Source organism: Gracilimonas mengyeensis, from assembly GCF_900182705.1.
In the GTDB taxonomy this organism is placed as follows: domain Bacteria; phylum Bacteroidota; class Rhodothermia; order Balneolales; family Balneolaceae; genus Gracilimonas; species Gracilimonas mengyeensis.
Genome location: NZ_FXTP01000001.1, coordinates 346,029 through 402,680 on the forward strand (window position 1 = coordinate 346,029; position 56,652 = coordinate 402,680).

A 56,652-nucleotide genomic window follows, 5' to 3' on the forward strand; every position below is an offset into this window, starting at 1 on the left:
ATTCCAAAGAGGAATTTGCAGCCATACATGATGTTTTCACGCAATCGGTAATTACCGTGTGTGAAGGTCAAGCGCTGGATATGGAATTTGTGGACCGGGATTCGGTAACACGTGATGAATACCTCGAGATGATATCCGGCAAAACAGCCGCTTTAATAAGCGGAGCGCTTGAAATGGGAGCTATCGCGGCGCATGCATCCACAGAACAACGTGAACAGCTGGCCAGTTTGGGGGTTGAAATGGGACTTGCTTTCCAGATTCAGGATGACCTGCTGGATGCAACAGCTAATCCAGAAAAGTTTGGCAAACGTCCCGGCGGAGATATTTTTGAAGGCAAGAAAACATATCTTACTATCTTTGCGTTAGAACGTGCGAATACTTCACAACAACAGTTAATACGGCAGGTGCTGGATGAAAATGAACCCACACAAGAACGTGTTGACCATGTATTGGATACTATGAAGGAACTGAATGTACTTGATGATGTGGCTGCACAGGTACAAAAGCATTATCAGAAAGCCGGCGAATTGCTGCATTCATTTGCAGATTCGGAATACAAACAAGAGCTTCAAAATCTTCTTAACTTTCTACAAAATCGTGATCATTAATTCACAGAATACACAATCAATGCAATCAAAATTTCTTTTTATTCTCGGATTTCTATTCCTTTTCACTGCCTGCAAAAACGATTCTCTGATTAAGCGGGGTGATACGGTTGATGTGGCATTTGAAAAAGCCATGGCTATGTATCAAAATGAAGACTACGTGGATGCAGCCGACGCTTTTGAAACGGTGACACGCGTTGGCCGGGGAACCGAATACGGACAGGAAGCTCAGTTCTATTTAGCTGAAAGTTATTTTAAAAGCCGTCAGTATTTGTTAGCGGCTTCAGAATACGACCGTTACATCAGTTACTATCCGCAAGATGAACGTCGCGTAGATGCCGAGTTTAAAGCCGCCCTTTGCTATTATCACCAGAGTCCTCGCTATAAACTAGATCAAACACCAACCCGCAATGCAATCGAGCGGTTTCAATTATTCAATAACCGCTATCCTGATTCAGAATATGTAACACAAGCAGCCAATTACATTGATGAAATGCGCAACAAGCTAGCGCACAAAACTTACGAAGGTGCTCAATTCTATATCCGGACCGAGCAATATGAAGCTGCTATTATTTACCTGAACCAGACTATCGACCGCTTCCCGGAGTCAAAATGGGCTGCACGCGCTTTGGTTGATCAGGTTGAAACCTATATCGCATATGCCGACAACAGTATTCTTAGCAAACAGCAGGAGCGGTATGAAAAAGCTATTGAAGCATACGAGAAATTCTTACAGCTATTCCCTGAAAGTGATATGAGAGCCGAAATCGAGAATCTTCACGATGAGGCCTTAAATAAGCTGCAGGATGTTGTTACCGGAGAAGAGGCTAGCCCGGAACAAAGCTAATGGCCCGTTCGGTTGGTTTATTTGGCGGTACTTTCGATCCTGTACACAACGGGCATCTTGCCATCGCCAAAGCATTTTTGGATTCGCCCCACATTGATGAATTGTGGGTGTTGCTAACGCCTTATCCGCCGCATAAGCAAAATGACCAGCAGAGCCATTACAAGATGCGCCTAAACATGCTGGAGGCTGCTTTTGCTGATTTTACCAAAGTAAAAATCAGTACCATCGAAAATGAGCTGCCCAAGCCTTCCTATACGGTGCAAACAGTTCGCTATTTGAAAAAAGAGCATCCTGAGACCACCTTTTATTTTTGTATGGGTGAAGACAGCCTGGCCCAGTTTCATACCTGGAAGCATCACGAACAGATTTTGGAAGAATGCGACCTGCTGGTAGCGCACCGGCCCGGTGAGTCTCATGATGATGTAGATCCCGATATCCTTTCCAAAGTTCACTTTGTTGATCACCAACCACTGGAAGCCGCTTCATCTGATATCCGGAAACGGAAAAGAGAGGGAATATCCATATCCGGCTATGTTCCTGAAAAAGTATTGGCAATCATTAAAAAAAATCAGTTATATAGCACGTAACATTTTTCTCCGCTAAATCCCCAATAGATGTCAAAAACCCGTAAACAATTTCTGCAACAAAGTTTGTTGGCTTTGCTTTCCGGAGCGGGGATGTTTAGAGGAACTCAGCTATTGGCGGATAAAGGCTACTCATCATCCCAAAAAATTAAGCCTAAAGCCTTACAAGCCGGCGACACCCTTGGTTTAGTCGCCCCTGCAAGCCCCATCTACCAGTCTTCGGTCTTTCAGGAAATGCTGATCAACCTTGAAGAACTGGGATTCTCACTAAAGTTAGGTGAGAGCGTTCAAAAACAGCGAGGCTACCTGGCAGGACCCGATGAAGCAAGAGCCCGGGATTTAATGGATATGTTTGAGGATGATGAAGTGGACGGCATCATGTGTATTCGCGGGGGATGGGGTAGCAACCGAATACTGCCGTTATTGGATTTTGAAATCATTAAGATGCATCCCAAAGTATTTTGCGGTTTCAGCGATATCACCTCCCTGCATATGGCTTTATATGAAAAAAGTGATCTGATCACCTTTCATGGTCCGGTAGGGAAATCCGTTTGGACGCCTACCACTACCAAAGCGTTTCAGCAGGTGATTTTTAAAGGAGAGAGTCCCGAGTTTTGTTTGCCAAAAGAAGAAAAGGATGCCTTTACTATCACTCCCGGAGTGGCTTCCGGTAAGTTATTTGGTGGAAATCTTTCCGTCTTAACCTCAATGATGGGTTCCGATTACTTGCCAACTTTCAAAGGAGCTATTCTTTTCCTGGAAGATATTGGTGAGAGTGTGTATCGCATCGATCGTATGATGACACAACTGAAACTGAATGGCATTTTGTATGAAATCTCCGGCTTCGTATTTGGTAAGTGTACGGATTGTTCGGCAGGTACCAACAGCTTGTCCATGCAGGAAATGCTAAATGACCACCTCAAACCGCTAAAGATTCCGGCCTTCTATGGCGCGTTAATCAGTCATGAGGATGACAATATCACCCTGCCGGTTGGAATACGGGCTGAGATCGATGCCGGTAAAAAATCCATTCGTCTTTTGGAGCCGGCGGTTGTATGAGCAGAGTTAAATTTCGGGATATGGGAAGGGGGAGATGTAAAAGTGGGTTGGTTTTAGTTTGCCTGCTTTTGGGCGTGTATGCACCTTCCTTAGCTCAAACCGGAATCTTGAAGGGACATGTGTATGATGCGGAGACAAATGAACCCTTAGCTTATGCCAATATCATACTGGAAGGCACCAGTAGGGGCACTTATTCTTTGGCCGATGGTTCGTATGAAATAAAGCTGGACAGCGGCCGCCATCAAATACGTTATCACTTTTTATCCTATCGTGATACTACCGTTACCGTTGATATCAAGTCTGGAGAACATACTACACAGGATATCAGTCTCTGGCCGGATATGGTGTCGATGGATGTGACAGTGAGCGCTAATCAAGCCGAAAAGAAAGTGCAGCAAATTGCCCTGAACCGGGAACAGCGTAATTCTAATCTTAAAGCCTACCGGGCCAATGTGTACAAGCTGGCCATACTCAGTAAAATCCCCGATAGTATCAGCCATGAGCAAGTTAAACCCGATGAGCTGGAACCCATGGCTTTCTCGGAAAGGACGGGCTCCATAACTTACACGGCATCACCCGAACGATATGTTGAGACCATAGATGCCAATCGTGCCAGCGATAACTTTTTCAGCGAATATGATTTTTTCTCCACCGGCGGCTCACCTCTCAACCTCAATGCCGAAGAAGTTCCGCTAAGTATCTTATCTGAAGATATCACGGTGGCAGGGCCGGTAGCATCCGATGCCGGTAGGTTTTATTATCTGCAGGATGAGCCGGCCGACAACACGTGGCCGGCAGGAACCATCAAAATAACCGTAGATCCCAAAACCGATAACCGCCCGCTCTTTGAAGGAACCATCTGGTATCAAGAGGAACAGGGAGCCATTTTGGGCATAGATGTAAAACTCAACGACTATGCCAATACCAACACCGGTACTTTCAAAATATCCAACCTCAGATACCAACAGAGTTACGCCAAGGTGGGGGATTTCTGGTTGCCCGAAACCACTGAACTCTCTGCCGTGATTGAGTTTTTGGCCTCCAAGGATCCCATCTTTTATCACGATGAGTGGAGCTGGACCGACTATCGGATCAATGACCGAAGCATTCGCAATGAACGCCTGGGATTGAACACTACGCAAATCCAGCCGGATGCCCATCAAAAAGAGGAAAGTTACTGGGACAGCCTCTCCGGGAGAAAGCATAACAGTAATGTTCAACAGCTTGAGTCAGCCAAAAACTACACCGAAGAGAATGTACTCGTTCGAACCGGAATGAGCGCCATGCGGGCTTTCTTCAGGCTTCCATACCAGCTGGAAGATTTTTATCTGACGAACATCAGTGACATCTACCACTATAATCGCGTTGAAGGACATTATCTTGGTTTGGGATTAAGAAGTCCGGTTCATCCCAATTATACTTACCGGCTTATTGGCGGGTATGGTTTTGGCAACGAATCTTACAGTTATGAAGTCAGCGGCCATCACTATCCCCGGGGCTTTTTTGCCGGACCGGAATTTGGGCTGTACAAAACTACGGTTCAGCAGTATCAAGATTACGAATACAATCGTACGCCACTCGACTTTTTTGAATTCCGGCAAACCCTGTACGCTTTATTATCAGGAACCACACAGAACAATTACTTTGAACGGGAGGGATGGAAAGCTGGCCTTCGGTTTCGATTACGCCCTGAGTCCTTCTTCCGGGTTTTGTACCTGGATGAACATCATAATTCTCTGTCTGCCACTACTAATTTTTCGTTGTTTGGGGGTGATTTGGAAGTCGATAAATTCTTAAATAACGATCCGGCACATCCCACCGAAGCCGGCCGAAACAAAGGATTGTACCTCCATCTCCACCATGATACCCGGAAGTACCAGCGTGCCCAGTTTCTGCGGGATTATAACATCCGTGAATTTGGCTGGCTGGCAGATGCGGTCTGGGAAATGGGGCTTGAAGAATGGGACAGCGACTTTGATTTTAATCGCTACCGGTTGGGTTTAAAATTCTACTGGCCGGTGTTTTCTTCCCATTTCTTCCAAACCGACATCATTCTTGGCGCTGCTGATGGCGGGACTCCAAATCAACGATTATTTACCTACAACGGCTTTGTGGTGGATGACTACGTGCGCTACCGTCCATTCGCCACCATCTCATACCGTGAGCCTATCGTTCAGCGGGTATCACAGCTTAAACTGCGATACAAATTTGGGAGTTCAGTCACCCGAAGCATTCCTATTGGTTTCATCCGCAAAAGTGGTATCCAAATTTCCACCGTATTAACGGGTGGCGTAGTGGATGACAAAGCTACACTGGAACCTTTATTGCCATACTCCGAATCCGAGGCACAAGCCGAAGTAGGAATAGCCTTCTCGAAGATACTGGGTATTTTCTATGCCGAATTTAGTAAGAAGCTCTATGGTAATTTTGGTGAGAGCTACGGCTTTACAATAATATTTTGATCACAGATTATCTTGATTTCAGGATGAAAGGATTAGACTGAATATCCGGTATCAGGCTTCTAAAAAAATAGTTCTCCTTATTATCTAAGGGTGTAGCTGGATCTTTCTTTCGCAGTTTAACCTGAGAAAACTGTTTACTGATATCCTTAAAACAATTTTTTACGGAAAGATGAGCAACAAAAACTGTTTCTTCCGTAAGGGTTTATGTTTAGGTACGATAACTACAATTAACCAAATAAAAGCTATGAACTGTAAAACCAACCGGATGCACAGGCGCATCCCGCTACTATTTCTATTCAGCCTGTTTTTAACTCAGGGTACAATGGCTTCTCCTTTTGCTTTTCAGCAAGATACTACCGAAGCCGATACCAATAAAATTGCCAAAGCTGACAATGAACTTCCCATGGAGCCCGGCCGTGTGGTAGAATTTACCACCACCGAAGGTACCTGGATGTCGCTGGATGTTAGTCCTGATGGCCAACATATTGTATTTGACCTGATGGGAGATATCTACCGAATTCCAGCCGAAGGAGGGAAGGCCGAACAACTAACCGACGGCATGGCATTTGATACCCATCCCCGCTACAGCCCGGATGGCAAATACGTTTTGTTTACTTCGGATGCTTCCGGTGAAGAGGATCTATACTATGTAAATGTTGAAGACACTTCCGAAATCACACAAATAACCAAAGGCGGCAACACTCGCTATACCAATGCTGAATGGACCCCCGACGGTGAATACGTGATTGCCTCCAAAGGTGGACTGACTCCCAAACTTTGGCTCTTTCATAAAGATGGAGGAAGCGGAACCGCACTAATTGGGGAACCGGAAGGTTTAAAAATCATTGATCCTGCCGTAAGTCCCGACGGACGTTACGTGTATTACTCACAACGACGCGGTGCATGGAATTACAATGCCCAACTGCCGCAGTACCAACTTGGACAGTACGATCGTGAAGACGGTTCAAGTTCTACCATCACTTCTCGTTACGGCTCGGCTTTCACCCCAACCGTTTCCGGCGATGGCAAATGGTTGGTGTACGGTTCCCGCTACGAAGATCAAACCGGGCTGGTGCTCCGCGATATGGAAACCGGCGATGAACGATGGTTGGCCTACCCGGTTCAGCGTGATGATCAGGAGTCCATTGCAACCATGGGCGTTCTGCCGGGCATGACTTTCACACCGGATAACAAGAAGCTTTTAACTTCCTACAACGGAAAGATTTACAGTATTGATATAGAAAGTGGAGAAGAAACCGAAATTCCTTTTGAGGTGGATGTACACCTGGAGATGGGGCCCGAAGTGTTCTTCGATTATCCTGTTAATGATGATAAGGAAATGCTGGCCACTCAAATCCGTGATGCTGTACCTTCACCGGATGGCAGTCTGCTGGCGTTTACCGTGCTGGATAAATTATACGTCCAGAAACTGCCGGATGGTGAGCCTAAGCGTCTCACCGATTCTGATTTAATTGAAGCACAACCGGCCTGGTCGCCCGATGGCGAGTGGCTGGTATATGCTACTTATGATGCCGAGGAGGGAGGCGCACTATATAAAGTGAATCCCAATGCCCGTCGTGTTCGTCCTGAAAAGATTTCAGAAACACCGGGCTTGTATAGCGAACCGGCATGGTCGTACAACAGCGATCGCATTGTAGCTCTAAAAGGCGATAATCGTTCCTATGAGCGTGCTTACGGGCCTTTTGCCTTTGGCTCTACCGAAGAACTGGTTTGGGTTGATGTGGATGGCAGTGAGGCTAATTTCATTGCTAAAAGCGAAGGCCGTGATAACCCGCATTTTGTGAAAGGCAACGATCGTATTCACTTGAACCGTGGAAATGGAACCTTGCTTTCCATACGCTGGGATGGAACTGATGAGAAGGAACATGTAAAGATTTCGGGGATTACTACAGCCGGTTTCAACAACAGAAACTATCCAAGCCCGGATGCCCTTCACCCCGATGAAAATCACGAGGCAGAAGAAAACAATCCGCCTTCTACCGCCGATAACGTAACCATGGCCCCAGAAGGTGACCAAGCACTGGCCCTCATCAACAATGATATTTATGTGGTGACTATACCAAAAGTTGGGGAAGCTCCAAGCATTTCGGTTGCAAGTCCGGCTAATGCCGCTTTTCCAGCTAAGAAACTCACAACCATCGGCGGACAGTTTCCGCATTGGTCAGATGATGCGACAAACGTACACTGGTCGATTGGCCCCGGGCATTTTATTTATGACCTGGAAGAAGCCGAAGCCTATGCGGATAGCGTAGAAGCGGCCAAGGAGGCTGAGGAAGAACAGAAGAAATCCGAAGAAAAAGCGGATGAGGACACCGAAGAGGAAGATGATTCCAAAGTTGATGCTGAAGAAACAGACGAGGAGTCACCGAATGAAGAAGAAAAAGAAGAGGATGAAGGCTACAAGCCGACCGAGCTTAACATCGAAGTGACACTGGAACGGGACATTCCCGAAGGAACCATTCTGCTACAAAATGCACGCATCATCACAATGAATGGGGATGAAGTCATTGAAAACGGTGATATCCTCATTGAAAACAATCGCATTAAAGAGGTGGGTGAAAACCTGACGGCTCCTGATGGCGCCGAAACACGCGATTTATCTGGCAAGACCGTTATTCCCGGCTTTGTGGATACCCACGCGCACTTGCGTCCCAGTTGGGGCATCCATAAGCAACGGGTTTGGGCCTATGCCGCTAATTTGGCGTATGGCGTAACCACAACCCGCGATCCCCAAACCGGAACCACCGATGTACTGACATATTCCGACATGGTAGAAACAGGTATGATGGAAGGTCCGCGCATTTATTCTACCGGCCCGGGGCTGGGATACTGGGCCTACAATATCAAAAGCCAGGAGCACGCCCGCAATGTGATGAAGCAGTACAGCAAGTACTACGACACCAAAACCATCAAAATGTACCTGGCAGGGAACCGTAAGCAGCGCCAGTGGATTTTGACGGCCGCACGCGAGCAAAACATCATGCCAACTACCGAAGGGGCTCTCGACTGGAAGCTGAACATGACGCAGTTGATTGACGGTTACCCCGGTCATGAGCACTCGTTCCCGATCTACCCGATTTACAAGGATGTGATTGAAACGACCACTGAGGCTCAAATGGCGGTTACGCCAACGCTGCTGGTTTCTTACGGTGGTCCGTGGGCCGAGAACTACTTCTATTCCCGCGAGAATCCATTTTATGATGCCAAGTTGCGCACTTTTACACCGTATGAAGAACTGGCCTCCAAATCACGACGCCGGCCCGGCTGGTTCCACGATGAGGAGCATGTGTTCAAGAAACACGCCGAATTCCAGAAAGACCTGAAAGAAGCAGGCGGACTTTCCGGTGTGGGAAGTCATGGGCAGTTACAGGGACTTGGTTTCCACTGGGAGCTGTGGTCGGTAGCTTCCGGAGGCATGGATAACCACGATGCCCTGGAAGTGGCCACCATTGACGGCGCCAAAGCAATTGGTTTGGACGGCGACCTCGGCTCCATCGAAGCCAGCAAGCTGGCCGACCTAGTGATCTTACGCGAGAATCCGCTGGAAGACCTCCGCAACACCAACACCATCGAATGGGTGATGAAAAACGGTCGCCTTTACAATGGCACTACGCTGGATCAGGTCTATCCTGATCAGGTTACCGCCGGTCCTTTTGAATGGACGAGTACCAATCCCGGAGAGATTGGCTTGCCCGGAGTAGAGTAAGTTGGTGATTGGTTAATGGTTATTTGTTGAAATGGAAAAGGCTCCCGGGTGGGAGCCTTTTATTAAAATTAAAAATATAAAGACTATTTACCTTGTCTTTTTTTCTCACGCTTATAGGCTTGTCTATAAGTGTTACGATCTTCTTTTTCTTTACTTGAATGAGTCCCACCAATGGCGGTTCCTTTTAAACCTAAGGCTCCTTTATGAGGTAAATCATATTTACCATCAGTGACATCTTCTCTTGCTTTTTGAGCGATTTCGCGTGTAGATTTTGACATAATTCAGAATTTTTAGTTAGTGATTTATGATGAAGCAGATATATATCCGGGATTTTTAATACGATTTAATGGGCTAATTATTGTAATTATAATACTTTAACTGAAAGTAGTGTATGATATTCATACATTATCAATTTTTGGTAGCATTTCAATTTTAGACTTGTTCCGTAGCTCTGCTGCGGAATGCTTTTATGAGGCTCTGCCTCAATTAATGTATTTGGTAGGCTAAAGCATATCCCTGCCTTTGAACCATGATTTAAAGGATTAGTTGGTACTCAGGATTTTGTTCTAATCCTTTAAATCCCATCCATTCTTAAATTAGTATTTAAAGGCACATAGTCTGGGTTAGCATGGAAAAGAAATTAATAGCCAAAATTGTTACTATAGTCGTAGAGTAAAAAAGCATCTTAAAATCATCGGAAGCATTATGGATTTACAGACAGAAAAAGATTTCATAAAGGCAGAATTGGATAAAGTGGATGATATACATTTGGTAAAGGCCATTAAGCATATTTTGGCTTCCGGAACGGCTAAGAATTATGAGCATTCCAAAAATCCGATGAGTAAAGAGACGTTCTATAAAAGGAATGAAATCTCCAGACAAGGAATAGAAGAGGATGCATTGATTAGTCAGGAGGAGGCTAAGCAATATTTTGTAAGAAAGAATGACCAGTAAGCCCGTCTCCATACAATGGACACCATTTGCCCTCCGGTGCCTGGATGAAATCCATGATTTCATCCAATATCAGGAGAAAGCCGTTGAGCCAGCTGACCAATTGATCAACATGTTATTTGAGAGGGTAGATCAGCTTATTGATTTTCCAGAATCTGGTCAGGAAGAACCATTGTTAAAAGAAATCGGGCAAAACAGCCGATACCTGGTAGAATTCAACTACAAGATCATTTATGAATTTGATCAAAAGCGCTCAAGAATTATTATAACCGATGTATTTCACGCCAGCCAGGATCCTGGAAAATTGAAAAGAGAGTCCAGATAACGTCCCTTTACCTGTTAGTAGCTCTGCCTTAAGTAATCCATTGGAATGCTTAAGTATATTTTGCCTCTGAACCATGATTTTCAAGATTTCCAGGATAATCAGGATTTTCTCTATTCATGTTAATCCTATCAATCCTTAAAATCATGGTTCAAAACAGATGCTCCACTAGTTTCACAAGCCCTTCACTTCGTCTTCAAATATTAGCTATTTAACCTTCAATCTTCCGCAGCTCACTGTATCTTCACTTAATTAACCAAAAGGCATCTACATGAATCCCCAAAAATCTGTATTCAACTGGAGTGGTGGTAAGGATAGCTCTATTGCACTCTATCACGCCCTAAGAAACGGGGATTATGCCATTGAGCAGCTGCTTAGCACGCTAAACCAGTCTACCGACCGGCTTTCCATGCACCGGGTTCGCCGTGCACTCATTCAACAACAGGCGCAAAGTATTGGCATTCCTTTGGAAATGGTAGATTTGCCGGCTGAGCCATCTATGAAAGCTTATAATGAAAGCATGGGAGAAGTGATGCAAGCTTTAAAAAGCGATGGATTCACGCACTCAATTTTCGGGGATATCTTCCTGGAAGACCTTCGGCAATATCGCGAGCAACAATCCCAAAAATTAGGTTTTGAAGCCGTTTTTCCAATCTGGAAAAGAGATACCGAAGAGCTCATGCAAGAATTCCTGGATCTTGATTTTAAGGCCATCACCATCTGTGTGAAAGCCGAGCTTTTGGGAAAAGAGTTTGTGGGAAGAGTGATTGATGAGGCTTTTGTTGATGATTTACCTGAAGCAGTGGACCCCTGCGGGGAAAACGGGGAATTCCATACCTTTGTCTATGATGGCCCCATGTTTGATCGCCCCATACCTTTTGAAATAGGAGAGAAGGTCTATCGGGAATACGAGGCTCCATCTTCCGAAAAAGACGAGTGCGAGCTCTCCAATGAAACCGATCCGGATAAAATTGGTTTTTGGTTTTGTGATTTGGTGCCTGAAAAATAAATTCAAAGTATTCGAGTACTATCCTATAGTTTTCTTTGCTCTATGTATTAAGCCTGATATTCAGCATGCTCCCCTTCAATCCTGAAACAAAACAGGCTGTTGTGACTTTAAGAGAGTAGAAACAAGAGCATCAATCATCACCACGAATACTATGAAAGACGATACTGGAAAGAAGATCATTATTACGGGAGCCTCGCTACTGGCGGGGTTTGCCATGAAGCAGTTTGCCACTAAAAATTGGGAAAAGATATTCGGGGAAGAGCCGCCCTCTACCAATCCTTCTAAAGAAATAGACTGGAAAAAAGTGTTATTGTGGACCGTGATAACAGGTACGGCCGTAAGTTCCAGTAAACTGGCAGCCAAACGATATCTCACCCTAAAACTTGAAGAGAAGGAGTAGGAAGTGTTCTAAAGAATTCCTATTCCAGCTTTTACTACTTTAGTTACTATCAACCCAAACCCAAACCCAAACCCAAATAAGTTTGAATTATTTTGGCTGAAAAGACCCGCTACCACTCAAAATCACGAAAATATGCCGAACTGCTCGACAGTCGGTTTACCATTCCAGGAACTGAAATACGATTCGGGATTGATCCATTGATCGGTCTTATTACCGGATATGGAGACTTGGCCGGAGCAGCGCTCTCCGTTTACTTCATGTATTTCGCCACCCGGTTGGGAGCCCAGAGTGGTGTGCTTATCCGGATGTTTGTAAATGTATTGGCTGATCTGGCTATCGGCGTTATTCCCGTTTTAGGTGATCTGTTTGATGTTGGATGGAAAGCAAATATCCGAAATGCCAAACTACTGGAGAAGCTGGAACAGAATCCCGAAAAGCTGGAAAAGCAAAGCAGTCTGTTGATGTGGCTGCTTTTTGCTGTACTGGTTGCCATCTTGATTGGAATTATCGCTCTTACCGCATGGATTATTTCTGAGGTTTGGGAAACCTTATTTGGATAAACCTTTTATATGTTTGCAGGATATTGTGATATGGTGATAAAAAACTTGTTATTTAATGTGAGTTCGAGATGAGAAATAAATTGCTCCGGTCTTCAGCCCGGTGAAAGCGAACCTCTTTTACAAAAAAACCGATGGTAAAAGATTATGCAGCCTAAGCTTTGAAGAATAGTCATGTCATTCATCCATTGGGCAAAGCTTTATTGGTCTCAGCTGAGGGGTAAAACCCCTGCAATTTCAGTGCAAGATAGTTTAGTTTTCTTGTCTTTGTTCACCATAAAGTTAAAATGTTATTTCGAACTCAGGTTAAGTAAGTCCTTCCGATATTGCTGTTTCTGATTAATTAATGCTGCTCTTGTTTTAAGGAAATGTTCAGGTTTTTTAAAATTTGGGTTAAATCACTGTGTCGCTCACGGAATTTTTCTACTACATGTTTGTGAGATACAATACTATCGGACAGTTCATTTAAATGTCCTTCAGCCGTATTGATTTCCTCCAATAATGATTGAAAAGTAGTAGCAAAAGCTGAATTACTGGCCATGCGAGAAACTTCAACCTTACCGGTTATATGGATAAAACGGAGCGTCATAAGGAAACGCTCAATAACCTTTACACCCGTCAGCAGTCCTTGCATGTATTCCGGAATCTTGATCAAACCATCACAAATGGTCTTAAGTCGAGGTTCAAACGCACTATAGAGTATTTTTTTTGCTTCCTCAGGTTTCAATTCGGCGTTATCGTATTTGTTGGAGTTGTCTTTAAGTTCTCGAATAAACTCAAGGGTCATCTCTACCTGCAATTTGGCAGAGACAATATCAAAGTTCAGGGTACCGGTGATATCACTAAATTTTTCGATAATATTCTTTAGATCCACCAAATTACTTTCCCCTAAAATAGATTGTTCACCCATTTTTTCTGCAATCACAGAAAGCGATTGGTCGGTATCTGTTAGCTTACTGGAATTGACCTGCGCATTTAAAGAAAGCCGTACTATACTTTTTGCAAGAGCAAGAATATAGCCAGAGTGTCCGGAAATAGACTCATAAACACTTTTCAGGCTTACCAGAGAACAAACCAGATTGGAGAGATAGCCATCCAGCTCGGCCAGTGTTTTAAACTCTTCCGTGGCATGCTCGTAGTTGTCATAATGATTCTTTGAGATTTGGTCCTCGCGACTTTTCATTTCTCCTTGCAGCGCATTCCACATAAAATCATCGTAACAGGCAAAACCTTCTTCTTTTAGCAGAGATAGAAGGTGTTCTTCTCCGGCTTGCATGGCTTTCTTTTTGTCACCGCCTATTTCTCGTTGTTTCTCTAACTTCAAGGTTTCTGCATAAATTTTTCTAACCTTGTCAAAAATCTGGCAGCTGGGTTTCAGCCGTATAGACAGGTATCCTGCATCACAAGGGAAGGCAAGCGCCATTACCCAATAATAGGAACCATCTTTGGCCATATTTTTCACATAAGCAGCCACCGGTTTGTTTGCCTTAAGGTGATCCCAAAAAATCTTAAACACTGATCTTGGCATATCCGGGTGACGAATAACCTTATGTAGTTGACCGAGAATCTCTTCTTCCTTGTATTTACTGATTCGGACGAATACATCGTTGGCAAATAAAATATTTGATTTCTTGTCCGTAACCGAAAAAAACAGCTCATCAAAGTTAAACCTGCTCTCCTGGTTAATAGGGGTGACCTCTGGTAAATCTTTTATCTTTGGTTGTATTTTTGTTAACTCCATATCCCTTAACAATAAGTTTTAGTATCAGTTTGTAATGATTTTATCGGGACTATCAAGCAAAATTTAAACTATGTATACCATAAGGATTTATGTTTTCGCAACTTCATAAAAACATGAAATTAGAGCTGGTAATATTTTCATAATAATACATCAGATATTTAAGTAATTATTTTTGAAGGCCTCTGTTTTGAGCATGTTATACCCATAAAAACCGTAAAACTATGCTGTGCCATTTGGGCTGTTTCAATTACTTTCTTAATCTCCATAGGTTAAAATCTACTATAAACAATCTATGAGGAACAGTTTGGCCGGTATGCAAGAAAAATTACCACGTAATCTTGGTTTATGGGGCTTATGGCTGTTAGTTGTAAATGGGTTGATAGGGGCAGGCATCTTTGGGCTGCCCAGTGGCGCCTATGCGCTGGCCGGTGAGTACAGTGTCTGGATTTATCTTGTCTGCGCTCTTCTGATCTTACCCGTAATACTGAGTTTTGCAGAATTAGGCAGTTATTTTAGAGGTACCGGAGGACCTGTTCGGTATGGTACAGAAGCATTTGGCCGGTTCATCGGTTTTCAAAGCGGATGGCTTTTTTATATTGCACGTATCATTTCTTTTTCGGCAAATTCAGTTCTGCTTACCGATAGCATTGCTTACTTCTTTGCTCCTGCAGGAGAGGGGACCGGACGACTGATTACCCTGGCTTTAATTATCGGCGGACTCACCCTCATCAATGTGTTAGGTTCCGTAGAATCCATTCGTTCTTTGGCAATATTTACCATAGTGAAATTTTCCGTACTGCTGTTTTTGGTTTTTGGCGGGTTGATATTTTTGGGAGAGCAAGTCCTTCCTGCTTTTGAGCGCGGGGTTCCACCAATGAGTGATTTAGGAGCTGCTACTTTGTTGCTTATTTATGCCTTTGTTGGCTTCGAAGGTGCCGTAGTTCCCGCAGGTGAAGCCAAACGCCCGGAACGGGATATGCCCCTTGCTTTATTATTTGGATTGGGTTCCATTGTGATTTTATATATGCTGATACAAATGGTTGCACAAGCCGCGGTACCTGATTTAGGCAGTTCAGAATCACCCTTACTTGATGCATCCGGACGGTTATTCGGTCCTGCGGGTGCCATAATCCTTATGATTGGAGTAGTTACATCTGTAACTGGCAACCTGGTGGGAAATATATTTGCTACGCCCCGGCTTACCTACGCACTCTCCATCGATAAAATGCTGCCCAAATGGTTTGGGGAGGTTCATTCCAGGTTTCAGACTCCGGCTAATTCTATTCTTTTCTTTGGGATATTTGCGTTTATTGGAGCGGCTTTAGGTTCCTTCACTGCGTTAGCTGCCATGACGGTTTTATCTCGTTTATTCCTTTATATCATCACTTGTGCAGCTGTACCCGTATTACGACCAAAATTCAGGGAACAGGAAAAGAGTTTTGTTCTAAAAGGAGGATACCTGGTGCCTGTTTTAGGAATACTGGCATGCATATGGCTGATGTTCCAGGTAAGCTTTACTTCCATTTGGATGACCGCTTTATTTATTGCCGGTGGAACGGGCTTGTATTGGCTTGGCAGTAGAAACTAAAGCCATTTGAATAAATTTAATAGAATACTAAGAGCTTAACATATGATATTATCTCTGTTGTTTTGGTCAGCTATTGCAATAGTGGCTACTCTTATTCTGTGGAAAGGCAGTGACTGGCTCGAGAAATCCAGCGAGAAGCTATCCGTATATTATGAATTACCCGATATTGTGCAAGGGGCTGTAGTAGTTGCTATTGGCTCCAGCTTTCCTGAACTGTCTACAGTGATACTATCCAGTCTGCTGCACGGAGAATTTGAATTGGGAGTAGCCGCTATAGTCGGTTCGGCCATATTCAATATTCTGGTGATATCGGCCGTGGCGGGATTGGCCACTAAGGATCATTTGGAGTCAAACCGTGACTTGGTTTATAAAGAAGCACAGTTCTATATCATCTCAGTTGCTGTGTTGATCATAACCTTTTCTTTTGCTGCAATCTTTAATCCGGTGAGTTCTGATGATGGAACCATCTTAGGAGAGATGGATCGTGTATTGGCACTGATTCCACTCGTACTATATCTCTTCTACATATTTATTCAGTACCAGGACACCATGGATTATACACCCAAGGTGGAAGCATCTAATATCAAGCCACTAAAACAATGGGGACTGTTACTGGCAAGTTTGGTGGTTATACTAATCGGGGTAGAGATGTTGGTTCAGGCAGCCATTAATTTTGGAGATCTGTTAGGAACTCCTTCTTTTCTGTGGGGGATATCGGTAGTTGCTGCCGGTACAAGCATCCCTGATATGTTTGTCAGTGTTAAAAAAGCCCGCAAGGGAGACGGAATAACCTCCTTAGCCAATGTGTTGGGTAGCAACATATTCGACTTATTGGTTTGTATTCCGCTGGGGGTGATTATTGCTGGGACTACCGTGATCAACTTCACCGTAGCAGCTCCGCTTATGGGCGCTCTTACCTTCGCTACGTTATTACTTTTCAGTTTTATGCGCACTCGCATGATTCTTGGCCGCAGAGAATCAGTTACACTTTTAGTGGTGTATGCACTCTTTTTGAGCTGGATGGCACTTGAGAATTTTGGAGTGATTGATACGATTCCATCATTTCCCGCCTGATAATCTCAATTCAAAACAGCTGCTAACCCGAAATTATCATACTATTTTGTGTGCTAAATCAGCTTAAGAATAATTTGCGCAAATTTTCTCAATACTTGCGCAAATATTTCATAATTAAGTGGAAAAAACTTCATTATATATTGATATTTCAGCTATAAAGTAATTCACGTTAATTGTCAGCCTAAAATACCTGATTCATGAAAATCACCAATCCTATTCTTCCCGGTTTTAATCCCGATCCTTCTATCCTGCGGGTAGGGGATGACTACTATATCGCCACCTCCACTTTTGAGTGGTTTCCAGGCGTTCAAATCCATCATTCCAAAGATCTCAAAAACTGGAAACTGATTGCTCATCCTTTGAATAGGACTTCCCAGCTTAATATGGCAGGAAACCCTAATTCTTGTGGAGTTTGGGCGCCGTGTCTGTCGTATCATGACGGCAAGTTCTACCTGATCTTCACCGACGTAAAAACCTTCCGCGGCCCATACAAAGATGCCCATAATTACCTGGTAACTGCGGATGAAATTACCGGCGAATGGTCGGAGCCAATTTATTTGAATTCTTCTGGCTTTGATCCGTCGATTTTCCATGATGATGACGGTAAAAAATGGCTGGTGAATATGGTTTGGGACCACCGGCAGGAGAAGCACCCTTTTGGGGGAATTTTGTTGCAGGAATTCTCAGAAGAAGAGGGCAAACTGGTAGGTCCGATTACCAATATTTACGAAGGCACCGATATTAAATTAGTAGAAGCTCCTCACCTGTATAAAAAAGATGGTTATTACTACCTGATGACGGCTGAGGGCGGCACCGTACTTCGCCACGCCGTTACCATGGCCCGGTCCAAAGAGATTACGGGGCCTTACGAGACCGATCCGAATAATCCCATGCTAACGTCTTTTAATAACCCTGAGCTGGAGCTGCAACGTGCTGGGCACGCGTCATTGGTTGAAACGCAAAACGGAGAATGGTACCTGGCTCACTTGGCCGGACGGCGCATGCCAACTCGCGGCCGATGCCCAATGGGACGAGAAACGGCCATCCAGAAAGTAGAATGGACCGAAGATGGCTGGTTGCGCCTTACCGATGGAACCAACGAGCCAAACTTAGTAGTTGAAGGGCCGGATTTACCTGAGCATCCGTGGGAAGAAGTCCCCGCTCGAGATGATTTTGACTCAGAGGTGCTGGATGTAAACTATCAGTTTCTGCGGGTTGATATTGAAGAAAGAGGCTTGCTATCACTTACTGAGCGCCCCGGTTACCTGCGCTTGAAAGGAGGGGAGTCGCTGAATTCTCATCATGCACAATCATTGGTAGTTCGCCGTCAGCAGTCCTTTTTCTATACGGCAGAAACCCAACTCGAATTTAATCCCGATACTTTCCAGCAAATGGCGGGTCTCATTTGCATGTACGACAACCGAAACCTGTATTACTTGCATGTAACCTGGCATGAAGACCTGGGCCGTTGTATCGATCTGCACAGCTTTATTGGTGGAGAATACGGTGAGCCATTAAACCAGGAACGCATTAGCATTAGCGATGAAGGTCCCGTGTATCTGCGTGCAAAAGTGGATTATGACAAGCTCCGTTTCTTCTATTCAGAAGATGGCGAAAACTGGATCTTTACCGGGCAAATTCTGGATGCCAGTACTTTATCCGATGAATTTGAAAAACCGGGCGGCGATGGACACTTTACCGGAGCATTCGTAGGCATGTGTTGCCAGGATCTTTCCGGACGTAAAAAACCGGCCGACTTCGATTATTTCGAGTACAAAAACCGAAAAGAAATGGACAAAACACCTACAAAGGCCAAAGACTACTACTATGTTGGATAATACCTGAATAGGGCATCCCAGCTATTGAATGAACTAAAGTGCCGAACCCCGGATTAATTTCCGGGGTTTTCTTTTGTATGATATAAATGATGCTCGCTTACCTTTAAGTGCCACTTAGATGATCCAGTACCTTACCGTTGGTGGTATGATACTGTCCCATTAAATCGGCTGTAAGGCAGGAATGGATAGGAAAAACTTGTAGTGATTCCCCCACCTTGATTTGCTCAAAAACCTCTTTGCTACATTGAACGATACCATGCTCTTGTGACAAGCTTTTCATGTAGGTAGCTTTGGAAAGATGTTTTAAGCGTGGTTCGCCATAGCTTAGATAATCATTTACCTGAATGCTTTCTTTGGAGAAATGAACAGCTCCGCCATGAACCAGCACCTGTTTTCGGTCTTCAAATTTCTCTACCACAGGACATTCCATATACACAGCAATCTCATTGGGCGTGCATGAGCCTATTTGAACCTGCATCCAATCGTAGAACACAAAGTTACCCGGACTAATCTGATCGGCCGGAACGAATTCATCCAACACACTGCAGGAGGGAGTATCCCCAAAGCAGAGCGGAAGATCTGGCCATTTTTTCTTAAGAGCTGTTAGCTTTTTTAATGCTTTGAGGGAGAGCTCCTTAATTTCTTCTTCAGAGCGGGTTTTATAGGTATGGCCGGCATGGCAGTAAAATCCGGCCGGATAGAAATGATCCGATTCTTCGATTTCGTTAAGGACTTCTGCAATTTTTTCTGTTTGTGATACAGGGATACCACTACGCCCGTAATCAGGATCAATCTCAATATAAAGCCCCATTTTTTCCGTAATCAGTTTGTCCAGCTTTTTCACAATTTCTGAGGAAATAACCAGGGTTTTTAAATTACACCGGGAGGCCAATCGATGATAATATGATGAGGCTAACACATTGGCAGGGAATGCAATAGTAATGTCATTCCATCCGTCTTCCACAAAATACTCAGCCATAATTGGTGAAGAAACGGTAATGGCTTTTACCCCATAGTCTTTGAACATCCTTCCAATTTTTCTTGATTGATGCGTCTTAAAATGGGGCCTGAATTCGACATCAGCCTTCTCTGCTTTGGCAGTCATTCGTTCAATATTAGTACGAACAATGTCGAGGTCAACAATCAAGGTTGGAAACGGGTGCATAGCTTTTTATGAGGTTAGAAAATCTGGTGTCTAATTTATTTATGATTGGGCAGTTTAAAAAATGTACCCAACTGAGATTCCAACACGAGGGAAAAAGTCGTCGCCGGAAAAAATGGGTGTAAAAGCTACCTTAACAGTAATGTCTTCAGAATTGGGTAAAAGCCGGTAGCCGATAGTTCCAGTAAAAGAAGGATAAGCAGGCAAGCGCAGATCAAAATCATTATCAGAAAACCCAAATATGAAACCGGCCCCCAATTCCAGCCGGTGTGTTTCATGGCCAATAAAGTAACTTGGCATGAGTAAAACCTGGAAACTTTGAGAATGTTCATCACTGTAGGTTAATGAAGATTCATCGTAATTCTGATCAGCTAAAAAAATGGGGGTTATACCTACCCTTATACCAAAATTGTTCTTTCCGATATAATCGTAATTCAGAGAAAAGTAATACGCATTCCCAAATAGCTCGGCATAAATGCTTGAAATGGGAGGTTCTCGTGGAGGTACAATTTCTTCGGGTTCCTCAAAAGTAACTTGTGCATAGGTATGGGTACTCACTCCTAAAAAAATAAATAAGATGGCGAGTATCCTGGAAAACATGGCACTAATTACTTTTTGGTATTTAATCGTTTACGGAGAATTCTAATGCGTTCTTGCTCGCTTAAATCATCTTCAAAATCAAATAACGCTTGTTCCCAGGAGCCATAAACAGGATTGGGCAGCACAAACCAGCGGCGACCGAAATACTGCGTGTATTCGCTAACCAGTTCATCCCTTTTTTTTTGGGTGATATCTTTGGCCGGTAAAAAATCATTCAGATCATCTCCAAACAACATGACTACCCGGTAATTTTCTTCTATAATACGGCGTCGCTGAATTTTTGAGGAATTCCATCCCGGTTCTTCTCCATTTAGCATGATGTTATCCAGCGTGTCAGAGACGGGAAAGCCTTCTTTAATAAGATTTCGGCGGGTCGCATCTTCTACTTCGTAATCACGATTGCTTATATAAAAGATGGTAACTCCCTGTTCTGCGGCATATTGAGTGAATTGGGCCGCTCCCGGCACACCTTCAGCTTTGGCCTCATTGCACCAGGCATTCCAGTCCTCACTGTTAAAAGACTTATCCTGCTTGATCATGCGCGCCTGAAACGGGGAGTTATCAAGCACGGTTTCGTCAATGTCCAGAATAACTGCAGGAGGGAGGCTGGCAATTTCGTCATCGTTCTCCGATTGGTTGATGGAAGCGGTCCAAAAAGAATCCTCTATTGTTAGGGGAAGCACACGAGAGGCACTTCCGTACGCCTGATAGGCTAAAGCTTCATATTCAGCAGCATTTTGAACCCATAAAGTAGCTTGTGTAGTGGGATTATCAGGGGCTTGTAATTCTTTGCTTGAACTGCAGGCTGAGGCTGCGATTAGAAGTAATGCACATAAAAAAGTAGGATATCTCATTATAAAATTGCTTGCTGAATTAAACTTTGAACGTAAAGATAGGAAATCACAACCACAGCTAAAGAAATTTTATAATAAGAAGATGTTATTCCCGGATTAAAACCTGTATTTTTACCCGTATATGAGTTCAACAAAACCAAAAGTAATAGGTCGGTCTGAATTGGTTGATCTGCCGGAGTGGGATTTCCAGGAACTGGAAGCTAAGGTGGATACCGGGGCCTACACCTCAAGTTTACACTGTCATCACATTGAACCTTTTGAAAAAGAAGGCCAGAAATGGGTCCGCTTTTACCTGCTGGATCCTGATCATGAGGCATACAACGATCAAATGCTGGAAATGCCATTGTCAGACCAGCGAAAAGTAAAAAGTTCAAACGGGGTAAGTCAGTTACGGTACTTTGTAAAAACCAGCATCCGTATGTTTGAACGAAATTATTCAATTGAGTTGTCTTTGGCCGACCGTTCTGCTATGAAATATCCGCTTTTATTGGGGAGAAAATTTTTAACAAAACGGCATTTCCTGGTTGATGTTACTCAGACAAATCTATCACTTAGCAAAAAGACGAGGTAGTCTTAAAAATGAAAATTGGAATTCTTTCCAGAAACACCAATCTCTATTCAACCCAACGGCTTGTTGAGGCAGCAGAAAAACGAGGGCATGATGTAGAAGTTATTGACCACCTGAAATGTGACATCGTTATAGAGCAAGACAATCCTAAAATTTATTATAAAAGCAAGCGTATTGATTACCTTGATGCCATCATTCCGCGTATTGGCGCATCTGTAACTTTTTATGGAGCTGCTGTGGTACGTCAGTTTGAAATGATGGATGTATTCAGTGCCGTGCATTCACAGGCTTTGGTTCGATCCAGAGATAAACTGCGCAGCTTGCAGTTATTGGCCAGCTCCGGTGTGGGGCTACCTAAAACCGTGTTTACCAACTACTCTAAGGAGGTAAAAAAGCTCATTGAATCGGTAGGCGGCGCCCCTTTAATTGTGAAGCTTTTAGAAGGCACTCAGGGACATGGTGTGGTGCTGGGGCCTACAAAGAAAGCTGCTGAATCCATTATTGAAGCTTTTCATGCTATGAAAACGCGTGTTATCGTACAGGAGTTTATCCCGGAATCCAAGGGAGCCGACATCCGCGCATTTGTAGTAGATGGTAAAGTAGTGGGAGCCATGAAGCGACAGGGTAAAGAGGGCGAATTCCGTTCTAATCTTCATCAGGGAGGTACCAGCGAGCTCATAAAATTATCACCAAAAGAAAAGCAGGCTGCGTTGACTGCTGCACAAGCCATGGATTTACAGATTGCCGGTGTAGATATGCTGCAATCAGACCGTGGACCGTTGATCCTGGAAGTAAATTCTTCGCCCGGACTTGAGGGCATTGAAAAGACCACCAAGAAAGATATTGGAGATAAGATTATCGCTTTTATCGAAAAGGGTGTTGAAGAGCGCCGTAAGAATCCAGCTCGCCGAAAGAAAGCAAAGAAGCATGCCTGAGTTTATCACTATAAACAAGCAGAAAATTGGCTTGGGTGAGCAGCGCACGGTGAACCTGAACATAGCCCGCCTGCCAACCTACACCAGCATCGACTTGCCGGTTTTGGTATATCGTGCCCATGAAGATGGTCCGGTTTTGTTACTTACGGGTGGGTTACACGGAGATGAAGTCAACGGCGTTGAAATTGTTCGCCGCTTGATTGAGCGAGAAACAGTGATACCCCAAAAGGGATCTGTCATTGCTATTCCCATTGTGAATATCTACGGATTTATTCAAAACGTAAGGGGATTACCGGATGGTAAAGATATCAACCGGAGTTTTCCCGGCAGCAAGAGTGGCTCACTGGCCAGTTTGCTGGCATATACCTTGATGAACGAGATTATCCCGGAAATAGATTTTGGTATTGATTTCCATACCGGGGGCGCCGACCGTGCCAACTATCCGCAAATTCGTTGCTCTTTTGAATCTGAAAAGGCCAAAGAACTTGCAGAGGCTTTTCAAGCTCCCGTAATGCTACATTCCGGGCTCATTTCTAAATCATTTAGAAGCGCGGTACATAAAAAAGGCAAAGAAATACTGGTATACGAAACAGGTGAGTCGCTCAGGTATGATGAATATGGGATCGAAGAAGGAATCAAAGGCACCAAACGTTTAATGCATTCTTTAGGCATGTTAGATGAAGGAGCTACCGCAAAAACTACCAAGGTGTTTAATAGTTCAACCTGGATTCGTACTAAAAATGCAGGCTTGTTCATTACCAAATGTAAACTGGGAGAAGAATTTAATAAACGTCAGGTTTTGGGGTCAATCAAAGATCCTTACGGTGATTTAAATTCCAGGATTACCGCACCTAAGGATGGTATGATTATCGGCATAAATAATTGCCCCGTAGTAAATAAGGGCGATGCCCTCATTCATTTTGCATTCAATAAATAACACAAATTAACTTAAGTAAATACATTGGATTTCGATTTATTATTTATGGCGGTAACGCCGTCTGATTGGAAAAAACTATCAGAATCCGGAACTATAAGTCCCGGTAAACTTGACGACAATTCATATCTCAGGGCATTCCAGGGTAAGGATGCAGAAGAGATCATAAACAAACATTTTGAAGGAGAAGATTCAGTGATGTTACTGGTGCTTGATCCGCTGCGCATCCAATCTCCCTTAAAACAAACTAAGGAAGCAGATTATCCAATCGTAGCTATTCAAGGAGATATCTCAATAGATACCGTCATTGATAAAATCCGCCTTAAAAATAACAAGGAAGGTAAGTTTTCGGTACATGTAAAACACTTCGATTGAGCCGGAAATCCACATACTGCTTTATCATTAATGGGGCATCGAATGCAGAACGTGCAGTTGATGCCTTTAGGAAATATGAAGCCGAAATAATTAAAGAAGTGCCTGATGCTCACATTGTATATGTGAAGAAGGGAGAATCCATTAAGGAGCAGGCCAGGGAAATGGCTCAAAAGTTTTCTCATATCATTGCTTGTGGAGGAGATGGAACCGTGCACCTGGTGGCGAATGGTATGATGGATTCCGAAGCAGTTCTGGGAGTAATTCCAATTGGCAGTGGAAATGATTTTGCCCGGCAATTGGGGTTAAATGGGTCTGTAAAACAAGCAATTGAGACCCTGTTTACCGGAAAGCTTAAAACTGTTGATGTGATACAGTTTGATGATAATTATGTGTTAAATACTCTGGGCTTTGGAGTAGATGGACTCACAAACTATTACGCAAACCGAAGCAAATTGAAAACCGGTGCACTTCGTTACTTTCACGGTGGACTAAAAGCCCTCTTCCGTGCTCGTCCTTTTGAAATCGCTTTGGAATTTGATGAGATGGATACAGTCATCCATCAAAGAAGCTGGATGGTAACTCTGGCCAATGGCAACAGAGAAGGCGGGCGTTATGTGATTTCACCACGTTCAAGAAATGATGACGGCATATTAGAAGTACTGGTAGTTAAGGATATAGCCAAATGGAGGCTATTCTACGAGTTCATCAAATTGTCGGTGGGCATAGCTTTTAACCCTGATGTTGTGGATACATATTCAATCCAAACGGGAGGCGCTTTAAAAAGTTCAAGACGGGTTAAAACACACGCTGACGGGGAGCAGATAGCAGCAAAAAACATCTGCACTTTTCACTTATTAAAAAGCAAAATATCCGTTATTTGCGTATCTTAAATCAGAGAGCATAAACGCCAATATGGCGCTCTGCTATTTTTCATATAACTTCAAAAAAGGAGGTTGTTATGAAAGGAGTAGCAATACTTATCTCACGTGCAAGTGCCTGGAAGAGCAGTTATAGAATACGATTGGAACTGGGTCTGATTCTCACATTGCTTATCATGATTACGGGCTCTAAAATCCAGATACAACCGGTTAAAAACACCACCATATATACTCCCGATAACCAAGAAGTGGTTGAAGTAAGAGAGATTGTACAAACAAAACAAGAGCTAAAAGCTCCGCCGCCGCCACGCCCGGTAGTTCCTGTGGAAGTTCCGAATGATGAAATCATTGAAAATGAAGTTATTGATCTTGATGCGGAACTTAACATTGAAGAAATACCTCTGAAGATGCCGCCGCCTCCACCTAAACAAGAAGAACCCGAGGAAGAAGAACAAGAGATTTTTGTAGTGGTTGAACAGATGCCTGAATTGATTGGTGGGCTTGCATCCATACAAAAGCACATAGAATACCCGGAAATGGCCCGTAAAGCCGGTATTGAAGGCCGGGTAGTGGTTGAATTTGTTATAGATACCACGGGATACGTTACTAATCCGATAATTATCCGAGGAATTGGCGGAGGATGTGATGAAGCTGCACTCCAAGCTGTCAAAAAAGCCCGGTTCAAACCTGGAAAACAGCGAGGAATACCTGTAATGGTTCGCTATAGCTTGCCTATCTCATTTTCACTTAGCAAACATAATCGCTGAAAGAAGTAATATTCATGAAAAAGGAGGAATGTTTTTGGATCTCCTTTTTCATGTTTTGCTGTGACAAAAAGTTGAGTTACTAGATTTTAAAAAAGCCCTTCCAACTTTTTGCGCTATTCTGCGTACCCGCATATCGTTCTGAAATTAAAAAAATCAGAAAAATGAGCTTTAACGTCCGTAAAAAGCGTTTTTCTTGGCATTTTGGATAATCCCTCAAAAAAGCTAAAACCATAAAAGCGCTTCATTAAATCTTCACGGACAGCGAGTATCATTAAACAACTTCTAAAAACTAACGGAGGTTCTTATGCGAGGTCCGGTTAAAATTGTTAAACGAAACAAGGATCTGAAACAAGGCTACTTATTACGACTTGAACTAGGATTCATCTTATCACTGCTTATCTTCATAGCAGGCACTAAAATCACTATTCAATCTTCCGAAAAAGGAGACGATCTTATAGTTGACAAACAGGAAGAAGTGTATGTGGAAGAAATTGTACAAACCAAGCAGGAGTTACAAGCACCGCCACCACCACGGCCGGTTGTTCCTGTAGAGGTACCCAATGACGAAATCATTGAGGATGAAATTATTGATCTTGACTCTGAGCTCAATATGAATGAAATAGCTATAGATGTTCCTCCGCCACCACCATCTAATGATGAGGAAGAAGAGGAAAGCGAAATATTTGTAGTGGTTGAACAGATGCCTGAATTAATTGGCGGGCTTCCTTCTATTCAAAAGTATATTGAGTATCCTGAAATGGCCCGAAAAGCCGGTATTGAAGGACGAGTTGTCGTTCAGTTCGTTATCGATACAGATGGAAATGTTCAAGATCCCGTGGTTATCCGCGGAATTGGCGGTGGATGTGATGAAGAAGCACTGAAAGCCGTTAAGAAAGCAAAATTTGTTCCCGGAAGACAACGGGGCAAACCTGTAATGGTTCGTTACAGTTTACCAATCTCATTTTCACTGCAAAACAGCTGAACGTGAAGGTTTATTTTTAGCATAATGAAAAGTCCCGGTAGCAATATCGGGACTTTTTTTATTTACGAAATTTTTGAGGTCCATATTTCGCTTCTAAGGCGCTAAAAAGATCAAATGGTCGAGAAGTATCAGGAGGGATCGTCTATTTTTTGAATTGACGTTTTAAGTTCCTCAAAACTAATTGGCTTAATAAGGTAATCGGAATAGTTAGTAGCGTTGGCCCGTTCACGATTGGTAGCATCAGAATTTCCGGTAATGTAGATTACAGTAGTATCGATTGATTTACTACGGATATTTTCTACCACGGTGATGCCGTCGATATCATCTTCAAGCATAATGTCCATCAAAACCAGGTCTGGTTCCAGTTCAACAATTTTCTCAATGGCTTCAGCACCTTTGGTCACAATCATTAAAACTTCCAAACCAAGCCTTTCGATCATCTTGGATAATAAAAGAGACAACACCTTGTCGTCTTCAACAATAAGAACTCGCATAGATTATATATAGATATTTTATTCGGCCCGTAAACTATTTAATTCTTGGATAAAGAGATAGGGCTTTGTTTGATTTATTATAATAACACACAAAATGTCCTATAATTTATATTATGTAAAATATAATTAATCTTAAAGAGGCTGATTAGCTCAGCCTCCTTCTCATTAGTCGAATTCCGCAAGAACTTCCTGTATTCTATTAAAGTCTGGTTGGTTGCCTGCATCTTCCAGTATTTCAGAGTGAACGATGTCTCCTTCTTTATTTATCACAAAAGCTGCGCGTTTGGATACTCCTTTCATTCCAAAAAAATCTTCATTGAGAACATCATAAGCTTTACTTGCTTCTTTGTTAAAATCACTAAGTAAGGTAAAGTTCAAATTGTTTGACTCTTTGAATGCCCTCAGTGCAAAAAAACTATCTACACTGATGCCAATCACTTCTGCATCAAGTGCATTAAACATTTTAAGATTATCTCGGGTTGAGCACATCTCTTTTGTACAAACACTACTAAATGCTAATGGGAAAAAAAGTAACACAACATTCTTTTCTCCTTTAAAATCTGTTAGTGATACTTCATCACCGTTGGTATTCTGAAGGGTAAACTCTGGAGCTTTTATACTCATGATGGCTGGGCTTATTTTGGGTTATGAATCTACTTGTTCCCTGAGAAACCTGAGCGCTGTTATTAAAATTCCAGCCGACATTAAAATTTCGGAGATCCAAATGTAGTCGTAATCCGGATTGCGGTTAAAAAACAACCAATAACTCAAATAAGCTGCTGTTACAAGGCTTATACCTAATATGTAGTACCTGCGTTGGCTTTTCCTGGCATTATTGATTGTAAAGATCAAAACGGTAACAGCTAAGGCTCCTCCCTGGTAAACTGCATTTAATAAGTCCTTGATTATAAATGAGTTTATAATCAGTGGAAAAAAGATAAAACTTATAAAGGGTAAAGCAGTTAAGTGTTTAGGAAAACGGGCAAAAACAGGCTTCGATTCTCTGATAAGCACCAACAGCCCGCTTATATATATAGTAATAGAAATGAGTTTGGCCCATTCCTGAAGTTGGAAGGCAGTTTCTATTTGAAATAAGCCCGCTGAGTAAGGCACTAGTAAAAATAATGCTGCCGCACTAAAATAAGCTTTGAGTAAGGTGAATTTACGGATGAGAGACTTGATAAACAACAGTAAAACGGCGCCTACCGTTATTGTAACCAACAAGTCAATCCACATTACCGAATCCATTACTGATCCGGATTTCGGCTTTGCATCTCGCGCTGTACTTGCTTGCTATTCTGATAAGCCATCACCAAATCCGCAATTTCTTTCAGAGTGCTGCGCTCTTTGCGAACCATTTGGTTTACAAATTCATATAAGGTAAGAGTTTCTTTTCCCCGGCTAATTTCCCTTTCCCAATCTATTAACTGGATGTTTTTGATAAGATTTAAAAGTGCTACCCGATGCTTTGAAATTTTGTACAGCAGCTTTTGGATATCCTTAAGCAAATCCTCATCCACTTCAAAAGTATCTTCAGGTCGGCTGTAGGCATTTAGGTTTATCGGTCGTACGCTTTTAAAAGCATCCTCAATTACTCGCCGGTAATAATTTTGCTGTGCATGATCCAAATAGAGTAATATCTCTGAAATGGACCTCCCTCCTTCGGGAGATTCATCATAAGGTACCGACTCGATGACGTACTTAAGCGCTTCAGCTTCGTGTTCGAGATACGCGACGTCATCAATTAATGAATCAATCTGGCTTTGTTTTATATCCATTATCGCTTTAGTCCCTTACGACCAGCTTGAAGATGCAGGGGTTGCGTCGTTTTTCTCTTGTCGCTCTATCATATCTACCAGAGAAAGGCCTGTATTCCATTCACGATCCCGATCACGAACTGAGTGGATGTTATTCTCTTCCTGGAAATCCCAGAATGAACCAAACTGTCGGTTACGATACTTTTTAAGATACTCCAGACGCTCTGATACATCTTCTTTAGGCACGAGAAGTCTTTCCTTGTCGTAAACGGCATCTTCTCTTGATTCAAAAACAATGTCGTAATCCTTACTCATCACAATAGCTTCTTCGGGGCATACTTCCTCGCAATATCCGCAGTAGATACAGCGCAACATGTTAATTTCAAAGAAATCGGGAAATCGTTCTTTCTCATCATCGGTTTCTTTGGCCTGCATGCTAATAGCCAGCGGCGGACATGCACGTGCACACAAACCACAAGCTACACACCGTTCTTTGCCATGGTCTTCAACCAAAACAGGACGTCCACGAAAAATTGCAGGGGGATCCCATTTTTCTTCCGGGTATTTCATGGTAAAGGTAGGCTGGAACATTTGTTTAAAAGAATACCACATCCCCTTTAAAATTTCGGGCAGGTACAAGTTTTCCAGGAAACCCAGTTTTCGTTCTTTTTCGTAATTATCGCTTACTGCGTTTACTGTCGGTTGTTCGAGATTCTTAGCCATTCAGTTGAAAACGTTTGCGTGTGCGTATTTGAAATTCAAAAATAAACCTTTGTGCACTTAGCATCAAAGTTATTTACGAGCTTTTCCGATTTTATTTTTGCCTAAATACCATTGTAAGTGGAACACCCAAAAATCCAAAACGTTCTCGGATTTTGTGTTCGATAAATTTTCTGTAATTCGGGGGCAACTCGTGCGGGCTATTCATAAAAAACTTGAATACCGGCGGGTTGCTCTTTACCTGTGTTGCATAAGTTATACGTAGCTGCTGCCCTCTTTTCATCGGCAGCGGCTTTTCTTTTAGCATATTTTCGAGAAAATCGTTGAAATCAGAAGTAGAAATATTCTTTTTTCGTTCCTGCATCACCGTTTCGGCCATCTCAATCACTTTGTGTACCCGCTGCTTATTGAGAGCAGATATGGTAATAATAGGAACATAGTAAAGCTGAGGAACCGTAGAATAGATGTAATCTTCAAATTCTCGCACGGTGTTGGTGTCTTTCTCAGGAACCAAATCCCACTTGTTGAGCGCAATCACCAATCCTTTATTAAATTTCTCAGCTTCGCGGATTACCCGTTTATCCTGTTCTTCAAAACCACGCATGGAATCAATGATTAAAACAGCCACATCGCATTCCCGAATGGCCTTATCGGTACGTATGGTGCTGTAAAACTCAATGTTTTCTTTCACCTTGGCTCGTTTTCTGAGCCCGGCAGTGTCTACCAGCACATACTCTTTGTCCTTATAGGTGAGGTTACTGTTGATAGAATCGCGTGTAGTACCGGGAATATCCGTTACAATGGCCCGCTCATCATTTAACAGAGCATTTAACAAACTGCTTTTACCTACATTTGGCCGGCCTACAAAGGCAAGCTTAGGCGTTTCTGAAGGCGGTTCCGGCTCAGATTCAGGTGGCAACATCTCCACTACTTTATCCAATAAATCGCCCGTACCGGTTCCATTAATAGAAGAAACCGGGAATAAATGCTCAAATCCAAGTTCGTAAAACTCGGTAGCATTAAAGCGGCGTTCTTCATTATCCGCCTTATTGGGTACCACAATAACCGGCTTTTCTTGCTGGCGAAGCAGTTCCGCAACAGATTTATCCAATGTGTTTATACCATCTTTAGTATCAACTACAAACAAAATAAGATCCGATTCCTCCAGGGCAATGTGTACCTGTTCGCGTATACCTTGAATCATCACGTTCATCTCATTGGGCAAGTACCCACCGGTGTCAATAACCGTAAAATCACGGCCGTTCCAGAAGGTTTCGCCATAATGGCGGTCACGGGTTACACCGTACTCATCGTGCACAATGGCTTTACGTCTGCCGATAAGGCGATTAAAAAAAGTGGATTTACCAACGTTGGGGCGTCCTACTATGGAAACTACTGGGAGCATTTTATGTGTTAGATTCTTAGATTAAATCAAGCAGGAAAGGTACGCATAATTCAGCACTTATATAATATCATGCTTCAAAGCTTTTTTGAAAATTTCGGTTTCTTTGGTGCACTGGCTTTAGCCTTTGTGCTTTTTATCTTCTTGATCCTTTGGATTGCCGGCATAGCCGGTATTGCCCTCCCTTATGATGGCGGCCAGAAAAAAGGAAATGACTGGCAGGTTCTTATAGCCGTGGTTTTCCCTCCCTATCCGGTTATTTGGTTGATTTACGACATGTATCAACAATATAGAAGCATGGACGGCAAACAACCATAATGGCTGATACCCTCCACAAGTACATCCCACTGCAATACAATTATTTACTGCTTTTTAACATGATGCGCTATATCTTGGCTCGAAACATCGCGGAATGACTAAGAAACAAGACGGCAATCCCTATATCATCATTTTTGCCTTATGGCTGCTACTTTTTGCAGCGAGCAGCCAGGTGATGATTATTTCTCCCATCCTTCCACGAATTGCCGAACAATTAAGCACTTCTATTGAAGTTTTAGGCAATCTTGTAACCGTATACGCCGTGATGGTTGGTTTTTTTGCTATTATTATGGGGCCACTTTCCGATAAAATCGGCCGCCGAATGATTTTACTGATCGGCACAGGAAGCATTTCCTTTTTTCTTTTTCTGCATGGTTTTGTCGATACCTTTTGGGAATTGCTGGCTGTTCGTGCCCTCGCTGGTATGGCCGGAGGCGTTTTAAGTGGCGCAGCAGTTGCTTATGTGGGAGACTATTTTCCCTACGAAAAAAGAGGATGGGCCAACGGCTGGATTATGAGCGGCATGGCTATGGGACAAATACTGGGTATTCCCATAGGCACATTAATGGCTGATTTGTATGGATTCAGAATTCCTTTTCTGATATTTGCCGGTATCATGTTGCTTACTTTTTTGTTGATACTGGCAAAAGTCCCCCAGCCCAATGTAGAGCTATCTGCCGATCGCGTAACGTTTAAGGGATCATTAAATAAATACCTTAAATTATTGAAGCGCAGTGAAGTACGTGCAGTTGCCTTTGCTTATGTTGTAATGTTTTTGAGTATCTCCGTGTTTGTAGTATACCTGCCCACCTGGCTGGAAGACTCTTTTAATGTGAGCGGAAAAGCGATTGCTTCTTTGTTTTTTGTTGGTGGCATTGCCAACGTAATTACAGGTCCGTTGGCCGGTAAATTATCGGATCATATCGGCCGCAAAAAAATTATTATCGTATCCTGTCTCGGTCTTTCCGTAGTGATGGCCATCACTACTTTGGTAATTACCGAATTTTGGATCTCCTATATCGTATTCTTCTTTACCATGGTACTCATAGCCATGCGGATTAGCCCGTTTCAGGCTCTATCTACACAGCTAATTAAGTCGGATAACCGGGGTTCATTAATGAGTTTGCTGGTGGCTATTGGCCAAGTTGGTTACGGCATTGGAGGCTCAATTGCCGGTCCATTTTATGTAGAAAGCGGATATATGAGCAATACCTTGATTGGAACTTTAATGATTCTGATAATGGCCTATATTGTTTGGCGGCATGTGCCTGAGCCTGAATTGAATACAGAATCTGGCACAAAGTTCGCTGATGAAGAGTAAATTTTGAGGCTTCCTTTTTTTAAGATTAAATAATTTTAATATTAAGGTGTTTGTCAAACCTCTGGATTATCAAATTTTTGTATTCCTGATTTTTGTAACATTTGCAGGGTTAAATCCTCTTAAAACAAAAAAATTATGAAAAGAATAGCGTTACTGTTTTTTGTATCAGTTCTTGGCATGTCGTTTTTAGCTTGCCAGCAAGAAGAGAAAGATGTACTGGTTGAGGGTACCGTATCTGAGTTACAGTCCGGAGATCCCATTCAAAATGCTACTGTTCAAGTTTCTTCCCCGGAAGAATTCACCGATATTTTCTCCAGGACGGATTCTTTGGGACAATACGAGCTTACCGGTATCGACGTATCTGAAGTAACGGATCTGCAAATTACGGCCTCCTCTTCTGATTATGTAGAAAGAACACGCTCTTTGAAAGTAGCGCCTGAAGATGTTGTTACAGACTTCGATTTTGAACTTACCGAAGAAAACACTGGAACCCCTGGTGGCGATGGCGATGATGATGACGATGATTCTGTTACCGGAGAATCACAGGGAGCTGCCCGTCTTGAACTTATTAATGTCTCTGAGGAATCCATCAACGTACGTGGAACCGGTGGAGTTGAAAACTCAACCTTTACTTTTGCTGTGTTGGATTCAGCCGGTCGCCCCATTAATCTTGATAATTCAGTTGAAGTGCAGTTCAACATGATTAAAAGTCCGGGCGGCGGAGAAACTATTTTACCCGCAACAGTTGAAACCAATGCTCAAGGCCGTGTAGTGGGTAACCTGGCCAGTGGAGACTCTTCCGGAGTGGTAAGACTCGAAGCACTCATTGAACGACCTGAAGTTGGGTTGATCATACGCTCCACTCCTATTTTGATTGCCATTCAAAGTGGCTTTCCAGCCCCCGACCGTTTTTTCATTGCTCCTGAAAATTATAATGTTGAAGGATTTGGTATAGTGCCTGGTGAGGGATCCACTACCTATGATTACGCAGTGACTGCAAGTGTGGGCGACAAACACGGAAATCCTGTAAAAGAGGGTACCGCTGTAGACTTCAGAACCGAAAGTGCCGGTATTATTGAAGGATCTGCTCTGACAGATGAAAATGGCCGGGCTACGGTATTGCTCCGTCCGGATGGAAGTACACCTACCTCCTCTCCCAGAGGTATTGGCTTCTTCAAAGTATTTGCCAAAACCGTAGATGAAAACAACGATTATGTCCGCCAGGAACTTGAAATGCTCTTTACTACCCGAAATGCTAGCATTAGTGTAAGCCCTCAAACCGTAGAGATTCCAGCGAATGGTTCTCAAAGATTTAGTTTTACTGTGACGGACCTCAATGGGAACCCTATGGCAGCTGGAACCGAAATTAGTGTAGATATTCCTGAAGGACTGGAAGCATCCGGAGATGTTGGATTTACTCTGAGTGATCACTTGACCCCGGGCCCCGGAAGTACAGAATTTGGATTCACCGTCTCAGATACGGATGACGAGGACAGCGAAGTTGTTGGAACAACCATCACCATTCGTGTAGTTTCTGCATCTTCGGGTTCGGAAACAACCCGCACAATCCAAGGTACAAGAGCAAAACAATAGAGCTTATATATTCCAAAAAGTGCTCAATTTTTTCGGATTTAGCACTTTTTTGGAATGCTTGTAAATCCTACCTTTGAAGCCAACCTAAAACCCGGCAAAAATTCATGATGAATAAGGAAAACATCTTTGCATACAACACCAAAGAATACAAAGACTTCTTAAAGGAATTCAGAGCACTGGACGGTGCTAAGCACATGTTGATTGTCTTTGCCGGGGAATTTGATACGAACCGCAAAGCGGCGCTTGATGAGTTGAAACGGGAAGTGTATGATGATGCCTCTGAAATTGATCTGTCCGAGGATATTATCACCCCATTTGAAGAAGAGAGCTATCGCAATATTGACGAATGCGTTGAATCACTCAAAACGGATGCTTCTTTGGTTATCTTCAGAAATGCAGAGCAGTTGAATGGCGCTTACACCGGCTTCACTTCTTCTGTAGTTAAATATGCTACTCCCCAGGAGAAGTATTTCCTCAAAAAAATAAAGGAACTTAAGGTACCTGTTGTACTGGAATTTAAAGATAAGGAACAACTGGACCCCACAGTTACAAGAACGGCCGATGCAGTTGTCAAGTTTCCAGCCCCAACCTCTTTCATTGAAAAGCTGGCCTGGAAGGTTAAGAATGTTCATGTTCACGGTTCTCATTTCTTAAGTCCGCGTCCTGAATAGAATACTCTTGTTCTGCAGTTTGAACCTTTCTGAGTGATTACATCCCGTACAAATGAACTCTCTTATCCTCACCAAGAGATAACTTTGTACTTCTAAGACACCTATACCTTAGGTGTTCTTATTCTGAAACAATTTCCTAATATCTACGATTAAGGTCAGCAGACTGATGACTGCTGATAAAATAAATGAATACAGATCAAATGCCCGAAGAAAACCGATCTCTTTGGGTTGACATAAAGGCCTCCCTGGCCGGTACCGAACTCGACTTTACCACAGGCAGCATTGGCAGGGCCATCCTGGTTCTTTCTATTCCCATGGTTTTGGAGATGATGATGGAATCGGTGTTTGCTGTGGTGGATATCTTCTTCGTATCCAAATTGGGTGCCGATGCAGTTGCCGCAGTTGGGATTACCGAATCAGTGTTAACCCTTGTTTATGCGGTAGCAATTGGGTTCAGTATGGCCACTACTGCGATCATTGCGCGCCGTATTGGAGAAAAGAAGCCTGATGAAGCCGCTGCAGCTTCCTTCCAAGCCATATTTGTCGCCTTCCTTGTCTCTGTTCCCGTTTCACTGGCCGGAATCTTCTATTCAGGTGAGATACTAACACTCATGGGGGCGGGGTCCAACATCGTGGAAAACCTGAATGCCTATACGGCCATTATGCTGGGTACAAACCTGGTGATTATGTTTTTGTTTGTGATTAATGCCGTATTTCGTGGGGCCGGTGATGCTGCCATTTCCATGCGCGTTCTTATACTTTCCAATAGCATTAACATTGTGTTAGATCCTCTGCTCATTTTCGGATATGGTCCGTTTCCAGAGCTCGGCATTGCCGGTGCAGCCGTCGCAACTACTATAGGACGTGGCATTGGTGTTGCATATCAATTCTATCGACTTTTTGATGGCCGGGCTCGCATCCGGCTTACCAGAAAGCACTTGGTCCTTAAAACCAAAGTGCTTAAGCGACTGATTCGAATTTCGCTGGGAGGTATCGGTCAATTTCTAATTGCTACTTCCAGCTGGATTGGCCTGGTTCGCATCATAGCTGAATTTGGGAGTGTGGCACTGGCGGGTTACACCATTGCCATCCGTATTGTCTTTTTCTCCATTCTGCCATCCTGGGGAATGAGCAATGCTGCAGCTACCCTTGTAGGCCAAAACTTGGGGGCAGGTAAACCCGACCGGGCTGAAAAATCTACCTGGATAACCGCATTTGTGAATATGATTTTTCTTGGAATGGTTGGTATTTGTTTTTTGATATATGCGGAAGACCTGGTTCGAATATTTACAGATGAGGAAGCTGTAATAGCCATCGGGGCTCAATGTTTGCGTATCATGAGCTATGGCTATCTCTTTTATGCGTTTGGGATGGTCATCATCCAGGCTTTTAACGGAGCCGGTGATACCCGTACCCCTACCCTTATTAACCTTCTTTGCTTTTGGATGATCGAAATTCCATTGGCATATATGCTGGCCATTAACCTGGGCTGGGCTGAACCCGGCGTGTTCTATGCCATTGTTATTGCAGAATCGCTTTTGGGCATAATCGGCCTTATCTTGTTCAAACGCGGAAATTGGAAATCAACCCAAATTTAATTTTATGAAAGTTACTGTAACCATGGAAACAGCCGGACGACGCGGGAAGCAAGTATCCGTAATCCGGGGAATCACCCATAACCCTCAAGTAATTGAAAAGCTGGAAAAAAAGCTTAAAACCCAACTTGGCACCGGCGGTACAGTAAAAGGAAAGACTATCGAAATCCAGGGCGACCATGTTGACCGCATCAAAAAAATCCTCGAAAAAGAGGGATATGAGGTGAAGTAGGTGTTAGAAACATAGAGAAAAACACTCTATAAATTAGCACTAACACCTCTCACAATAAGTACAGGAACAACTGTACTTATTGATCTCTCCTCAAGGAGAGACTTTTCAATACCTTCATACCCATTTTAATTGGAATTTAGACAGGATACATTTGTTCGCCCACTAAAGAATCCTCCCTTGAGGGAGGTGCAGGGTTTTGGCTTGCCAAAACACGTGGAGGGTGTTTGTAACCAAGGCCTTTCAAGGAATCTTACCCTCAACTTCTACTCTCATAACACTGTGGGCTTTCACATTAAATGAATAAGTGCAAAAAATGCTTCAAACCTTGCTTAGGAAATGAAGTTTCTTGCACCTTGAACCTAAAACCTTGTAACTAACTACAATTTAACCTTACTCTCCTGCCGGGGATCCAAATCATACAAGGAAGAAGCGGTGGCTTGGATGGTTTTGTACCATTCGTTGCCGTACTTGTCGTTGATGGTATAGAAATCGGCAAAATCAGGTTTGCGGATGTTCATCTTCCATTCCTGATTCTTTGTCTTAAAGGTAGGATCCACATGCAGCAGCTCGTGATACAGCATCATCTCTTTGGTATCATTATCGAGCATATCCCAAAGCTCTCCGGAAATCTCAATTAGATAATCGTTTCCGGAATAATGCTTCACTTCGCGACTGGCTTTCATACATTTTGCAGCACGCTGTTTGGATAAATTCGGATAAACCAGAAAATAGCCAATCTCAGCAGGACCAAATTCCAGCTTATGCTCTTCAATTACTTTTTTGGCGATGGCCTCCACTTCGGGAGATTCCATCAATTGTTTGGTAGAATGGATAGTCGCTTCTGCTTTTAAAAAATCGTTATCTGGCATATATAGAGGTATATATTTACTGAATTAAAATTAGCTGAAAAGAAAAAAAGTGATACGTGCTTAGTATATCACTCTTTGTTTTGAATGTGTTTGATACAACAATAAAAGTCTATTTTTTGGGCACTAATACGGATGTAGCCACAATTGCATACTCTTTTTGTGGCCCCGTTATGGTATCAGGGTCTTCACCGGCATCTTCGGCATAATGCTTAGCTTTTTCTTCAGATAGCTCATTTACCGAAAAGGTACCAACAAGGGTAACTTTCTTTCCCTGAGAATCCGTTGGGACAAAAAATCCATAATCTTTAAAAGTCACCCGGGCTGTTTGATCTCCGTCCTGGGCTATAAAGAAACAGCCTTTTTTCTGGCAAACTTCAGCTACCTCGGTTTTCACGGTCACTTCTTTGTCTGCCCAAACTTTCTGATCCGCTATTAACGCAGAAAGTGTTACCGGAGCTTCCCAATCTGCTACTTCCGAGCCGAATACTTCATAACTTTCAGTTACCGTTACGGGCTCTGAAAGCCGGACTACTTCGCCTTGTTGGGCGAAGGCTACAGTAGAAAAAAGTACTGCCATTGCAGCGATTAATAGTGATCTCATAGGAATTATTTTCAATTTTTATGGTTGGCAAAACATAGCATTTTTCTAAACCATTTTACATCCCTATTCATAAATGAATCCGGCAACTCCGAACCTTATTTGTTTAGTCTTTATCATTTGCGCTTTGTTCGTTCTCACAGTAGTAGATTTTTCTACCGCCGGTTTTCTTTACTTTGATGTCCCGGCCACATTTATAACAGGGTTTTCCTTCCCGGCCGTACACATAAAACCGGTATTCTTTTCTCGTGGCTCCCTCCCTCTTCAGGGCTTCAATCAAGTCATCAGAAGTAACAAGGCCTTTGGTCTCGTATGATCTCCTGGGTAGTTCCAGTGAGTATTTAGCCAGTTTTTTGATTTGTTCTTCCCTACAGTCAACCGGCCGATAATCCGGATGAATCCCTGCGCAGAACATAATCTCACTGCGCAGATAATTACCCAATCCGCTTAAAAAGCCTTGATCCAAAAGCAAAGTCGCCAGCTTGCGGTTTTTGAAGTCATCACTTTGATACTGCTGTAACACTTGCTCATAGGTAGTGTCAGGATGAACCACATCCGGACCCAGTTTTTGAATATAGGAGTGCTGCTCCACCTCATCATCTTTCAGAATTTCAATCTCAGAAGCAGAATAGAGAAATGCAGCTTCCTCCCCGGTATGGATAGCCAGGCGCAAGCTTCGATTATTATCCGGCTCTTCCCCATCTTCACTTACAATCCATTTGCCATACAACTGATTATGGGAATAGATATTCAAATCACCCTCAAAAGAGGTGAGAATGGCCTTTCCCCGGGGCGTTACCGATTCTACCTTAAGCCCTTTTAGCTTTTCTTCATATGGTTTCAATTCCTCAAAAGCGAAAAAAACCGACTCAGCTTTCTTTCCTGTAATTGCGTCTTTAATGGTATCGGCTGCTCGCCAAATCTCTGGTCCTTCTGGCATATCAATATTTGGTTTAGGGTTAGGAAGTCCATACAATCCTTGCAAAAATTCCGTTCAATGAAAAAGCTTTTTATTTACTTAATCGGGCTGATCGGTTTCTTGTTTTTTGAAGGATTTGCCCGGCTTATAATTCTATTTTACCATCGCACTGATTTCCATTTTTATGGTGTTTCCCACTTACCGGCTAATATCTGGATTGTAGTCATCCTTTTGTCGGTATTGGTGAGTACGTGGCTGGTAAGCATGTTGGTGTTAACTATCCTGAATCAAAACCCCGGCAAACATGCGATATCATTCGCCGGAGTTTTAGTGCTCTGGAGGCTTTTTGAGATGACCAATTCCTGGGGGCAGGAACCACTTTGGTATTTTTTAAGCGCTATTGGCTTGCATCTCTTGGGAGTATTCCTGGCATGGATGCTTTACACCCGCCAGGATCAAATTGCCACTCAGGTTGACCGCAATACAGAATAAATCAGGGATGTAAACGTCCCATCATGCGTGGGAATGGTACCGTCTCACGAACATGAGAAAGTCCGCATAACCAGGAAACCGTTCGCTCAAGTCCAAGTCCGTATCCGGAGTGAGGAACGCTGCCGAAGCGACGTAAATCCAGGTACCACTCAAATACTTCCTGATCCAGCTCTTCTTCTTCGATGCGTTCTTTCAGGGTCTCCAAATCATCCTCACGCTGACTTCCGCCAACGATTTCCCCGTAACCTTCCGGAGCAAGGATGTCCATACCCAGGGCGAGTTTATCCGTTTCATCCCGCTTCATGTAAAAGGCTTTAATTTCTGCAGGCCAGTGAGTTACAATCAATGGCACATCGAACTGTTTCATGAGTACCGTTTCATCACTTCCGCCAAAATCATTGCCCCATTCAAAGTTTCTAGCTGATTCCTTCCAGGTGGGAATGTTTCTCAGGTCTTCTTCAATCTGATCCACCCGGGCAGAAATATCTTTGATACGCTGATCAATTTGAGCCTTACGCCATTTCTTGGCAGAGCCACGTTCTTTCTTAATTTTCTCTTCTTCCTTCTCCAGATCCATTTTTTCCTGCCGACGGCTTTCTGCCATGTCATCCAGCATTTGCGCCGTTTCGTCGCTTTTAAGGATATCGACCGCTTCGGTATATGTCATCCGCTCGAAAGAATCACTTACTACTTTTTCCAGAACGGAGGCATCTCTTTCCAGAATCTCCAGCTCTTTTTGACGATTCTCGAGCACGGCTTTCACAATGGCTTTGATCATATCTTCAGCAAGGTCCATGTTCATTTCCAGATCGTAATAAGCCATCTCCGGCTCAATCATCCAGAATTCTGTAAGATGACGGCGTGTCTTGGATTTCTCCGCACGGAAGGTAGGCCCGAACGTGTAAATCAATCCATGTGCCATCGCCATGGCTTCACCGTACAACTGACCGGTTTGAGCCAGATAGGCTTTATCTTCAAAATAATCGGTTTCAAAAAGTGTGGTACTCCCCTCAGCGGCATTGCCGGTAAAAATGGGAGAATCCATCTGTACAAAATCACGCCCCTGGAAGAAATTATGAATGGCATAAATAATTTCATTCCGAACCCGCATGGCCGCCCACTGGCGTTGACTTCGAAGCCACAGGTGGCGGTTATTCATCAAAAACTCTACCCCATGCTCTTTTGGGGTGATGGGATAGTTCTCCGCAATCTGCACTACTTTCACATCCGAAACGTGAATCTCGTACCCGCCGATACTGCGCTCGTCTTCTTTAACCTTTCCGGTAACCTCCAGCGAGCTTTCCTGTTTTAACGAGGTAGCTCCCTCCCATGCTTCTTCCGAGACATCATCCTTGGCTACCACACATTGCGTGAGGCCGGTTCCGTCTCTCATCTCCACAAAAACCAGGCTGCCGCTACTGCGATAATTATACACCCAGCCTTTCAGGGTTATTTCTTGGTCAACATGGTCTTTAAGATGTTTGATGTAAGTCATTGGAAATTTTGAAATGTTAAATTCTGAATATTAAAAAAGGTGTTAGGTATTAGGTTCAAGGTTCAAGTATCTCTTGAACCTCGCGCCTTGTCGCTTGAACCTATTCCTCTGGTAATAAGATGGCTTCCATAAAGTCTTCGTCGTTGAAGAACTCTTTGGCGAAATTCTGAATGTCTTCAGCGGAAACAGAGTCGATGTTCTCTACCAACTCATCCAAAGTTACGAAACGTCCGAAATATAATTCACTTTTGGCCAGGCGCATCATGCGGTTGCTGGTGCTTTCCTGAGAAAGCAACAACTTCCCTTTGAGCTGCGCTTTGGCCTCGTCCAGTTCTTTTTTAGGAACCGGCTCTTCCTGCATTTGCTTAAGTTCTTTTTTGATGAGTTCACGCACGTGATCCACATATTCTTTGTCGGTGCCCACATACACACCCCACATGCCGGTATCGGTGTAGGATTGATTGAAAGTCTGAATGGAATAGCAGTAGCCGTATTTTTCGCGCACGTTTTGGTGCAGGCGAGAGCTCATCCCTCCTCCCAATACGGTGTTGGCAAGTAACAGGCGATACTTATCATCATGATCAAAATTGAGTCCACGACGGCCATAAATATAATGCGTTTGCTCAATAGCCTTGGTAAGCTTCAGATCTTCCTTCTTGAATGCTGGAAGTGGCTGTTCGTCTTCTTTGGGATTTTTAGCCTCCAGCTTTTCAAAATAGTCTTTTACCTCTTTAACCACATTCTCGTGATCCACATTACCGGCCACGGATATAAGCAGGTTTCCGGGATAGTAGCGGTCACTCATATAGTCATAAAGATCTTGGCGACTGAAGTCGGAAACGGTATCCTCATAACCAAGCACAGGGCGACCTAATTCGTGTCCGTCGAAAATCTTGCTGTTAAACTCTTCAAAGAGGTAATCATCCGGGGAGTCGCGGTACATTTTCATTTCCTCGATCACCACTTTCTTTTCCTTTTGTACTTCTTCTTCGGGAAAAGATGGATTTAACACCATATCAGAGAGCACATCAAGCGCACGGTGCAGCTGTGTATTCACGCAACGGGCGTAGTAGCAGGTGTATTCGGAAGAAGTGAATGCGTTCAGGTAGCCTCCAACCGATTCCATACTCAGCGCAATATCATAGGAAGAACGCTTATCGGTTCCCTTAAACAGCATGTGTTCCAGGAAGTGTGTGATACCAGCCTGTTTGGCCCTCTCATGTCGTCCTCCGGTTTTCACCCAGATGCCAACCGACACGCTTTTCACGCTGTCGATATGTTCCGTTACAATCCGGATACCGTTGGGAAGTGTGCTCTTGTTTACAAAGTCAATTTCTTTAAAATCTTGCATATAAAATTAGTTTGAATAACGCCTCTCAAATTAGCGGCTAAATATACAAAGTGTGAATGGGAGAAACAGCTTTGGTATGAAAATGTTTTGTATCGAAATGCGAAGACATTTTGCTTCTCCAGCTATCGATGCTTTCCCAACATCTCACATCCCTCCCGGCTAAAGCCGTACTTCCTTCAAAGGGAGAATCATTGGATAATACATTTCAAATAGTGCTCACTCAGTTACTGAAATTGCTACTTTATTGAAAGAGAGATTCACTCTTTGTTTTCAATCCTGTACATCCTGAAGAATCCAGGTAATCTTGGTTCAAAAAGGATTGTTATCGTCAATATATGGCTTGTGCTGGTTCCCAATATCCTTGTTAAGAACGCATTGCCTGACCTTCCGGTTCGCGAGTTACGGTCGAAATGAGAAAGTTGTACCGATGATGAAATTAAAAAATCAGGCCTACACGACATTTCACATCTCTCTGCAAATGAGCAAAGCTCATTTTCGGTCCCTCTTCCAAGAGGGATTTTCTTTTTTCTCCAACCTCATCAAGTTTTAACTTCCTAAGTTGCCACTAAAGAAAATGTATAAATTAGATAATTCTCCCTTTGAAGGGAGACCGGTTGAGAGCTTTAGCTCGAAAGCAGAGGGATGTGAGATGTTGCCATGGCCTCTTACATCGGTGAAACAGGCCCGCCCTGAGGTGCAAGTGTAATTTCTTCAGCAACGGTTCGTGGACTCATTTTGGATAACGAAATAATAAGCCGACCTACATCTTCAGGATCGATGAGCTTATCCGGATCAATATCCACCTCATGCCAGGAAGTGGAATAGGTTTGTCCGAGATTGATAGCTGTAACGGCCACATCAGAATCTCTGAATTCTTTACGCAGCGAGCGCGTATATCCCAGCAAAGCGTGCTTTGACATAGCGTAAGCCCCGCTGCCACTTAAGCCCTGTAATCCCCCCATTGAACTAATATTTACAATGAGCGAACGTTCCAGCTTTTGTAATTCCGGCAGTACTTTTTGGGTGATATTGAAGGCCCCAAAAGCGTTCAGCTTATACTGCCCGTTGAATTCTTCAACGGTAGTCTCCTTTAGTTCCTTAAACAGAAAAGAGCCGGCATTATTGATCAAAATACCGGGATTGTACTGTCCAAAATCAATCTCATCAAAAGCATTTTCATTGGTGAGATCAGCAGATATTGTATCTACTTTTGAAGCCCCTTCTTCCAATAATTTCTCCCGGGCTTCTTTTAATTCTTCTTCATCCCGGGCCAGGATTACGATTGGACGATCGGTATTACGTGCAAACACCGAGGCCATTGAAAAACCAATTCCTTTACTGCCGCCGGTTATAATCACTGATGAGTCTTCGAAAGCCATAATTCTTTGATTTGAAAGTTAATTTTATCCTGTTTGCCCCAAAAACTGATCTTAGTCCAGATCAGTTCAATCCAATCTAACTTAAGGCACCTTCAAAAACTTGTGCGTCTGCAGACTTATGCCCCATTCCGGATTTTCTTTCACATAATCCACAATCAATTCGATGGATTTGGGGGTATCCCACTCCGGCTGTAACAGCAAGCGGGTGCCGTCGGGACATTTAGCGGCATTGTCCTCCGCCCACTTCAAATCTTTATTGGTAAGCACCACTACTTTCAGCTCATCCACATAGGCAAAAACCTCTTCAGTAGGCTTTTTGAAACGCTTTGGGGATAGTGTAATCCAATCAAGCTGACCAGATAATGGCGACGAACCACTGGTTTCAATATGCACTTGCAGTCCTTCTGATTTCAATCCTAAGGTCAGCGGTAATAAATCGTGGAGCAATGGTTCGCCGCCGGTAATTACCACAAAAGGAGCGCCGCTTTCTTTGGCAAGCTGTACCAGATCTTTGACTTTCATTTTGGGATGGCCTTCTTCCTCCCAGCTTTCCTTCACATCACACCACCAGCAGTTTACATCACAGCCGGCCGTACGAATAAAGTACGAAGCGCGACCAGTGTGTGCCCCCTCTCCCTGGATGGTATAGAAATGCTCAACGATGGGATATTCGGTCTCCATCGCCTGGTCCAGGTCCGTTAATAAATCGGCTTGTTCGTCGGTTTTAAACATCCTGATCGGTGTATTCTACCCAACTGTTGTCGGTTTCCCAAACGGTCACCGTAAGATCGATGCCTTCGGGAATGCGGTTTTTAGTTTCTTTGTGAATATATTCGGCGATGCGTTCGGCCGTGGTATTATCCGGCATCAGTTCATTTAACACGCCGTGGTCAAATCCGCCTTTTTTGGAATCTTTGGCGGCCCACTTCAACTCTTTGAAATCACAAACCATATCATCACTCTTTAAATATTTAGAGGGATTTAGTTTGTGTGATTTCGCCGTCATTTTCACTTTATAGCTGTGGCCGTGCATGCGTCCGCATTTGCCGTCGTAGCCGTCAATGAAGTGTGCGGCATCAAATTTAAATTCAGTATGTAAAGTCCAGGTTGGCATTCGTAATAGTTGGTTTCGATGTCCTCTCGGGTGATAACATCATTCAATAAAAAAAGCCACGTCGGTGGCGTGGCTCAAAATTACGGGTTTTTAAATACAATTACTCAATTTCGCTTAATCGTGCATCCCAGTGATTTGGTTTCTTTCTTAGAAATTTGCTCACCGGCTATCAATGCGTTAAGTGCATCTATAGCATACCGTTCCTGCACGGCCTGTGCATCATTGGCGTTGTCATCAATGGCCCCGTGGTACACCAGATTGAGGTTGCTATCAAACAAAAACACCTCAGGTGTGCGCGTAGCGCCAAATGCATCAGCAATGATGTGATCTTTATCTAAAGCATAATAGAAATTGTAATCCTGTTTTTGAGCCCTTTTGTCCATGTCTTCCAAAGATTCCCCCCGGTCACGGATACGTTCGTTTGGGTTCAATGCAATCATGCCTACGTTATTAGCTGTAGCAATGCGGTGTAGTACCGGGTAGCGGTCTTCCCACTTGGCCACCCAGGGACAGGTATTGCAGGAAAAAATCACCAATAATCCATTACTGCCGGCAACTCCTTGCAACGTTAAACTGCGTCCTGAGATATCCTCAACACTACGGTTTATCTCAGGAGCTTTAGCTCCAATGCTTAAGGCCTTTTGAGCCTGTAGTGGCATCGCCGAAAAAATCATTAATGCCAATAGCGGTAATACCGTTTTTTTAAAGATCCTCATCATTTATTCCTCGTTTATAACCTTCAATAATTCAGATTCAAAAGTTTCCAGGTCCTCTTTTCCTTCCCAGGAAGCAGAAACCTCGCCTGCCCTATTATACACAATGGTGAAGGGAAGTGCACCTGTCCATTTATCCGAGATGGTGGTAATGAACTCATGATCTTTCCCCACTTTAAAGTAAGTTTCGAAATCCACCCCTTGTTCTTTCAAAAAAGCCTCGGCATCATCGCGTGCTTCTTCGAAATCACCGGACACAAAGATCAGTTCAAACTCACCTTCGTATTTTTCTTTTAGCGATAAGATATACGGAAACTCCTCGATACAGGGCGCGCACCAGGTAGCCCAGAAGTTTACCAAAACGGGTTTCTCCCCTTCGTATTGTTCCACTTTTTGCAAGATTTCATCGGCGGTCGCATCCACCAAAATTTGATCAGATGGAACCGTTAAGACAGATAAAAGCAGGCTAAGTAATAAGGCAAGTGATTTCATAGGTATTTGATGTTTGAATACATTATAACAACTAACATCGTGATTATCATGCCGGATATCTTCTCGTTCTTAACTGTGATAGCTGTGATTTTTGGGATGTACTATGATAATTAAATTCAGTATACATCTCAGTGCAACAAACACATCATAAATATCACAGTTAAATAATTTGCCCAACCTCCGAAAGACAATTTATCCCTGTTATTATACGGGCGGAGGTTTTGTGAAGACTTTGGTGCATTTCTCCCCGGACTTCGCCTCCTGCCGGTGGCTTATCCGGGGCTACCTACCGGTTGATCCTACGGATCAAGTAAACGTTCCGTAGGAACGATTGATGGGTAGGAAAACCGCCGCTAAGGTAGAGAAAATTTTCGCCCGGATAGTTGGAAAGCATTTGTGGTTTACCGAAAATTGGGCTGAGGATAATTTATTAAGTTATTAAATAATATCATCCCTCTAGCTCCACTGGATCCCAAAAATGCTTTTCCATATTCACCTGGTATTCATCAACAAACTCAACCTCTTCCTGCTGCAGGCGTTCGCGCATAGTATCACCTTCAAAATGAGCACGTCCCGTTAGCTGCCCCAACCGGTTTAACACCCGGTGTGCGGGCAATTCATAGCCCAAATTATAACTGCGGTAGTTGTTCATCGCATACCCAACCATTCGAGCACCGGACGCCACACCCAGATACTGGGCAATTGCGCCATATGAGGTAACCCTGCCGGTTGGAATCTGGGCCACCACTTCAAACACCCGCTCGTAAAAATCATTGGGTTTTGCAGAAGAACTCATGATAGCATCTCCTCTATTTTATCGTATTCGGGAGTTTCGCCATTCGCCCGGCGGGAGATATTGAGCGCCTCTGCACCCAGCATCTTATACAAATCCCGTACTTCCGGGGAAGACTTTAACAGATCAAGATGTTCTTTGATCGTTTCTACATCGCCCCGGACCACCGGACCGGTTAATGCCTTTTCTGTTCCCAGCTCATTGATGTTATCCAGGGTGTTTCTCATTAAAGGCGTCAGAGCTTTTAGCAGCACCTCTTCTGACACTTCTTTCGAGGAGATTTGTGAAGCCAAGCCGGCAAGCACTACCAGATAATTGGAGGCTACCACGGCCGATATATGCAAAAGAGGTTTTGTGTCGGGAGAAACGGTAAATGATTGGGCTCCAATATCATTACAAATTAAGCTAAGATCATCTTCAAGCTCTTCATCACCTTCAATGTCAAACCAGGTTCCACTAAAATCTTTCGTTTCTGGGGTGATGGATTTGATAGGATGAAAAGAAGCGATGGCCGCTCCCTTTTCCTTCAAAGGCTTCAGAATGTTGGACGTATGCGTTCCCGAGCAATGGACCACTTGCAGTTCCTCTAAGGACTTATATTCCTTTTTTAAATGCTCTACCACTCCTTCAATGGCATCATCTGTGACCGAAATAATGAGCAGGTTTCCTGTTTGGTCATCCCGTGTAGGGAGTCCTGTGTAAAAAGTCGTTTCTGGAAACTGACGGCTTAAGTCTTCATCTATCTCCGAGCGGTTAAATACGGACGTTACCTCATATCCATGCTCACTGAGCACGCGTAAAAAAGCCGTACCTACTCGTCCCAATCCAATGATACTAACTGTTGTGTTTTTCATGTCCCCAAAATACCATTCTGCAACGAGATTTTTAGGGATTAGATTTATTAAGGAAATCCATCATTTCGCTCGGTTTTAAAGGTACAATTGTAAGAATTGAAGAGAGCGGGGTGATGGATGGTTGAATGCTAGTAACTGTCCCCTGGCTATCGCTCAAACGTTCCCGAGGATTCGGGGCAGGATTGGAGGTGCGGAAAGGCAAGCCAGCCGTCAGATTGTGGATGGGGTGATTCTCAGGGTTCTCGGTCGGACGGCTCAAAGCCCGTCTGACCGATGGGTGAATGCGAGCTTTGAAGCCTTAGCCAACGGGGACCCTACTCTGTCCCGGCTTTACCCCGATTATCGGGGCTTCGGCACATCTATACCAAACCCTAAACCTTGGCTACGCCGCTTCTTTCTTCAAAGACAAATACCGAAAACACTGCACAATGGCCCCTATCACTATAAGTGCCGCCAAAAAGAAGGGCGCTCCGGGAAAATAAAATGGTGCGGCATCGGTGGTGAAATAGCCGAAGAGGTTGGTCATCATGGGTGGACCAAAAATCGCTGAAAAGCTAATCAGGCTGGTTAAAGCTCCCTGCAGTTCGCCCTGGGTGTTGGAAGGTACTTCGTTCGAGACAATACCCTGTACGGCCGGGGTCGCCAAGCCTCCAATACAAAATGGCAAAATCACGGCAAACATCATCCACCCTTCCGATGCAAAGGCAAATCCGAGGAATCCAAGCACATACATCATCAACCCAACATACACCGTGCGGTTGTTGCCAATTTTGGGGATGACAACCCGGGTAAAGCCGCCCTGTACCGCCACTACCGATGCACCAACCACCGCCAGGGAAAGTCCGACTGTAAGCTCTGACCAGCCAAATTTTTCCATGGTAAAGTAGGTCCAGGTACTTTGGGTAGCATGATTGGCAATCTGCACCATAAAGAACACGACCGCGAGTCCCCATATTTTGGGATATTTGCGTAAGTGCTTGAAAGCTCCAAAGGGATTGGCTCGCTTCCAGTCAAAAAGTCTTCGATCTTCTTTAGGAAGGGATTCAGGCAGGATGAAAAAACCGTACAACAAGTTCAGCAAAGTAATTCCTGCAGAGACAAAGAAAGGAACCCGAGGCCCGTATTCCCCCAACACGCCACCTAAAGCGGGGCCTATAATAAATCCTAATCCAAAAGCAGCACCAATCAATCCAAAATCCTGCGAACGCCGTTCGGGCGGACTTATATCTGCGATGTACGCGCTGGCTGTGGTGAAGCTGGCCCCGGTGATACCGGTGAGAAAACGAGCTATGAACAGCCAAAGTATCGTAGGCGCAAGTCCCAGTAAAATGTAGTTCAAACCAAAGCCTAACAGTGATGATAGTAATACTGGCCGGCGTCCGTATTTATCACTAAGGCCGCCAATTACCGGTGCAAACACAAATTGAGTGGCAGCATATACGAAGGTAATCCATCCGGCATAGAGAGAGGCTTCGCTGAGTCCGCCACCGGTTAGGTCCATGATCAGGGCGGGCATCACCGGAATGATGATTCCAAGGCCTATTACATCCACCAAAACCGTAATAAATATAAATATTAGAGAGGCGCTTCTCTTTTGAATCATGACCACATCTAAAGCCGGTCATAGCTCCGGCTGATAATAAAATTATTGAAGTGAGAAGGTAAGAAATCGCAAGCTGCTATAAATGAATTTCTCCGAAATCGCCTTATTTTATCCTTTCAAAAATTAATCTGATACAGAATTAACGCCTTGAAACTGACTACCAAACAGATACTGGAAGAAAATTTAGCCCGTGAAGCTCCCAAAGCATTACAATCGCTTAAAATACTGGTGCATAACATCCGGAGTTTGCATAATGTAGGAGCCATTTTCCGCAGTGCGGATGCCTTTGGCATTTCGGAAGTGATTTTGTCCGGGCACTCTCCCACTCCACCCCGACCCGAAATCAATAAAACAGCGATTGGTGCCGAAGAGTTTATGGATTGGCGGTACGAGGAATCGGGTTTAAATGCCATTCTTGGGCTAAAAGAAGAAGGCTACCACATCATAGGCTTGGAGCAAACCGAAGAAAGTATCCCTCTGCCTGAACTTGAAATACCATCCACCAAAAAAACCTGTATTGTATTGGGAAGTGAAGTTTCTGGCATTGATGATGAGCTGTTAGCTGAGATTGACATCTTTACCGCCATCCCTCAATTCGGCTATAAGCATTCCCTGAATGTATCAGTAGCCGCGGGCGTGATGTTGTATGCGGTGTTGGTGAAAAGCTGGAAGGGTTGATGTAATTGAAGATTAAAGATTCAAGATTGAATGGAGCGGTGTAAGGATAACAAATGCGGCCAATTTGAACTTAGGAATTGAACGTAGATGGCGCTGATTTAGCGGATTTACATTGCAAGGTGATTTTTTGCATGTACTGAACAGGAAGCTGGAGCTTCCCGGAAGGCATTGCGAAGCCAGAGCTTCGCAACGAGTCTAAAGTTCCCAATAGTAGGCTCACTTTAATGAAATCTCTAATCTTCAATTTGAAATCTGCAATTTCTAACACCTAAACCCTTGCCGCTTGCCACTTGAACCTAACACCTAACACCTAACACCTAACACCTAACACCTAATACCTAATACCTCAAAACTAAACCCTTTACACCGGTTCCGGTTGGGCAAATCTTGCATAACCGCAAATCTGGGTGGCAGATTCAACATGATCCAGCAGCTCTACCTCGTAATTCCAGGCTCGGGCTACCAGGATGCCGCTCATAAACGCCCTTGCGCCTTTCACGGTTTTCTCATTGCTGTTCAGGTAATGCAGCAGGCCGGCTTCATTTTCGTTGAGTACCAGTTTGCGGAGTTTTTCAAGCTCTTCCGGGTTAGAAGCGGGCACATCACAACAAAAAACAATGAGTGCATTTTTATAGAGTAGTAATTCATCCAGCGTATGGGCCAGTTCCCGGATAATGGCCGGATCGTAATCACCAATCTGGAGGCTTACCACATCAAAATCATCAAAGATGGCTTGCAGTATGGGCAGGTGCTGATACAGACTCATTTGCTCGCTGTAGCCTTCATCGGCAATAAAGAAGTCATCCTCTTCATCACAGAACTCATTCCGTAAAAAGTCATTGACGGGGACTTCACCAAAACGGGTTTCAAAGGTTTTATTCGACGGCATGGCCAGTTTCTTTTCCAGCTTGCCCTGGTACGACTCAATGATAACCGCGGTGTTAAACTCCTCACCCAGTACGGTGTTATAAGTGGTGCAGAGTTCCTTAAAATTTTGCTGATCTATTTTGTTGGGTACAAAGAGCATGCGCACTTGTCCCGCCTGCTGTTTGGGAGAACCGACGGATTCAACTTTTTGACGAAGTTCATCCCGGCTCATAGTATGTATACTCATAATAAAAGTTGTATTACTCTATCCGTTTACTCACTTATCGGCCGCTGCCGAAAAAAATAAACCCAAAGACAGTTTTTCCAATTAGATGGAAAATCATCCTCGGGTTCTACAATCCATTTCTGATAATTTGCGCTTTAATAGGCTAAGGCTATTTGGTGTTTAGCTTGACTGAAACTACAAATTTCGAAGCTCTTATCATTATTAAAATCTACATAATATTGATCCTCATCTTTCCGAATGATGGTCAGATCACACAAGTTAGTACGCAGCCCGGTACCCATGCTTTTCACCACAGCCTCTTTCATTGTCCATAAAGCCACGGGAGATTCCTGCTTTAAACTATTCTGCTCTCGCTCATTCAACATACGAGCTAACACTGCCGGATTTATTTTTCTGTCTAAAGGTTCTACATCCAGCCCCACATCATATATTTGAGATAAGGCACAGTACACTTTCTCGATGGAATGAGAAAAGCTCACATAAAGCTTCTTTCCTCTAAAAAATGCCACTGGCTTGCCGCTTTCTTCTTTAGTAAGTGTTACCTGCTCTGTATGTATATCAAGCTGTCCTAACAGATATCGGAATAAATGACGGGCAGTGACAAATTCATTTTTGCGATTAGGATGCTTAAAACCATTAATGGCCTCCACTTCCTCTTCGGTGAGAATATCTAAAGACATATCGGAAGCAATATCGGCCGATCCAAGAATTACGCGATCCGGCCAAAGAGGTATTTTAGTAGTGTCAATTTTCTTCATACCCAAAAAGTACAGGAATATTGCCGTTGGCGCAAAGCTCCACTAAGCTCAAGCTCAGGATTCTCTTACTCAATCAGTACGCACCGTTTACAATATTTAAAGCAAATTTGTTAAAACTTAAGCTACTTCATTTTTTTAAACTTAGGAGGTCTGCTATTTTCTGAGGTAGTAATTAAAAACGAAGTTATTTTTTTATTTAAGAATTTGACTGCAATGTCGATTACCCGCTATAAATAAGTGAACGGTTTAACAAACGATTCTGTAATAGGTCTATATCAAATTGTTATTTGTATTAAACTTTACTGGCATCTTCACAGAAAATTCAATTTTGATTCCGTCCTTATTGCTTCAATATTAAACTTTCAATTTTCGTCGATTTAGATTTCGAGTGAATCGTAGAATTTGTATGTTTGAAGCCATTAAAAAAAACTCCCTTAACCCCTAATTGCTCTAAATTTTGAAGTCATTCTCTGCTCAAAGCGTGGTTGTCTCTTTTCTTGTGCTGATGGGATTCTGGTATCTCATGAGCGGTTACTTTGATGTGACTCACAGCCTCATGGGGATTTTAAGTGTCGGTATTGTGCTGGCCATTAACCATCGTATTAAAAAGCATTCCTATTTTGAAGGCGAAACCGATGTTGTTAAAGATCTTCGGTTCATATTTGTTCCCTATTATTTTGTTTGGCTGCTTGTTCAGATTGTAATCTCTGGCATCAACGTTGCAAAAATACTGCTGAGCCCTTCATTACCAATCGAGCCTTCTGTCGTTAAGTTTAAGGTTAACTACCCTAATCCACATTGTAAAATGATTCTGGGTAACTCTATTACTCTCACGCCTGGAACACTGACGGTAGACATTCAGGGAGACGAATTTATTGTACACGCTATCTCCCCTGCTTCTTTCGAAGGTCTTGTTAACGACGACATGCCTCAGAAGGTCCTGAAATTATTCACTAACGAAATGCATCCCGTGATTTCTGATTTTGAAGTCATCCACAGCAAGGAGGAACTCAGCTGATGGATTCCTTTTTTCTGTACAGCGCCGTTATTCTTACCGCCATTATTGCTGTGCCCGCTTACCGGGTACTCAAAGGTCCAACCGTTTTCGACCGCTTGGTGGGAACCAACGCTATAGCCACAAAAACCATCGTGTTAATTTGCCTGATCGGTTACATTTTCGATCGCATAGGCATGTTTATTGATATCACGCTGGCATATGCCATTCTTGGCTTTGTAGGCTCACTCATTATCGCCAAGTATTTCTCATCCGATAAAATAAATGTCCGTTACGATGACTGATATCACCTCTATTCTATCGATTATATGTATTGTGGCGGGTATCTTCTTTTTACTAATTGGAAGTATTGGCATTATCCGTCTACCGGATTTCTATTCCCGCACGCACGCCACCAGTAAAAGTGATACGCTGGGTATGATGCTGGTCATCCTTGGGCTTATGATTTTTGAAGGCCTGACGATAAACACTGGGAAGTTATTTCTGATTTTATTGTTCATCCTGTTGGCTAATCCCATTGGAGCCCACGCGCTTGCACGGGCGGCACTCAATGCAGGCCTTAAACCCCTGTTTCCCGATAACAAAAAAGACAAAACGGAAGGCTGATGTACTGGGAACTCGAACTCATATTATTCATCTTTTTGCTGATCACGGCATACATCGCTTTAGAAGCAGAAGACCTTTTGATTTCTGCTGTAATGCTTACGGTATTTAGTTTTATCACCGCCCTGCTTTTTACCACTATGGGCGCGGTTGACGTAGGCTTTACCGAGGCCGTAGTTGGAGCCGGCGTAACCGGTATTCTATTAGTTGTAGCTATTTATCAAACCACTTACAAAACAGAAGATTGAAGTACCTAAAATTACTTTTGATCATAGCGTTTACCCTTGTGCTGCTTTTTGCTGCATCGGATTTACCCTTTCGCGGTGATCCTGATAACCAGATGAACCAGGAAGTTAGCATGACTGGCACCGAAGTAGCCGGAAACTATTACATCCAGGAGGCTTACCACGATGCCCACACTCCCAACATCGTTACCGTTATTTTGGGTGACTATCGTAGCGTGGATACCTTGGGTGAGCAGATTGTGATTTTTACGGCTGGCTTGATCACCTTTTTATTACTCAGAAACCGAAAGGAAGGAGAAGAAGATGACGAATAAATCTTCCAGCCCCATTGTATTATACGGCACGCGTTTCCTGAGTCCTTACATCATGCTTTTTGGGTTTTATGTGATCTTTCACGGTCACTACTCTCCCGGCGGCGGTTTTCAGGGCGGAACTCTGTTGGCAGTTTCCCTGCTGTTGATTCGCATCGCCAGCGGTACTGATTTAGCCCAGTTGCAATTTAAAGAATACCTGACCACTCCCCTCGCCGCTTTAGGCGTAGTTATTTACTTCGGTACCGGTTTAACAGCTCTTATAATGGGTGGATATTTCCTTGACTACGAGGAACTACCTATACCGGGGCTTGAACCTGCCTACCTGCGCTATTGGGGCATTCTTATTATTGAACTCGGAATTGGTTTGACGGTAATGACCGTACTCACATTGATTTACGATAACATGGTAAAAGGAGAAGACTATGCTTGATTTCTTTATGGGACATTATGCGTACTGGTTTACCATGATTTTGCTGGCCATTGGTTTATATGGCATGCTCATCAAAAAGAATTTGGTAAAAAAAACCATCGGACTTTCCATTTTTCAGGCAGGCGTAATCCTGTTTTTTGTATCCGTTGCCATGAAATGGGGAGCCACCGTACCGGTTAAAGCAGACGGATTACCCGTAAGCGAAGTATCCAATTACATGAACGCCCTGCCCCACACCCTGATGCTTACGGCTATTGTTGTAGGGGTTGCCACTTTGGGCGTTGCTTACGCATTGATCATCAAGATTTACAACCGATACGGTACACTCGACGAAGAAGAACTTTTAGATAAGATTCAATGACAGGATCTAATATACCGGCTTTAATACCCGCTACATACATCCTATTTGCCATCCTGATTCCCGTCATAGGGCTTTGGAGAAGCGAAATCACCCGTGCCCTGGCTCTGTTGGGCTCAGGAATCGCGACCTTCCTCTCTGCTTTAGGATTTATAAATTACATCCAATCCGGAGAAGTAATCCGTTATTATTTTGGCGGATGGATGCCCCCAATCGGCATCGAGTTTGTATACGACGGTCTGGCTGCTTTCATCGTTTTGGTGATCAATGCCATTGCCTTCCTCGTACTTATTCACTCCAAAGAAATCAGCAAGCTGGAATTTCCCGGCCGTAAGATGCCGTATTACACCATTTCTATGCTGATGATGCTTGGATTCAATGGCATGGTACTTACGGGCGACCTTTTTAACCTCTACGTTTTTCTTGAGATATCGTCTCTCTCCAGCTATGCCCTCATTGCTATCGGGTCAAAACGTGCACCCTACTCAGCTTTCCGTTATTTGATTATTGGAACCGTAGGAGGCTCATTGTACCTGCTGGGTGTTGGCTTTTTATATACGGTGACGGGGACCCTCAATATTATTGACATGCACGCCATGCTTCCGCAGGTGATTGGTCACTCTGCTGTGGTAGGCGCCCTGATATTAATGGTGATTGGCGTAGGCGTAAAAGCGGCCTTATTCCCACTACACGGCTGGTTGCCCGATTCTTACACTTTTGCCTCTTCCACCTCATCGGCGTTGATTGCTCCGATAGGTACAAAGGTTGCCGCCTATATTTTGTTGCGCGTTATGTTATTCCTCTTTGGTGTAGAACTGATTGATGCCCAGCTGCCGGTAACTACCATTGTCGGCATTTTTGCCGGTGTTGGAATCCTTTATGGTTCTATCATGGCCATTGCCCAAAGCGAGCTCAAGAAAATGTTGGCTTACAGCTCGATATCGCAAATTGGATACATCATCATGGGTATCAGCCTGGCCAATCCGTTTGGTTTTATCGGAGCGGTGTTACACGTACTCAATCACGCTTTAATGAAAGCCCTCCTCTTCCTTGTATCTGGAAGCCTGAGAACCAAAGAGGGACATTCGCTGATTACGAAATTTGATAACAGTTATCGCAAGAAATACCCCTGGACCATGGTCGCATTTACAACGGCTGCCATCTCTATGGTAGGCTTGCCGCCACTGGCCGGATTCTTTAGCAAGTGGTACCTGGCATTGGGAACCATCGAAAACAGCAACTGGATGTTGCTGGCGGTTATCCTGATCAGTTCGCTGCTGAATGCCGTCTATTTCTTCCGAATTCTTGAAAAAGTATATCTCAACAATCCCGATGCTGAAGAGGCCGACGACGCCGAAGCAGTATCACCCCAAAATAATGAAGTGGGCTTCAGTATGATGTTCCCCATGGCGGTGATGGCTATCGGATTGTTGGTAGTAGGTATTTTCAACGCCTACATCGTAAATGTAATATTCACAATGTTTCCGGCAGGATTTTAAACAGATAATTCACTCATCACATGGAGCTTACGTACATTCCTTTA

The 56,652-nt window shown here is 43.6% G+C and carries 64 protein-coding genes (2 of these 64 running past the window's edge); 38 read left to right on the forward strand and 26 right to left on the reverse strand.

From position 1 onward, the window contains the following. The 6 genes from FN815_RS01385 to FN815_RS01410 form a co-directional block, all read left to right on the forward strand. On the forward strand, positions 1–608 hold the 3' portion of the coding sequence (locus FN815_RS01385) for a polyprenyl synthetase family protein (RefSeq protein WP_142452800.1). It extends 388 nt beyond the left edge of the window; 608 of the gene's 996 nt are visible here — the last part of the coding sequence; the start codon falls outside the window, past its left edge; its stop codon occupies positions 606–608. A 19-nt stretch (positions 609–627) separates the two neighbouring features. Next, positions 628–1,452 carry an outer membrane protein assembly factor BamD gene (locus tag FN815_RS01390; protein WP_246075094.1) on the forward strand — a complete coding sequence of 275 codons (825 nt, stop codon included), beginning with the start codon at positions 628–630 and terminating at the stop codon, positions 1,450–1,452. Continuing rightward, positions 1,452–2,039: a nicotinate (nicotinamide) nucleotide adenylyltransferase gene (gene nadD / locus FN815_RS01395; RefSeq protein ID WP_142452802.1), complete on the forward strand. Its 588-nt coding sequence runs from the start codon at positions 1,452–1,454 to the stop codon at positions 2,037–2,039. Before FN815_RS01390 ends, nadD begins: the two co-directional genes overlap by 1 nt. Before the next feature lie 27 nt (positions 2,040–2,066). Next, on the forward strand, positions 2,067–3,095 hold the full coding sequence (locus tag FN815_RS01400; RefSeq protein ID WP_142452803.1) for a S66 peptidase family protein: 1,029 nt from the start codon (positions 2,067–2,069) through the stop codon (positions 3,093–3,095). Beyond that, on the forward strand, positions 3,092–5,557 hold the full coding sequence (locus tag FN815_RS01405; protein ID WP_142452804.1) for a DUF5686 and carboxypeptidase-like regulatory domain-containing protein: 2,466 nt from the start codon (positions 3,092–3,094) through the stop codon (positions 5,555–5,557). Before FN815_RS01400 ends, FN815_RS01405 begins: the two co-directional genes overlap by 4 nt. A 244-nt stretch (positions 5,558–5,801) precedes the next feature. Continuing rightward, on the forward strand, positions 5,802–9,284 hold the full coding sequence (locus FN815_RS01410; protein ID WP_246075096.1) for an amidohydrolase family protein: 3,483 nt from the start codon (positions 5,802–5,804) through the stop codon (positions 9,282–9,284). Positions 9,285–9,367: 83 nt separating this feature from the next. Here the strand turns inward: FN815_RS01410 and FN815_RS01415 are convergent, their stop codons facing one another. Further along, on the reverse strand, positions 9,368–9,562 hold the full coding sequence (locus FN815_RS01415; protein WP_142452805.1) for a hypothetical protein: 195 nt from the start codon (positions 9,560–9,562) through the stop codon (positions 9,368–9,370). A 427-nt stretch (positions 9,563–9,989) separates the two neighbouring features. On the opposite strand from FN815_RS01415, the gene FN815_RS01420 reads away from it, so the two are divergent. The 5 genes from FN815_RS01420 to FN815_RS01440 all read left to right on the forward strand — a co-directional run bounded on the left by FN815_RS01420 (position 9,990) and on the right by FN815_RS01440 (position 12,526). After that, on the forward strand, positions 9,990–10,238 hold the full coding sequence (locus FN815_RS01420; RefSeq protein WP_142452806.1) for a hypothetical protein: 249 nt from the start codon (positions 9,990–9,992) through the stop codon (positions 10,236–10,238). After that, positions 10,228–10,560, forward strand: a complete 333-nt coding sequence (locus tag FN815_RS01425) for a type II toxin-antitoxin system RelE/ParE family toxin (RefSeq protein WP_142452807.1) — start codon at positions 10,228–10,230, stop codon at positions 10,558–10,560. Before FN815_RS01420 ends, FN815_RS01425 begins: the two co-directional genes overlap by 11 nt. 268 nt (positions 10,561–10,828) lie before the next feature. Next, positions 10,829–11,566 carry a Dph6-related ATP pyrophosphatase gene (locus FN815_RS01430; protein WP_142452808.1) on the forward strand — a complete coding sequence of 246 codons (738 nt, stop codon included), beginning with the start codon at positions 10,829–10,831 and terminating at the stop codon, positions 11,564–11,566. A 151-nt stretch (positions 11,567–11,717) separates the two neighbouring features. Next, positions 11,718–11,966, forward strand: coding sequence for a DUF4235 domain-containing protein (locus tag FN815_RS01435; protein WP_142452809.1), 249 nt, complete (start codon positions 11,718–11,720; stop codon positions 11,964–11,966). Between the two features lie 92 nt (positions 11,967–12,058). After that, positions 12,059–12,526 (forward strand): DUF4112 domain-containing protein, encoded by a 468-nt coding sequence (locus FN815_RS01440; protein ID WP_185957131.1) that lies wholly within the window; start codon positions 12,059–12,061, stop codon positions 12,524–12,526. A 340-nt stretch (positions 12,527–12,866) separates the two neighbouring features. Here FN815_RS01440 and FN815_RS01445 read toward each other — a convergent pair whose 3' ends face one another. Next, complete coding sequence (locus tag FN815_RS01445) at positions 12,867–14,264, reverse strand: PAS domain-containing protein (RefSeq protein ID WP_142452811.1); 1,398 nt, start codon at positions 14,262–14,264, stop codon at positions 12,867–12,869. A 313-nt stretch (positions 14,265–14,577) separates the two neighbouring features. Between FN815_RS01445 and FN815_RS01450 the strand changes: the two genes are divergently transcribed. The 3 genes from FN815_RS01450 to FN815_RS01460 all read left to right on the forward strand — a co-directional run bounded on the left by FN815_RS01450 (position 14,578) and on the right by FN815_RS01460 (position 18,764). After that, on the forward strand, positions 14,578–15,852 hold the full coding sequence (locus FN815_RS01450) for an APC family permease (RefSeq protein WP_246075098.1): 1,275 nt from the start codon (positions 14,578–14,580) through the stop codon (positions 15,850–15,852). Positions 15,853–15,894: 42 nt separating this feature from the next. Next, entirely contained in the window at positions 15,895–16,926 is a 1,032-nt protein-coding gene (locus FN815_RS01455; protein ID WP_142452813.1) for a sodium:calcium antiporter, read from the forward strand. 197 nt (positions 16,927–17,123) lie between these two features. Continuing rightward, a complete protein-coding gene (locus FN815_RS01460; protein ID WP_142452814.1) occupies positions 17,124–18,764 on the forward strand; it encodes a glycoside hydrolase family 43 protein in 1,641 nt (546 codons plus the stop codon). 103 nt (positions 18,765–18,867) lie between these two features. On the opposite strand, the gene FN815_RS01465 is transcribed toward FN815_RS01460, so the two are convergent. Genes FN815_RS01465 through FN815_RS01475 form a run of 3 tightly spaced genes read right to left on the reverse strand, consistent with a single transcriptional unit; the run spans position 18,868 to position 21,380 of the window. After that, complete coding sequence (locus FN815_RS01465) at positions 18,868–19,929, reverse strand: alanine racemase (protein WP_142452815.1); 1,062 nt, start codon at positions 19,927–19,929, stop codon at positions 18,868–18,870. A gap of 54 nt (positions 19,930–19,983) precedes the next feature. Beyond that, on the reverse strand, positions 19,984–20,526 hold the full coding sequence (locus tag FN815_RS01470; RefSeq protein ID WP_142452816.1) for a hypothetical protein: 543 nt from the start codon (positions 20,524–20,526) through the stop codon (positions 19,984–19,986). 8 nt (positions 20,527–20,534) lie between these two features. Continuing rightward, positions 20,535–21,380 (reverse strand): 5'-nucleotidase, lipoprotein e(P4) family, encoded by an 846-nt coding sequence (locus FN815_RS01475; protein WP_142452817.1) that lies wholly within the window; start codon positions 21,378–21,380, stop codon positions 20,535–20,537. Positions 21,381–21,501: 121 nt separating this feature from the next. On the opposite strand from FN815_RS01475, the gene FN815_RS01480 reads away from it, so the two are divergent. The 7 genes from FN815_RS01480 (at position 21,502) to FN815_RS01510 (ending at position 26,819) form a co-directional block, all read left to right on the forward strand. Then, a complete protein-coding gene (locus tag FN815_RS01480; RefSeq protein ID WP_142452818.1) occupies positions 21,502–21,951 on the forward strand; it encodes an ATP-dependent zinc protease family protein in 450 nt (149 codons plus the stop codon). Between the two features lie 8 nt (positions 21,952–21,959). Beyond that, a complete protein-coding gene (gene rimK, locus FN815_RS01485) occupies positions 21,960–22,883 on the forward strand; it encodes a 30S ribosomal protein S6--L-glutamate ligase (protein WP_142452819.1) in 924 nt (307 codons plus the stop codon). After that, entirely contained in the window at positions 22,876–23,820 is a 945-nt protein-coding gene (locus FN815_RS01490) for a succinylglutamate desuccinylase/aspartoacylase family protein (protein WP_142452820.1), read from the forward strand. The genes rimK and FN815_RS01490 overlap by 8 nt, the downstream gene beginning before the upstream one ends. A 24-nt stretch (positions 23,821–23,844) precedes the next feature. Further along, positions 23,845–24,192, forward strand: coding sequence for a DUF952 domain-containing protein (locus FN815_RS01495; protein ID WP_142452821.1), 348 nt, complete (start codon positions 23,845–23,847; stop codon positions 24,190–24,192). Then, positions 24,189–25,082: a diacylglycerol/lipid kinase family protein gene (locus FN815_RS01500; protein WP_142452822.1), complete on the forward strand. Its 894-nt coding sequence runs from the start codon at positions 24,189–24,191 to the stop codon at positions 25,080–25,082. Before FN815_RS01495 ends, FN815_RS01500 begins: the two co-directional genes overlap by 4 nt. 68 nt (positions 25,083–25,150) lie before the next feature. After that, positions 25,151–25,837 carry an energy transducer TonB gene (locus FN815_RS01505; RefSeq protein WP_142452823.1) on the forward strand — a complete coding sequence of 229 codons (687 nt, stop codon included), beginning with the start codon at positions 25,151–25,153 and terminating at the stop codon, positions 25,835–25,837. A 304-nt stretch (positions 25,838–26,141) separates the two neighbouring features. Continuing rightward, positions 26,142–26,819, forward strand: a complete 678-nt coding sequence (locus tag FN815_RS01510) for an energy transducer TonB (RefSeq protein WP_142452824.1) — start codon at positions 26,142–26,144, stop codon at positions 26,817–26,819. A gap of 128 nt (positions 26,820–26,947) precedes the next feature. Here the strand turns inward: FN815_RS01510 and FN815_RS01515 are convergent, their stop codons facing one another. From FN815_RS01515 to der, 6 genes are all read right to left on the reverse strand, one after another. Continuing rightward, the gene (locus FN815_RS01515; RefSeq protein WP_142452825.1) at positions 26,948–27,313 is read right to left on the reverse strand and encodes a response regulator; all 366 of its coding nucleotides are present in this window, start codon (positions 27,311–27,313) and stop codon (positions 26,948–26,950) included. Positions 27,314–27,478: 165 nt separating this feature from the next. Next, positions 27,479–27,937, reverse strand: a complete 459-nt coding sequence (locus tag FN815_RS01520; protein WP_142452826.1) for a peroxiredoxin — start codon at positions 27,935–27,937, stop codon at positions 27,479–27,481. A 21-nt stretch (positions 27,938–27,958) separates the two neighbouring features. Beyond that, on the reverse strand, positions 27,959–28,561 hold the full coding sequence (locus FN815_RS01525; RefSeq protein WP_142452827.1) for a hypothetical protein: 603 nt from the start codon (positions 28,559–28,561) through the stop codon (positions 27,959–27,961). After that, on the reverse strand, positions 28,561–29,091 hold the full coding sequence (locus FN815_RS01530; protein ID WP_142452828.1) for a hypothetical protein: 531 nt from the start codon (positions 29,089–29,091) through the stop codon (positions 28,561–28,563). Before FN815_RS01530 ends, FN815_RS01525 begins: the two co-directional genes overlap by 1 nt. A 15-nt stretch (positions 29,092–29,106) precedes the next feature. Then, positions 29,107–29,793 (reverse strand): NuoI/complex I 23 kDa subunit family protein, encoded by a 687-nt coding sequence (locus tag FN815_RS01535; protein WP_142452829.1) that lies wholly within the window; start codon positions 29,791–29,793, stop codon positions 29,107–29,109. Positions 29,794–29,884: 91 nt separating this feature from the next. Continuing rightward, positions 29,885–31,195: a ribosome biogenesis GTPase Der gene (gene der, locus FN815_RS01540; protein WP_142452830.1), complete on the reverse strand. Its 1,311-nt coding sequence runs from the start codon at positions 31,193–31,195 to the stop codon at positions 29,885–29,887. Between the two features lie 69 nt (positions 31,196–31,264). On the opposite strand from der, the gene FN815_RS01545 reads away from it, so the two are divergent. From FN815_RS01545 to FN815_RS01570, 6 genes are all read left to right on the forward strand, one after another. Next, positions 31,265–31,510, forward strand: coding sequence for a hypothetical protein (locus FN815_RS01545; protein WP_142452831.1), 246 nt, complete (start codon positions 31,265–31,267; stop codon positions 31,508–31,510). 94 nt (positions 31,511–31,604) lie between these two features. After that, positions 31,605–32,831: an MFS transporter gene (locus FN815_RS01550; protein WP_142452832.1), complete on the forward strand. Its 1,227-nt coding sequence runs from the start codon at positions 31,605–31,607 to the stop codon at positions 32,829–32,831. A 135-nt stretch (positions 32,832–32,966) separates the two neighbouring features. Then, the gene (locus FN815_RS01555) at positions 32,967–34,424 is read left to right on the forward strand and encodes a carboxypeptidase regulatory-like domain-containing protein (RefSeq protein ID WP_142452833.1); all 1,458 of its coding nucleotides are present in this window, start codon (positions 32,967–32,969) and stop codon (positions 34,422–34,424) included. 104 nt (positions 34,425–34,528) lie between these two features. After that, positions 34,529–35,095, forward strand: coding sequence for a hypothetical protein (locus tag FN815_RS01560; protein WP_142452834.1), 567 nt, complete (start codon positions 34,529–34,531; stop codon positions 35,093–35,095). A gap of 185 nt (positions 35,096–35,280) precedes the next feature. Beyond that, on the forward strand, positions 35,281–36,693 hold the full coding sequence (locus FN815_RS01565) for an MATE family efflux transporter (RefSeq protein ID WP_142452835.1): 1,413 nt from the start codon (positions 35,281–35,283) through the stop codon (positions 36,691–36,693). Between the two features lie 4 nt (positions 36,694–36,697). Next, positions 36,698–36,922, forward strand: coding sequence for a translation initiation factor (locus FN815_RS01570; protein WP_142452836.1), 225 nt, complete (start codon positions 36,698–36,700; stop codon positions 36,920–36,922). Between the two features lie 377 nt (positions 36,923–37,299). On the opposite strand, the gene FN815_RS01575 is transcribed toward FN815_RS01570, so the two are convergent. The 3 genes from FN815_RS01575 to nei all read right to left on the reverse strand — a co-directional run bounded on the left by FN815_RS01575 (position 37,300) and on the right by nei (position 39,329). Next, positions 37,300–37,791 (reverse strand): putative metallopeptidase, encoded by a 492-nt coding sequence (locus FN815_RS01575; protein WP_142452837.1) that lies wholly within the window; start codon positions 37,789–37,791, stop codon positions 37,300–37,302. A 109-nt stretch (positions 37,792–37,900) separates the two neighbouring features. Beyond that, a complete protein-coding gene (locus FN815_RS01580; RefSeq protein WP_142452838.1) occupies positions 37,901–38,392 on the reverse strand; it encodes a DUF4920 domain-containing protein in 492 nt (163 codons plus the stop codon). A 103-nt stretch (positions 38,393–38,495) separates the two neighbouring features. Further along, a complete protein-coding gene (nei, locus tag FN815_RS01585) occupies positions 38,496–39,329 on the reverse strand; it encodes an endonuclease VIII (RefSeq protein WP_142452839.1) in 834 nt (277 codons plus the stop codon). 57 nt (positions 39,330–39,386) lie between these two features. Here nei and FN815_RS01590 point away from each other — a divergent pair, with 57 nt between their 5' ends. Continuing rightward, positions 39,387–39,800, forward strand: a complete 414-nt coding sequence (locus FN815_RS01590) for a hypothetical protein (protein ID WP_142452840.1) — start codon at positions 39,387–39,389, stop codon at positions 39,798–39,800. 1 nt (position 39,801) lies between these two features. Here FN815_RS01590 and FN815_RS01595 read toward each other — a convergent pair whose 3' ends face one another. The 10 genes from FN815_RS01595 to FN815_RS01640 all read right to left on the reverse strand — a co-directional run bounded on the left by FN815_RS01595 (position 39,802) and on the right by FN815_RS01640 (position 49,594). Beyond that, entirely contained in the window at positions 39,802–41,295 is a 1,494-nt protein-coding gene (locus FN815_RS01595) for an asparagine--tRNA ligase (RefSeq protein WP_142452841.1), read from the reverse strand. 100 nt (positions 41,296–41,395) lie between these two features. Beyond that, positions 41,396–42,646, reverse strand: a complete 1,251-nt coding sequence (locus tag FN815_RS01600) for a M16 family metallopeptidase (protein WP_142452842.1) — start codon at positions 42,644–42,646, stop codon at positions 41,396–41,398. A 665-nt stretch (positions 42,647–43,311) separates the two neighbouring features. After that, entirely contained in the window at positions 43,312–44,025 is a 714-nt protein-coding gene (locus FN815_RS01605) for an SDR family NAD(P)-dependent oxidoreductase (RefSeq protein WP_142452843.1), read from the reverse strand. A gap of 81 nt (positions 44,026–44,106) precedes the next feature. Further along, on the reverse strand, positions 44,107–44,757 hold the full coding sequence (locus FN815_RS01610; protein WP_142452844.1) for a 7-carboxy-7-deazaguanine synthase QueE: 651 nt from the start codon (positions 44,755–44,757) through the stop codon (positions 44,107–44,109). Next, positions 44,750–45,139 (reverse strand): 6-pyruvoyl trahydropterin synthase family protein, encoded by a 390-nt coding sequence (locus FN815_RS01615; protein ID WP_142452845.1) that lies wholly within the window; start codon positions 45,137–45,139, stop codon positions 44,750–44,752. The genes FN815_RS01610 and FN815_RS01615 overlap by 8 nt, the downstream gene beginning before the upstream one ends. A 104-nt stretch (positions 45,140–45,243) precedes the next feature. Then, positions 45,244–45,858: a redoxin domain-containing protein gene (locus tag FN815_RS01620; RefSeq protein WP_142452846.1), complete on the reverse strand. Its 615-nt coding sequence runs from the start codon at positions 45,856–45,858 to the stop codon at positions 45,244–45,246. Further along, a complete protein-coding gene (locus tag FN815_RS01625) occupies positions 45,859–46,344 on the reverse strand; it encodes a TlpA family protein disulfide reductase (protein ID WP_142452847.1) in 486 nt (161 codons plus the stop codon). A 448-nt stretch (positions 46,345–46,792) separates the two neighbouring features. Continuing rightward, positions 46,793–47,140 carry an MGMT family protein gene (locus tag FN815_RS01630; protein WP_142452848.1) on the reverse strand — a complete coding sequence of 116 codons (348 nt, stop codon included), beginning with the start codon at positions 47,138–47,140 and terminating at the stop codon, positions 46,793–46,795. Beyond that, entirely contained in the window at positions 47,137–47,991 is an 855-nt protein-coding gene (locus FN815_RS01635) for a Rossmann-like and DUF2520 domain-containing protein (protein WP_142452849.1), read from the reverse strand. The genes FN815_RS01630 and FN815_RS01635 overlap by 4 nt, the downstream gene beginning before the upstream one ends. A gap of 382 nt (positions 47,992–48,373) precedes the next feature. Continuing rightward, positions 48,374–49,594: a TCR/Tet family MFS transporter gene (locus FN815_RS01640; RefSeq protein ID WP_142452850.1), complete on the reverse strand. Its 1,221-nt coding sequence runs from the start codon at positions 49,592–49,594 to the stop codon at positions 48,374–48,376. Positions 49,595–49,741: 147 nt separating this feature from the next. Between FN815_RS01640 and FN815_RS01645 the strand changes: the two genes are divergently transcribed. Beyond that, positions 49,742–50,272: an RNA methyltransferase gene (locus tag FN815_RS01645; RefSeq protein ID WP_142452851.1), complete on the forward strand. Its 531-nt coding sequence runs from the start codon at positions 49,742–49,744 to the stop codon at positions 50,270–50,272. A gap of 361 nt (positions 50,273–50,633) precedes the next feature. On the opposite strand, the gene amrB is transcribed toward FN815_RS01645, so the two are convergent. Continuing rightward, on the reverse strand, positions 50,634–51,386 hold the full coding sequence (gene amrB, locus FN815_RS01650) for an AmmeMemoRadiSam system protein B (RefSeq protein WP_142452852.1): 753 nt from the start codon (positions 51,384–51,386) through the stop codon (positions 50,634–50,636). Between the two features lie 134 nt (positions 51,387–51,520). Continuing rightward, on the reverse strand, positions 51,521–52,144 hold the full coding sequence (locus FN815_RS01655) for a 4'-phosphopantetheinyl transferase family protein (protein WP_142452853.1): 624 nt from the start codon (positions 52,142–52,144) through the stop codon (positions 51,521–51,523). Between the two features lie 457 nt (positions 52,145–52,601). Between FN815_RS01655 and FN815_RS01660 the strand changes: the two genes are divergently transcribed. The 9 genes in view from FN815_RS01660 to FN815_RS01700 are tightly spaced (at most 20 nt apart) and all read left to right on the forward strand, a layout consistent with a single transcriptional unit that may run on beyond the window. Next, positions 52,602–53,162 carry a Na+/H+ antiporter subunit E gene (locus FN815_RS01660; RefSeq protein ID WP_142452854.1) on the forward strand — a complete coding sequence of 187 codons (561 nt, stop codon included), beginning with the start codon at positions 52,602–52,604 and terminating at the stop codon, positions 53,160–53,162. After that, entirely contained in the window at positions 53,162–53,443 is a 282-nt protein-coding gene (locus FN815_RS01665; protein ID WP_142452855.1) for an MrpF/PhaF family protein, read from the forward strand. Before FN815_RS01660 ends, FN815_RS01665 begins: the two co-directional genes overlap by 1 nt. Beyond that, positions 53,436–53,765, forward strand: a complete 330-nt coding sequence (gene mnhG, locus FN815_RS01670; RefSeq protein ID WP_142452856.1) for a monovalent cation/H(+) antiporter subunit G — start codon at positions 53,436–53,438, stop codon at positions 53,763–53,765. The genes FN815_RS01665 and mnhG overlap by 8 nt, the downstream gene beginning before the upstream one ends. Then, a complete protein-coding gene (locus tag FN815_RS01675) occupies positions 53,765–54,010 on the forward strand; it encodes a Na(+)/H(+) antiporter subunit B (RefSeq protein WP_142452857.1) in 246 nt (81 codons plus the stop codon). Before mnhG ends, FN815_RS01675 begins: the two co-directional genes overlap by 1 nt. Next, positions 54,007–54,321 (forward strand): hydrogen gas-evolving membrane-bound hydrogenase subunit E, encoded by a 315-nt coding sequence (gene mbhE, locus FN815_RS01680; RefSeq protein ID WP_142452858.1) that lies wholly within the window; start codon positions 54,007–54,009, stop codon positions 54,319–54,321. Before FN815_RS01675 ends, mbhE begins: the two co-directional genes overlap by 4 nt. Then, positions 54,311–54,751, forward strand: a complete 441-nt coding sequence (locus FN815_RS01685) for an MnhB domain-containing protein (RefSeq protein WP_142452859.1) — start codon at positions 54,311–54,313, stop codon at positions 54,749–54,751. The genes mbhE and FN815_RS01685 overlap by 11 nt, the downstream gene beginning before the upstream one ends. Beyond that, entirely contained in the window at positions 54,744–55,112 is a 369-nt protein-coding gene (locus tag FN815_RS01690) for a cation:proton antiporter subunit C (RefSeq protein ID WP_142452860.1), read from the forward strand. Before FN815_RS01685 ends, FN815_RS01690 begins: the two co-directional genes overlap by 8 nt. After that, positions 55,109–56,608 carry a complex I subunit 5 family protein gene (locus FN815_RS01695; RefSeq protein WP_142452861.1) on the forward strand — a complete coding sequence of 500 codons (1,500 nt, stop codon included), beginning with the start codon at positions 55,109–55,111 and terminating at the stop codon, positions 56,606–56,608. Before FN815_RS01690 ends, FN815_RS01695 begins: the two co-directional genes overlap by 4 nt. A gap of 20 nt (positions 56,609–56,628) precedes the next feature. Further along, positions 56,629–56,652: the beginning of a monovalent cation/H+ antiporter subunit D family protein gene (locus tag FN815_RS01700; RefSeq protein WP_142452862.1), read on the forward strand. Its footprint extends 1,461 nt past the window's final position; only the first 24 of its 1,485 coding nucleotides appear in the window; the start codon lies at positions 56,629–56,631; the stop codon falls past the right edge of the window.

Bases quoted from the DNA above. Each gene is read 5' to 3' on its own strand.
- FN815_RS01390 (WP_246075094.1), top strand. From the start codon at position 628: ATGCAATCAAAATTTCTTTTTATTCTCGGATTTCTATTCCTTTTCACT.
- nadD (WP_142452802.1), top strand. From the start codon at position 1,452: ATGGCCCGTTCGGTTGGTTTATTTGGCGGTACTTTCGATCCTGTACAC.
- FN815_RS01400 (WP_142452803.1), top strand. From the start codon at position 2,067: ATGTCAAAAACCCGTAAACAATTTCTGCAACAAAGTTTGTTGGCTTTG.
- FN815_RS01405 (WP_142452804.1), top strand. From the start codon at position 3,092: ATGAGCAGAGTTAAATTTCGGGATATGGGAAGGGGGAGATGTAAAAGT.
- FN815_RS01410 (WP_246075096.1), top strand. From the start codon at position 5,802: ATGAACTGTAAAACCAACCGGATGCACAGGCGCATCCCGCTACTATTT.
- FN815_RS01415 (WP_142452805.1), bottom strand. From the start codon at position 9,562: ATGTCAAAATCTACACGCGAAATCGCTCAAAAAGCAAGAGAAGATGTC.
- FN815_RS01420 (WP_142452806.1), top strand. From the start codon at position 9,990: ATGGATTTACAGACAGAAAAAGATTTCATAAAGGCAGAATTGGATAAA.
- FN815_RS01425 (WP_142452807.1), top strand. From the start codon at position 10,228: ATGACCAGTAAGCCCGTCTCCATACAATGGACACCATTTGCCCTCCGG.
- FN815_RS01430 (WP_142452808.1), top strand. From the start codon at position 10,829: ATGAATCCCCAAAAATCTGTATTCAACTGGAGTGGTGGTAAGGATAGC.
- FN815_RS01435 (WP_142452809.1), top strand. From the start codon at position 11,718: ATGAAAGACGATACTGGAAAGAAGATCATTATTACGGGAGCCTCGCTA.
- FN815_RS01445 (WP_142452811.1), bottom strand. From the start codon at position 14,264: ATGGAGTTAACAAAAATACAACCAAAGATAAAAGATTTACCAGAGGTC.
- FN815_RS01450 (WP_246075098.1), top strand. From the start codon at position 14,578: ATGCAAGAAAAATTACCACGTAATCTTGGTTTATGGGGCTTATGGCTG.
- FN815_RS01455 (WP_142452813.1), top strand. From the start codon at position 15,895: ATGATATTATCTCTGTTGTTTTGGTCAGCTATTGCAATAGTGGCTACT.
- FN815_RS01460 (WP_142452814.1), top strand. From the start codon at position 17,124: ATGAAAATCACCAATCCTATTCTTCCCGGTTTTAATCCCGATCCTTCT.
- FN815_RS01465 (WP_142452815.1), bottom strand. From the start codon at position 19,929: ATGCACCCGTTTCCAACCTTGATTGTTGACCTCGACATTGTTCGTACT.
- FN815_RS01470 (WP_142452816.1), bottom strand. From the start codon at position 20,526: ATGTTTTCCAGGATACTCGCCATCTTATTTATTTTTTTAGGAGTGAGT.
- FN815_RS01475 (WP_142452817.1), bottom strand. From the start codon at position 21,380: ATGAGATATCCTACTTTTTTATGTGCATTACTTCTAATCGCAGCCTCA.
- FN815_RS01480 (WP_142452818.1), top strand. From the start codon at position 21,502: ATGAGTTCAACAAAACCAAAAGTAATAGGTCGGTCTGAATTGGTTGAT.
- rimK (WP_142452819.1), top strand. From the start codon at position 21,960: ATGAAAATTGGAATTCTTTCCAGAAACACCAATCTCTATTCAACCCAA.
- FN815_RS01490 (WP_142452820.1), top strand. From the start codon at position 22,876: ATGCCTGAGTTTATCACTATAAACAAGCAGAAAATTGGCTTGGGTGAG.
- FN815_RS01505 (WP_142452823.1), top strand. From the start codon at position 25,151: ATGAAAGGAGTAGCAATACTTATCTCACGTGCAAGTGCCTGGAAGAGC.
- FN815_RS01510 (WP_142452824.1), top strand. From the start codon at position 26,142: ATGCGAGGTCCGGTTAAAATTGTTAAACGAAACAAGGATCTGAAACAA.
- FN815_RS01515 (WP_142452825.1), bottom strand. From the start codon at position 27,313: ATGCGAGTTCTTATTGTTGAAGACGACAAGGTGTTGTCTCTTTTATTA.
- FN815_RS01520 (WP_142452826.1), bottom strand. From the start codon at position 27,937: ATGAGTATAAAAGCTCCAGAGTTTACCCTTCAGAATACCAACGGTGAT.
- FN815_RS01525 (WP_142452827.1), bottom strand. From the start codon at position 28,561: ATGGATTCGGTAATGTGGATTGACTTGTTGGTTACAATAACGGTAGGC.
- FN815_RS01530 (WP_142452828.1), bottom strand. From the start codon at position 29,091: ATGGATATAAAACAAAGCCAGATTGATTCATTAATTGATGACGTCGCG.
- FN815_RS01535 (WP_142452829.1), bottom strand. From the start codon at position 29,793: ATGGCTAAGAATCTCGAACAACCGACAGTAAACGCAGTAAGCGATAAT.
- der (WP_142452830.1), bottom strand. From the start codon at position 31,195: ATGCTCCCAGTAGTTTCCATAGTAGGACGCCCCAACGTTGGTAAATCC.
- FN815_RS01545 (WP_142452831.1), top strand. From the start codon at position 31,265: ATGCTTCAAAGCTTTTTTGAAAATTTCGGTTTCTTTGGTGCACTGGCT.
- FN815_RS01550 (WP_142452832.1), top strand. From the start codon at position 31,605: ATGACTAAGAAACAAGACGGCAATCCCTATATCATCATTTTTGCCTTA.
- FN815_RS01555 (WP_142452833.1), top strand. From the start codon at position 32,967: ATGAAAAGAATAGCGTTACTGTTTTTTGTATCAGTTCTTGGCATGTCG.
- FN815_RS01560 (WP_142452834.1), top strand. From the start codon at position 34,529: ATGATGAATAAGGAAAACATCTTTGCATACAACACCAAAGAATACAAA.
- FN815_RS01565 (WP_142452835.1), top strand. From the start codon at position 35,281: ATGAATACAGATCAAATGCCCGAAGAAAACCGATCTCTTTGGGTTGAC.
- FN815_RS01570 (WP_142452836.1), top strand. From the start codon at position 36,698: ATGAAAGTTACTGTAACCATGGAAACAGCCGGACGACGCGGGAAGCAA.
- FN815_RS01575 (WP_142452837.1), bottom strand. From the start codon at position 37,791: ATGCCAGATAACGATTTTTTAAAAGCAGAAGCGACTATCCATTCTACC.
- FN815_RS01580 (WP_142452838.1), bottom strand. From the start codon at position 38,392: ATGAGATCACTATTAATCGCTGCAATGGCAGTACTTTTTTCTACTGTA.
- nei (WP_142452839.1), bottom strand. From the start codon at position 39,329: ATGCCAGAAGGACCAGAGATTTGGCGAGCAGCCGATACCATTAAAGAC.
- FN815_RS01590 (WP_142452840.1), top strand. From the start codon at position 39,387: ATGAAAAAGCTTTTTATTTACTTAATCGGGCTGATCGGTTTCTTGTTT.
- FN815_RS01595 (WP_142452841.1), bottom strand. From the start codon at position 41,295: ATGACTTACATCAAACATCTTAAAGACCATGTTGACCAAGAAATAACC.
- FN815_RS01600 (WP_142452842.1), bottom strand. From the start codon at position 42,646: ATGCAAGATTTTAAAGAAATTGACTTTGTAAACAAGAGCACACTTCCC.
- FN815_RS01605 (WP_142452843.1), bottom strand. From the start codon at position 44,025: ATGGCTTTCGAAGACTCATCAGTGATTATAACCGGCGGCAGTAAAGGA.
- FN815_RS01610 (WP_142452844.1), bottom strand. From the start codon at position 44,757: ATGTTTAAAACCGACGAACAAGCCGATTTATTAACGGACCTGGACCAG.
- FN815_RS01615 (WP_142452845.1), bottom strand. From the start codon at position 45,139: ATGCCAACCTGGACTTTACATACTGAATTTAAATTTGATGCCGCACAC.
- FN815_RS01620 (WP_142452846.1), bottom strand. From the start codon at position 45,858: ATGATGAGGATCTTTAAAAAAACGGTATTACCGCTATTGGCATTAATG.
- FN815_RS01625 (WP_142452847.1), bottom strand. From the start codon at position 46,344: ATGAAATCACTTGCCTTATTACTTAGCCTGCTTTTATCTGTCTTAACG.
- FN815_RS01630 (WP_142452848.1), bottom strand. From the start codon at position 47,140: ATGAGTTCTTCTGCAAAACCCAATGATTTTTACGAGCGGGTGTTTGAA.
- FN815_RS01635 (WP_142452849.1), bottom strand. From the start codon at position 47,991: ATGAAAAACACAACAGTTAGTATCATTGGATTGGGACGAGTAGGTACG.
- FN815_RS01640 (WP_142452850.1), bottom strand. From the start codon at position 49,594: ATGATTCAAAAGAGAAGCGCCTCTCTAATATTTATATTTATTACGGTT.
- amrB (WP_142452852.1), bottom strand. From the start codon at position 51,386: ATGAGTATACATACTATGAGCCGGGATGAACTTCGTCAAAAAGTTGAA.
- FN815_RS01655 (WP_142452853.1), bottom strand. From the start codon at position 52,144: ATGAAGAAAATTGACACTACTAAAATACCTCTTTGGCCGGATCGCGTA.
- FN815_RS01665 (WP_142452855.1), top strand. From the start codon at position 53,162: ATGGATTCCTTTTTTCTGTACAGCGCCGTTATTCTTACCGCCATTATT.
- mnhG (WP_142452856.1), top strand. From the start codon at position 53,436: ATGACTGATATCACCTCTATTCTATCGATTATATGTATTGTGGCGGGT.
- FN815_RS01675 (WP_142452857.1), top strand. From the start codon at position 53,765: ATGTACTGGGAACTCGAACTCATATTATTCATCTTTTTGCTGATCACG.
- FN815_RS01685 (WP_142452859.1), top strand. From the start codon at position 54,311: ATGACGAATAAATCTTCCAGCCCCATTGTATTATACGGCACGCGTTTC.
- FN815_RS01690 (WP_142452860.1), top strand. From the start codon at position 54,744: ATGCTTGATTTCTTTATGGGACATTATGCGTACTGGTTTACCATGATT.
- FN815_RS01695 (WP_142452861.1), top strand. From the start codon at position 55,109: ATGACAGGATCTAATATACCGGCTTTAATACCCGCTACATACATCCTA.